The 56,672-nt window shown below is 75.9% G+C and carries 47 protein-coding genes; 23 read left to right on the forward strand and 24 right to left on the reverse strand.

The annotated features are described in order from the left end of the window. From ACFC0B_RS26435 to ACFC0B_RS26445, 3 genes are all read left to right on the forward strand, one after another. A partial coding sequence (locus tag ACFC0B_RS26435; RefSeq protein ID WP_376090607.1) for a carbohydrate ABC transporter permease occupies positions 1–981 on the forward strand: 981 nt, incomplete at its 5' end. Then, the gene (locus tag ACFC0B_RS26440) at positions 978–1,826 is read left to right on the forward strand and encodes a carbohydrate ABC transporter permease (RefSeq protein WP_376090610.1); all 849 of its coding nucleotides are present in this window, start codon (positions 978–980) and stop codon (positions 1,824–1,826) included. The genes ACFC0B_RS26435 and ACFC0B_RS26440, both read left to right, overlap by 4 nt. Before the next feature lie 78 nt (positions 1,827–1,904). Further along, a complete protein-coding gene (locus ACFC0B_RS26445) occupies positions 1,905–2,465 on the forward strand; it encodes a nucleotidyltransferase domain-containing protein (RefSeq protein WP_376090613.1) in 561 nt (186 codons plus the stop codon). On the opposite strand, the gene ACFC0B_RS26450 is transcribed toward ACFC0B_RS26445, so the two are convergent. The 5 genes from ACFC0B_RS26450 to ACFC0B_RS26470 all read right to left on the reverse strand — a co-directional run bounded on the left by ACFC0B_RS26450 (position 2,419) and on the right by ACFC0B_RS26470 (position 8,166). Beyond that, entirely contained in the window at positions 2,419–3,165 is a 747-nt protein-coding gene (locus ACFC0B_RS26450) for a VOC family protein (RefSeq protein WP_376090616.1), read from the reverse strand. The genes ACFC0B_RS26445 and ACFC0B_RS26450 overlap by 47 nt on opposite strands. A gap of 58 nt (positions 3,166–3,223) precedes the next feature. After that, entirely contained in the window at positions 3,224–3,871 is a 648-nt protein-coding gene (locus ACFC0B_RS26455) for an alpha-ketoglutarate-dependent dioxygenase AlkB (protein ID WP_376090619.1), read from the reverse strand. A 46-nt stretch (positions 3,872–3,917) separates the two neighbouring features. Further along, complete coding sequence (locus ACFC0B_RS26460; RefSeq protein WP_376090622.1) at positions 3,918–4,739, reverse strand: hypothetical protein; 822 nt, start codon at positions 4,737–4,739, stop codon at positions 3,918–3,920. Between the two features lie 199 nt (positions 4,740–4,938). Beyond that, on the reverse strand, positions 4,939–6,435 hold the full coding sequence (locus tag ACFC0B_RS26465; protein WP_376090625.1) for an APC family permease: 1,497 nt from the start codon (positions 6,433–6,435) through the stop codon (positions 4,939–4,941). Between the two features lie 120 nt (positions 6,436–6,555). Beyond that, positions 6,556–8,166, reverse strand: a complete 1,611-nt coding sequence (locus ACFC0B_RS26470) for an amidohydrolase (RefSeq protein ID WP_376090628.1) — start codon at positions 8,164–8,166, stop codon at positions 6,556–6,558. Between the two features lie 136 nt (positions 8,167–8,302). On the opposite strand from ACFC0B_RS26470, the gene ACFC0B_RS26475 reads away from it, so the two are divergent. From ACFC0B_RS26475 to ACFC0B_RS26495, 5 genes are all read left to right on the forward strand, one after another. After that, entirely contained in the window at positions 8,303–9,028 is a 726-nt protein-coding gene (locus tag ACFC0B_RS26475; protein ID WP_376090631.1) for a TetR/AcrR family transcriptional regulator C-terminal domain-containing protein, read from the forward strand. Between the two features lie 553 nt (positions 9,029–9,581). Then, positions 9,582–9,965, forward strand: coding sequence for a hypothetical protein (locus ACFC0B_RS26480; RefSeq protein WP_376090634.1), 384 nt, complete (start codon positions 9,582–9,584; stop codon positions 9,963–9,965). Next, complete coding sequence (locus ACFC0B_RS26485; RefSeq protein WP_376090637.1) at positions 9,962–11,062, forward strand: transcriptional regulator; 1,101 nt, start codon at positions 9,962–9,964, stop codon at positions 11,060–11,062. Before ACFC0B_RS26480 ends, ACFC0B_RS26485 begins: the two co-directional genes overlap by 4 nt. 82 nt (positions 11,063–11,144) lie before the next feature. Next, entirely contained in the window at positions 11,145–11,537 is a 393-nt protein-coding gene (locus ACFC0B_RS26490; RefSeq protein ID WP_376090640.1) for a roadblock/LC7 domain-containing protein, read from the forward strand. Positions 11,538–11,633: 96 nt separating this feature from the next. Beyond that, entirely contained in the window at positions 11,634–12,008 is a 375-nt protein-coding gene (locus ACFC0B_RS26495) for a hypothetical protein (RefSeq protein WP_376090643.1), read from the forward strand. On the opposite strand, the gene ACFC0B_RS26500 is transcribed toward ACFC0B_RS26495, so the two are convergent. The 6 genes from ACFC0B_RS26500 to ACFC0B_RS26525 all read right to left on the reverse strand — a co-directional run bounded on the left by ACFC0B_RS26500 (position 11,977) and on the right by ACFC0B_RS26525 (position 17,573). Then, on the reverse strand, positions 11,977–12,444 hold the full coding sequence (locus ACFC0B_RS26500) for a DUF6188 family protein (protein ID WP_376090646.1): 468 nt from the start codon (positions 12,442–12,444) through the stop codon (positions 11,977–11,979). The two genes, ACFC0B_RS26495 and ACFC0B_RS26500, sit on opposite strands and share 32 nt — an antisense overlap. A gap of 58 nt (positions 12,445–12,502) precedes the next feature. Further along, positions 12,503–13,663 (reverse strand): NUDIX domain-containing protein, encoded by a 1,161-nt coding sequence (locus ACFC0B_RS26505; protein WP_376090649.1) that lies wholly within the window; start codon positions 13,661–13,663, stop codon positions 12,503–12,505. A 128-nt stretch (positions 13,664–13,791) separates the two neighbouring features. Beyond that, complete coding sequence (locus ACFC0B_RS26510; RefSeq protein WP_376090652.1) at positions 13,792–14,742, reverse strand: SGNH/GDSL hydrolase family protein; 951 nt, start codon at positions 14,740–14,742, stop codon at positions 13,792–13,794. 91 nt (positions 14,743–14,833) lie between these two features. Continuing rightward, entirely contained in the window at positions 14,834–15,982 is a 1,149-nt protein-coding gene (locus tag ACFC0B_RS26515) for a glycosyltransferase (RefSeq protein ID WP_376090655.1), read from the reverse strand. Next, complete coding sequence (locus ACFC0B_RS26520) at positions 15,979–17,238, reverse strand: glycosyltransferase family 4 protein (protein ID WP_376090658.1); 1,260 nt, start codon at positions 17,236–17,238, stop codon at positions 15,979–15,981. The genes ACFC0B_RS26515 and ACFC0B_RS26520 overlap by 4 nt, the downstream gene beginning before the upstream one ends. Positions 17,239–17,381: 143 nt before the next feature. Beyond that, positions 17,382–17,573, reverse strand: coding sequence for a YegP family protein (locus ACFC0B_RS26525; RefSeq protein ID WP_376090661.1), 192 nt, complete (start codon positions 17,571–17,573; stop codon positions 17,382–17,384). Positions 17,574–17,797: 224 nt separating this feature from the next. Here ACFC0B_RS26525 and ACFC0B_RS26530 point away from each other — a divergent pair, with 224 nt between their 5' ends. Together ACFC0B_RS26530 and ACFC0B_RS26535 are read left to right on the forward strand one after the other, a co-directional pair. Continuing rightward, complete coding sequence (locus ACFC0B_RS26530) at positions 17,798–20,881, forward strand: SNF2-related protein (RefSeq protein WP_376090664.1); 3,084 nt, start codon at positions 17,798–17,800, stop codon at positions 20,879–20,881. A 4-nt stretch (positions 20,882–20,885) separates the two neighbouring features. Next, positions 20,886–21,086 (forward strand): hypothetical protein, encoded by a 201-nt coding sequence (locus ACFC0B_RS26535; RefSeq protein ID WP_376090667.1) that lies wholly within the window; start codon positions 20,886–20,888, stop codon positions 21,084–21,086. A gap of 25 nt (positions 21,087–21,111) precedes the next feature. Here ACFC0B_RS26535 and sph read toward each other — a convergent pair whose 3' ends face one another. The 3 genes from sph to ACFC0B_RS26550 form a co-directional block, all read right to left on the reverse strand. Beyond that, complete coding sequence (sph, locus tag ACFC0B_RS26540; protein ID WP_376090670.1) at positions 21,112–22,125, reverse strand: sphingomyelin phosphodiesterase; 1,014 nt, start codon at positions 22,123–22,125, stop codon at positions 21,112–21,114. 168 nt (positions 22,126–22,293) lie between these two features. Then, on the reverse strand, positions 22,294–24,396 hold the full coding sequence (locus ACFC0B_RS26545) for an MMPL family transporter (RefSeq protein ID WP_376090673.1): 2,103 nt from the start codon (positions 24,394–24,396) through the stop codon (positions 22,294–22,296). 78 nt (positions 24,397–24,474) lie between these two features. Then, a complete protein-coding gene (locus tag ACFC0B_RS26550) occupies positions 24,475–25,485 on the reverse strand; it encodes a deoxyribonuclease IV (protein WP_376090676.1) in 1,011 nt (336 codons plus the stop codon). A 151-nt stretch (positions 25,486–25,636) separates the two neighbouring features. Between ACFC0B_RS26550 and ACFC0B_RS26555 the strand changes: the two genes are divergently transcribed. The 3 genes from ACFC0B_RS26555 to ACFC0B_RS26565 all read left to right on the forward strand — a co-directional run bounded on the left by ACFC0B_RS26555 (position 25,637) and on the right by ACFC0B_RS26565 (position 29,470). Further along, positions 25,637–26,935: a cytochrome P450 gene (locus tag ACFC0B_RS26555; protein ID WP_376090679.1), complete on the forward strand. Its 1,299-nt coding sequence runs from the start codon at positions 25,637–25,639 to the stop codon at positions 26,933–26,935. Between the two features lie 282 nt (positions 26,936–27,217). Next, positions 27,218–28,369 (forward strand): right-handed parallel beta-helix repeat-containing protein, encoded by a 1,152-nt coding sequence (locus ACFC0B_RS26560; RefSeq protein WP_376090682.1) that lies wholly within the window; start codon positions 27,218–27,220, stop codon positions 28,367–28,369. Between the two features lie 69 nt (positions 28,370–28,438). Then, a complete protein-coding gene (locus ACFC0B_RS26565) occupies positions 28,439–29,470 on the forward strand; it encodes a methyltransferase (protein WP_376090685.1) in 1,032 nt (343 codons plus the stop codon). Between the two features lie 103 nt (positions 29,471–29,573). Here the strand turns inward: ACFC0B_RS26565 and ACFC0B_RS26570 are convergent, their stop codons facing one another. Together ACFC0B_RS26570 and ACFC0B_RS26575 are read right to left on the reverse strand one after the other, a co-directional pair. After that, the gene (locus ACFC0B_RS26570) at positions 29,574–30,248 is read right to left on the reverse strand and encodes a class F sortase (RefSeq protein ID WP_376090688.1); all 675 of its coding nucleotides are present in this window, start codon (positions 30,246–30,248) and stop codon (positions 29,574–29,576) included. Positions 30,249–30,387: 139 nt separating this feature from the next. Beyond that, on the reverse strand, positions 30,388–30,813 hold the full coding sequence (locus ACFC0B_RS26575; RefSeq protein WP_376090691.1) for a hypothetical protein: 426 nt from the start codon (positions 30,811–30,813) through the stop codon (positions 30,388–30,390). Positions 30,814–31,085: 272 nt separating this feature from the next. On the opposite strand from ACFC0B_RS26575, the gene ACFC0B_RS26580 reads away from it, so the two are divergent. The 9 genes from ACFC0B_RS26580 (at position 31,086) to ACFC0B_RS26620 (ending at position 47,133) form a co-directional block, all read left to right on the forward strand. Then, complete coding sequence (locus ACFC0B_RS26580) at positions 31,086–31,538, forward strand: PPOX class F420-dependent oxidoreductase (RefSeq protein ID WP_376090694.1); 453 nt, start codon at positions 31,086–31,088, stop codon at positions 31,536–31,538. A 74-nt stretch (positions 31,539–31,612) separates the two neighbouring features. After that, entirely contained in the window at positions 31,613–32,497 is an 885-nt protein-coding gene (locus ACFC0B_RS26585) for a hypothetical protein (RefSeq protein ID WP_376090697.1), read from the forward strand. Positions 32,498–32,868: 371 nt separating this feature from the next. Then, positions 32,869–34,260: an MFS transporter gene (locus tag ACFC0B_RS26590; protein ID WP_376090700.1), complete on the forward strand. Its 1,392-nt coding sequence runs from the start codon at positions 32,869–32,871 to the stop codon at positions 34,258–34,260. 25 nt (positions 34,261–34,285) lie between these two features. Then, positions 34,286–35,662, forward strand: a complete 1,377-nt coding sequence (locus ACFC0B_RS26595; protein ID WP_376090703.1) for a non-ribosomal peptide synthetase — start codon at positions 34,286–34,288, stop codon at positions 35,660–35,662. Between the two features lie 255 nt (positions 35,663–35,917). Next, a complete protein-coding gene (locus tag ACFC0B_RS26600; RefSeq protein WP_376090706.1) occupies positions 35,918–39,106 on the forward strand; it encodes an amino acid adenylation domain-containing protein in 3,189 nt (1,062 codons plus the stop codon). Next, positions 39,103–40,374 (forward strand): acyl-CoA dehydrogenase family protein, encoded by a 1,272-nt coding sequence (locus ACFC0B_RS26605; RefSeq protein WP_376090709.1) that lies wholly within the window; start codon positions 39,103–39,105, stop codon positions 40,372–40,374. Before ACFC0B_RS26600 ends, ACFC0B_RS26605 begins: the two co-directional genes overlap by 4 nt. 41 nt (positions 40,375–40,415) lie before the next feature. Continuing rightward, positions 40,416–42,275, forward strand: coding sequence for a non-ribosomal peptide synthetase (locus ACFC0B_RS26610; protein WP_376090712.1), 1,860 nt, complete (start codon positions 40,416–40,418; stop codon positions 42,273–42,275). A 95-nt stretch (positions 42,276–42,370) separates the two neighbouring features. Continuing rightward, entirely contained in the window at positions 42,371–44,203 is a 1,833-nt protein-coding gene (locus tag ACFC0B_RS26615; RefSeq protein WP_376090715.1) for an amino acid adenylation domain-containing protein, read from the forward strand. After that, on the forward strand, positions 44,200–47,133 hold the full coding sequence (locus tag ACFC0B_RS26620) for a condensation domain-containing protein (protein WP_376090718.1): 2,934 nt from the start codon (positions 44,200–44,202) through the stop codon (positions 47,131–47,133). The genes ACFC0B_RS26615 and ACFC0B_RS26620 overlap by 4 nt, the downstream gene beginning before the upstream one ends. Before the next feature lie 93 nt (positions 47,134–47,226). Here ACFC0B_RS26620 and ACFC0B_RS26625 read toward each other — a convergent pair whose 3' ends face one another. The 7 genes from ACFC0B_RS26625 to ACFC0B_RS26655 all read right to left on the reverse strand — a co-directional run bounded on the left by ACFC0B_RS26625 (position 47,227) and on the right by ACFC0B_RS26655 (position 52,606). Continuing rightward, the gene (locus ACFC0B_RS26625) at positions 47,227–47,604 is read right to left on the reverse strand and encodes a TcmI family type II polyketide cyclase (protein WP_376090721.1); all 378 of its coding nucleotides are present in this window, start codon (positions 47,602–47,604) and stop codon (positions 47,227–47,229) included. 3 nt (positions 47,605–47,607) lie between these two features. After that, positions 47,608–48,063 (reverse strand): SRPBCC family protein, encoded by a 456-nt coding sequence (locus ACFC0B_RS26630; protein ID WP_376090724.1) that lies wholly within the window; start codon positions 48,061–48,063, stop codon positions 47,608–47,610. 1 nt (position 48,064) lies between these two features. Continuing rightward, a complete protein-coding gene (locus ACFC0B_RS26635; RefSeq protein ID WP_376090727.1) occupies positions 48,065–48,325 on the reverse strand; it encodes an acyl carrier protein in 261 nt (86 codons plus the stop codon). Between the two features lie 96 nt (positions 48,326–48,421). Beyond that, on the reverse strand, positions 48,422–49,663 hold the full coding sequence (locus ACFC0B_RS26640; RefSeq protein WP_376090730.1) for a beta-ketoacyl synthase N-terminal-like domain-containing protein: 1,242 nt from the start codon (positions 49,661–49,663) through the stop codon (positions 48,422–48,424). Between the two features lie 5 nt (positions 49,664–49,668). After that, positions 49,669–50,928: a beta-ketoacyl-[acyl-carrier-protein] synthase family protein gene (locus ACFC0B_RS26645; protein WP_376090733.1), complete on the reverse strand. Its 1,260-nt coding sequence runs from the start codon at positions 50,926–50,928 to the stop codon at positions 49,669–49,671. Beyond that, positions 50,925–51,359, reverse strand: coding sequence for a cupin domain-containing protein (locus tag ACFC0B_RS26650; RefSeq protein WP_376090736.1), 435 nt, complete (start codon positions 51,357–51,359; stop codon positions 50,925–50,927). The genes ACFC0B_RS26645 and ACFC0B_RS26650 overlap by 4 nt, the downstream gene beginning before the upstream one ends. Before the next feature lie 80 nt (positions 51,360–51,439). After that, positions 51,440–52,606 carry a SchA/CurD-like domain-containing protein gene (locus ACFC0B_RS26655; RefSeq protein WP_376090739.1) on the reverse strand — a complete coding sequence of 389 codons (1,167 nt, stop codon included), beginning with the start codon at positions 52,604–52,606 and terminating at the stop codon, positions 51,440–51,442. A gap of 304 nt (positions 52,607–52,910) precedes the next feature. Between ACFC0B_RS26655 and ACFC0B_RS26660 the strand changes: the two genes are divergently transcribed. After that, positions 52,911–54,536: an FAD-dependent oxidoreductase gene (locus ACFC0B_RS26660; protein WP_376090742.1), complete on the forward strand. Its 1,626-nt coding sequence runs from the start codon at positions 52,911–52,913 to the stop codon at positions 54,534–54,536. Between the two features lie 65 nt (positions 54,537–54,601). Here the strand turns inward: ACFC0B_RS26660 and ACFC0B_RS26665 are convergent, their stop codons facing one another. Next, positions 54,602–56,266: an APC family permease gene (locus ACFC0B_RS26665; protein ID WP_376090745.1), complete on the reverse strand. Its 1,665-nt coding sequence runs from the start codon at positions 56,264–56,266 to the stop codon at positions 54,602–54,604. Between the last annotated feature and the right edge of the window lie 406 nt (positions 56,267–56,672).

Consider the following 56,672-nt stretch of genomic DNA (forward strand, 5'->3'; position numbering starts at 1 on the left):
TGTTTTCACGCGCCCCCCCCCGCCCGGGGGGGGCGCCCGGGGGGGGGGGGGGGGGGGGGGGGGGGGGGGGGGGGGCCCCCCCCCCCCGGCCCCCCACGCCGACCCCCACTGCTGCTCCTGCTGCCGGCGGCGGTCATCATGATCCCGCTGGTCGCCTACCCGATCTACCAGCTCGGCCTGCTGTCCGTGCTGGACTTCGGACAGGCGCAGGCCTCCGGCGGGGTGCCGACCAGCTTCGTCGGCTTCGGCAACTACCAGAAGATCCTGAGCGACGGGCAGTTCTGGTCGGTGCTGCTGCAGACGATCGGCTTCGCCGCGTTCTGCGTGGTCGCCACCCTGGCCGTCGGCGCCACCCTCGCGGTGCTGCTGACCAGGGTGGGCCGGGTGCCCCGGCTGGTGCTCACCACCGCCGCGATGGCGGCCTGGGCGGCGCCGGCGATGACCGGCTCGACGGTGTGGAGCTTCCTGTTCGACACCAACCTCGGCCTGGTCAACAAGACCCTGGTGAGCATCGGCCTGGACGGCTTCCACGAGTACAACTGGTTCTACGACAAGTGGACGGCGTTCCTCATCGTCGGCGCCGTGGTGGTCTGGCACTCCTTCCCGTTCGTCATGGTGACGCTGTACGCGGGCATCAAGGCGATCCCGACCGAGGTCCTGGAGGCGGCGGCGCTGGACGGCGCCGGCACCTGGGCCACCTTCCGCCGGATCACCGCCCCGATGCTCCGGCCGATCCTGACCATCGTGGTGATCCAGTCGGTCATCTGGGACTTCAAGGTCTTCACCCAGATCTACGTGATGACCGAGGGCGGCGGCATCGCCGGCCAGAACCTGGTGCTCAACGTCTACGCCTACCAGAAGGCCTTCGCCTCCTCCCAGTACGGGCTCGGCGCGGCCATCGGCGTGATCATGCTGCTGATCCTGGTGATCCCCACCGTCCTCTACATCCGCTCGCTGCGCAGGACGGGGAACGAACTGTGAACGCCCGAAGCCGCTGGCGCCTGGGCGCCAACACCACCGCCCTCCTGGTGGCCGCCGTCACCGCCTTCCCGATCTTCTGGATGGTGCTCTCGGCCTTCAAGCCGAAGGGCGAGGTGCAGTCGCTGAACCCGCGCCCGTGGACGGCGCACCCGACGCTGGAGAGCTTCCGCCAGGTCCTCAGCGTGGACGGCTTCGGCCGGTACTTCCTCAACAGCCTGGTGATCGCGCTGTCGGTGGTGGTGCTCTCCGCGCTGGTGGTCTTCCTCGCGGCGGTCGCGGTGACCAGGTTCAACTTCCGCTTCCGCACCACCATCATGGTGATGTTCCTGATCGCCCAGATGATCCCGGTCGAGGCGCTGACCATCCCGCTGTTCTTCATGTTCCGCGACGCGGGCCGGTTCGCCCCGGGCATCGGGCTCAACACCCTGGCCTCGCTGGTCCTGGTGCAGCTGGCCTTCTCGCTGCCGTTCGGGATCTGGATGATGCGGGGCTTCGTCGCCGCCGTGCCGGTGTCCATCGAGGAGGCCGCGCAGATCGACGGCGCGAGCCGGACCCGCATCCTGTGGACGATCCTGCTGCCGCTGGTCGCCCCCGGGCTGGCCGCGACCAGCGTGTTCTCCTTCATCGCGGCGTGGAACGACTTCGTCTTCGCCAAGACCTTCATCATCAGCGCGACCGACAACCAGACCCTCCCCTCGGCGCTGCTGGTGTTCTTCAAGCCGGACGAGAACGACTGGGGCGGCATCATGGCGGCCTCCACGCTGATGACCGTGCCGGTGCTGATCTTCTTCATCGCGGTGCAGCGCAAGCTGGTCTCCGGGCTGGCCGGCGCCGTCAAGGACTGAGACCCGGGCCTTGGCGGAAACCCCCGCGACGGAGGGGCTGCGGCGGGTATAGCGTCCGGTGCCGTGGAGGTGGGGTGCGTGGACCGGGAGCGTGCCGACGGGCAACTCGCGCAGATCGCCGAGACGGTGGGCCTCGCCCGCCGTCTCGGCTCCCGCGTCTGGCTGCGCGGCGGCTGGGCGATGGACTTCTTCCTCGGCGAGCAGACCCGCGACCACGAGGACGTCGACTGGTTCGTCCCGGTCGCCGACGCCCCCGCCCTCGCCGCCGGACTGCAGGCGCTCGGCTACCGTCCGGTCGCGGGCAGCCCGCCGGAGCAGCAGTTCGACGTCGTCAAGGACGGCCTGGAGTCCGGCTTCGCGCTGGTCGACCCGGCGCCGGACGGCCGGGTGCTGGTGGCCGGCGGTCCCTGGGCGGGGACGGCCTGGCCGGCCGGGCTGCTGGACGGGCCGCCGGGGCGGCTCGGCGGCCTGGTCTGCCCGATCGTCGCACCGGCGGCGCAGATCGAGATCAAGCGGATGATGCCGGTCTGGGACCCGCGCCGCCCGCGCCGGGCGAAGGACGCCGAGGACGTCGACCGCCTGCGGCGGGCGCTCAGGCGGCCGGCGTCCGCTCCGCCGACAGAACACCGACCAGGGTGAACGCCGCGCCGCCGTCGTCGCGGACCACCGCCCGCCGACCGAACGGGGTGGGCTCCGGCCCGGCCAGCACGGTTCCGCCGAGTTCCCGCACCCGCTCGACCGCGAGGTCGGTGTCGGCGGTCCCGAAGTGGACGGCCCAGCCGGGGTCGGGGTGCCGGGCGATCCCGCCGGCCGGCAGCCCGGCGACCCGGAACAGCGTGGCGCCGTCGCTCTCGCGGCCGTACGCGTAGCCGAACACCCGCCGGTAGAAGGCCCGGGCGGCCTCCGGGTCGGGGGAGTGCTGCTCGCTCCAGCTGAACGCGGCCGGCTCGTCGACCAGGCCCGCGCCCTGCCAGAGCAGCCCCTGCCGCAGGCCGAACACCGCTCCGGCCGGGTCGGCCGCCAGGGCCGCCCAGCCCTGCTCGGGCGGCACCTCGTACGGTTCGCGCAGCACCCGGCCGCCCGCCTCCCGCACCGCCGCGGCCGTCCGCCCGGCGTCGGCCACCGCCAGGTACGTCGTCCAGGACTGCTCGGCGCCGCGCGGCCGGGCGGTGAGGCCCGCGACCTGGGCGCCGCGCAGGGTGGCGACCGTCCAGCCGGGCAGCTCGACGAACTCCCAGCCGAACAGCCCGCCGTAGAAGCGCCGGGCCCGCCCGAGGTTCACCGCGCCCAGCTCGACCCAGCAGGGGACGCCCTCGTGGTACCTGCCCGCCTTCGGCATGCCGCGGCCTCCTGGGTCGGTGCGCCCGGTCGGTGCGCCGGGTCGGTGCGTCGGCGGCTCAGGAGACGCCGCGCGGCCGGAACTGGACGCTGATCCTGGGGCCCGCGGGCCGGGCCGTCTTCGGCACCGCGTGCTCCCAGGTGCGCTGGCAGGAGCCGCCCATCACCAGCAGGTCCCCGTGCCCGAGCCGGTGCCGCAGCACCGGTGCGCCGCCGCCCCGGGGGCGCAGCAGCAGCGGTCGGGGTTCGCCGACGGACAGGATCGCCACCATGGTGTCCTGGCGTGCGCCGCGTCCGATCCGGTCGCCGTGCCAGGCCACGCTGTCCCGGCCGTCCCGGTAGTAGCAGAGGCCCAGGGTGCGGAACGGCTCGCGCAGCTCCCGCGCGTAGTGCGCGCTCAGCGCCGCGCGGGCCTCGCCGAGCACCGGGTGCGGCGGGGCGTCCTCCTCCCGGTAGGAGGCGAGCAGCCGGGGGACGTCCACCGTGCGCTCGTACATCTCGCGCTGCTCGGCCCGCCAGGGCACGTCGGCGGCGAGCTGTTCGAACAGCCGGTCCGCCCCGTGCAGCCAGCCGGGCAGCAGGTCCACCCAGGCGCCGGCGCCCAGCACCTCCCGGTGCACGCCGGTCAGCGGCCCGAGGGCGGGCCCGGCCGGGCCCGGGTCGTCGAACAGGGACGGCTGGAGGTGGACGGCGGCGGTGGTGCGCATGGCCTCAGCCTACGTCGAGAATCGAACATGCATCCGAATGGGGTGGTCAGAGCGGGACGACCGTCAGCGTCCGCGCGAAGAAGTTGGTGACGTAGAGGCGGGCGCCGTCGGGGCTGACGGCGATGCCCCGCGGGCCGCCCGGCACGGCGATGGTGCGGACGGCGGCCCGGCCGGCGAGGTCGATCACGGAGACCGCGTCGAACGGGAAGTGGGCCACGTACAGCCGCTCGTTGTGCGGGTCGACGGCCACCCCGTACGGTCCCCGGTCGACCGTGATCACCTGGAGCGGTTCGGCCGGGGTCGGCCCCTCCACGGCGATGACCTCCGTCGCGTCGTGGACGGACACGGTGTTCGCGAAGTAGCTGCTGGCGTAGAAGCGGTTGCCGTCCGCGGAGGCCGCGAGGCCGACCGGGAAGTCGATGCCGGTCAGGGTGCCGTGGCTCTTGGTGAGCAGGTCGGAGACCATCACCTGGTTCTCGATGGCGTTGGCGATCAGTAACTGCTCGGGGTGGACGCTGATCGCCAGGCCGTACGGCCGGGCGCCCGTGCCGGTGCTGATGGCCTCCCGGCCGGTGGCGGTGTCGAACACCTTGACGAAGGTGGAGGAGTGCTCGGCGACGTACAAGCGCTCGCCGGCCGGGTCCACGGCCACCCCGTACGGGCCGACGGCGGCGGGGAAGGTCAGGGCGACGGTGTTCGCCGGGGTGTCGACGGCGGTGACCGTCCCGTCGAGGAAGTTGGTGACGTAGACCCGCCGGCCGTCGCTGCTCGCGGCCACGCTGTGCGGGCCCTCGCCCACGGGAATCGTCTCGAAGGTCTGGGAGCCGGCCCGATCCGGGCCGGCCGTCGGAGTGGTGGAGAGTGACATGGTCCGCTCTTCCCTGTGTCGGGTCCTCCGCCGGCCTTCGGCCGGGTGCGGCGCCGGGTGCCGCCGCAGGCGGCCGGGGAGCGTCCGGGGGCGCCGGCCGCCCGGTCCCGGTCGAGGGTCCGCGGGTGGTCGCCGCCCTTCGATCGTACGCCGACCGTGTGCCCGGTCCACCGGGCACACGGTCGGCCACGGCGGGGCCTCAGCGGAGGGGCGGTTCCGCGTCGGCGTCGCCGCCGCCGAGCCGGGCGTACACCTCCGGGCGGCGCGAGCGCAGCCGCAGGGCGAGGCCGACCCCGATCAGGAACACCACCGGAACCACCGACACCAGCGGCCAGTTGACCTCCGGTCCGGCCGCCGTGAACAGGTCGAGCCGCCAGACCACCAGCCCGGTCGCGCCGCACAGCAGCACGGTGGAGAGCAGCGGGGCGACCACCGTGCGGAACCGGCCCGCGCTCGCCGCGGCCGCCCGCTCGCGGCGGAAGAACGCGTACACGGCGAGCCCGGCCAGCGCCTGGAGCAGCAGGATGCCGACCACCCCGGGGGAGTTCACCCAGAGGAAGAACTGGTTGTACGGGTCGGCGCCGATCAGCGCGGCCACCACCACGGCGCCCGCCGCGAGCAGGCTCTGCGCGATCCCGCCGATCCACGGCGAGCGGTGCCGGGGGTGGATCCGTCCGAGCGCGGCCGGCGCGGCGCCCTCGGAGGCCAGCGCGTGGCCGTAGCGGGTGATGGTGTTGTGGAAGGCGAGCAGCGCGGCCAGCAGGCTGGTGACGATCAGGACGCGCTGCAGGTCCGTCGCCCAGCCGCCGACGTAGTCCGTCATCGCGGTGAAGAACATCCCGGCCGGGTCGGCGGTCGCGGCGGCCACCGCCCCGGAGTCGCCGAAGGCCTGCACGATCGTCCAGGTGATGAAGGTGTAGAACAGCCCGAGGAAGGCGATCGCCGCGTACGTGGCCCGGGGCACCGTGCGGTGCGGGGCGCGGGCCTCCTCGCGGTAGATCGCGGTGGCCTCGAAGCCCACGAACGCGGCGAAGGACAGGCCGAGCACGCCGCCCATGCCGCCGCCGGTCATGTGCGAGGGCGCGAACGAGGAGAGCGAGAGGCCGTGCGCCCCGCCCCGGGCCAGGATCGCGACGGCGAGCACCAGCAGGATCCCGGTCTCGGCGATCAGCAGCGCGCCGAGCACCTTGGCGCCGAGGTCTATCGAGCGGTAGCCGAGGAACCAGACCGCCGCGACCCCGAGCAGTGCCCAGAGCGGCCAGGGCAGGTCAAGGCCGAGCAGGTCCGCGGCGGTCTCCTGGGCGAAGTAGCCGAAGGCGCCGAACATGCCGATCTGGATCGCGCTGTAGGACAGCACCGCGAGCAGCGCGGCACCGAGCCCGGCGGGCCGGCCGAGGCCCCGGGTGACGTAGGCGTAGAACGCGCCGGCGTTGCGGACGTGCGCGGCCATGGTGGTGAAGCCGACCGCGAACAGGGCCAGCACCAGGCCGGTGGCCAGGTAGGCGGCCGGGGCGCCGATGCCGCCGAAGGCGATGGCGAAGGGCGCGACCCCGGCCATCACGGTGAGCGGTGCGGCGGCGGCCACGACGAAGAAGACGATGTCGCCGGTGCCGAGGACACCGCGTTCCAGCCCGGGTGCCGGTGCCGGTGCCGGCGGTGCGGCCGCGGGAGCGGTCGTGTCGGAGGGCAGGTGCATGGGGGAGCTCTCCTGGGGTCGTGCGGTCGAGGGTAGGGGAGGCCGTCCGGGTGGGGGGCGCGGACGGCGTGAACGGGTCCGGCGCGCGCCCGGGGCGCAGCGCCTTCGTCGCGGCGGCGGTCAGTGCGTGCGCCGGCCGCCCAGCCAGGTGCCCAGCACGGCGACCCCGGCCAGCTCGCCGGCCGGGACGGCGTACGGGTCGGCGGCCAGGTGCACCAGGTCGGCCCGCAGGCCGACCCGCAGCACGCCCCAGGCGTCCTCCTCGAAGGCCTGGTGCGCCACGCCCGCCGAGTAGGCGGCGAGCGCCTCGGCGAGCCCGATCCGCTCCTCCGGCAGCCAACCCCCCTCCGGCAGGCCCTCGGACGTCTGCCGGGTGACGGCGGTGGCCAGCCCGGCCAGCGGCTCGTACCGGGTGACCGGCCAGTCGCTGCCGAACGAGACCCGTGCCCCGCTGCGCAGCAGGGCGGCGATCTGGTACTGCCGGGCGCCGCGCTCGGGGCCGATCCGGGGCAGGGTCAGCTCGGTCATCAGCGGGTCCGACTGCGCCCAGAGCGGTTCGAAGTTGGCGATCACGCCGAGTTCGGCGAACCGCGGCAGGTCGGCCGGGTCGACCAGCTGGACGTGGGCGATCACCGGGCGGCGGGCGCGCGGTCCGTTGCGGCGCGCGGCGGCCTCGACCGCGTCCAGGGCGATCCGCACACCGTGGTCGCCGATGGCGTGGATGTGCGGCTGGAAGCCGAGCGCGTCGACGGCGGTGACGGCGTCGGCCAGCTCCGCGCCGGTCCAGTTGGCCGCCCCGTGCGAGTGCGGGCAGTCGCTGTAGGGCTCCAGCAGCGCGGCGGTGCCGGACTCCACGACCCCGTCGGCGAAGAACTTGACGGCGCGCGCGGTGAGCCGGCCGCCCCCGGCCGCCTCCACCCGCTCGCGGTCGGCGGCGAGCCGGGGGAGCCGCCCGCGCCAGCCGTCCGGTTCGAGCAGCAGTGCGAGGTTGGCCCGGACGGCGAGGCCGTCGTCGGCGACGGCGGCGATCCAGGTGTCCACCTGGGCGGGTTCGACCCAGGCGTCCTGGATCCAGGTCACCCCGGCGGAGGCGAGCACCCGGGCCGTCCCGCGCAGCGCGTCGACCTGCTCGGCGAGGGCGGGCAGCGGCACGAGGGCGAGCACGGGGTTGAGCGCGCCGAACTCGCGCAGGGTGCCGAGCGGGCTGCCGTCGGCGCGGCGGACGATCTCGCCGTGGGTCGGTTCGGGCGTGTCGGCGGTGTACCCGGCCCGCCGCAGCGCCTCGCTGTTGGCCCAGCCGGTGTGGTGGTCCATGGTGCGCAGCAGCACCGGCCGGTCGGGGACGACGGCGTCGAGCAGCGCGGCGTCGAACAGCCCGCCCTCGGCGAGCCAGGGGTCGAAGGCGTCGCCGGTGATCCACTCGGCCTCGGGGTGCTCCCCGGCCCAGACCCGGACGGCCTCGACCACCTCGGCCAGGCTGGTGCAGTCCCGGACCGGGACGCCGCGCAGGCCGAGTCCGCCGATCAGCGGGTGGACGTGGCCGTCGCCCCAGGACGGCAGCAGGGCGCCGCCGGCCAGGTCGACGGTCTCGGTCCGCTCGTCGCGCAGGGCGTGTGCCGCCACGCCGAGGGCGGTGATCCGCCCGGCGGTCACGGCGAGGGCGTCGGTGACGGGGCGGGCCGGGTCGCCGGTGTGGATCCGGCCTCCGGTGAAGAGCGTGTCGGCGCGCATGCGGGTGCGTCCTCTCCCGGTGCGGTCTGGTGAGACCTGGTTAACTGAATGGGATTCGGTAACCGTAGGCGCGGCCGGCCGGGGCGCGGAAGAGTTTTATTGAAAGTCATTCGATTACGTTTTCATTACGATGATCTTGCGCGATGATCGTAGGGCCGCGCCGCGCGGCGACACCGCCATCGCCGAGAAGGACGGAAACCCCATGGCCAGGCCGCGCACACCCCTGCTGGACCGGCAGCGCATCGTGCACACCGCGCTGCGGCTGGTCGACGAGGCCGGCGACCTCACCATCCCGGCCCTCGCCGGCGCGCTCAAGGTCAGCCCCTCGGCGCTCTACCACCACGTCACCGGGCGGGCCGAGATCGTCGCCCTGATGCGGGCCGAACTCGTCCGGGTCATCGGCGAGCGCTCGCTCTGGGACCGGCCGTGGGACGAGGCGCTGCGCGGCTGGGCCCGCGCCTACCGGGAGGCCTTCGCTGAGCACCCCGGCATCATCCGGCTGCTGGCCACCGCGCCGCTCGCCGAACCGTTCATGCACGAGCTGTACGAGCGGGCCGTCGGCACCCTGGAGGCGGCGGGCTTCGCGCGGAAGGACGTGATGGGGGTGATCACCGCCCTGGAGAGCTTCATCCTCGGCTCGGCGCTGGACCTCGTCGCGCCCGCCGTCATGGTCGACGCCGTCGACCGCGGGGCGACCCCGCGACTGGCCGAGGCGCTGGCCGCCGTCCCGACCGGGCGGCACCGTGCCGACCAGGCCTTCGAGGTCGGGCTCGCGGCACTGATCGCCGGCTACCGCACGCTGCTGCCGGCCGGTCGCGCGGCGGGGGCGGCGGCGCCGGATCCGATTTCTGACCAGGCGTGATGGCCTGCTAGTGTTCTTCTCGTCGAGAGGGAACGATCTTCGCGGAGCGGGGATCGGGACCGGTTCGACCAGGCGTCAGCGGTGCTACCAGAGCACGCCCTACTTTCAGTAGGGAGAGTCCGTGCAACCCGGGCCTGGCGCTCCATCGGAAGCGGCCGTCCCCCTACGGGGGGCGGCCGCTTCGTCGTTCCCCGGGTGACTCCGGGTGAACCTGGGGCGGCGCCGGGCGGCGTCGCTCCTATCGCAGCCGACGGCCGAAACCCATCGAGGCGGCCGACAATCGGCCAACGTCCCGCGCCAGGTGGATCGTTCGTTCGTGCGGCGCACGAGTGTGCGGTCAGCGGTGATGCCGTACCGGTGGATCGGATGCGGCGTCAAAGGATGGCTGAAAGCTGACCGTTGTGGTGTGAATATGCCATTGGAACGTTCGTTGAATGGATTCCACCAGTAGCCTTCCGTGTCGAACCCGCCACGGGTCGTGGCAGTCCGGCCGGCGTCCGGCGGCCATGCCCCGCTGCGCCGTTTCCTCCCCGAACCCTCCGAAGGAGCCCGAGTGCCGGGTATCGACGAGTGCCTGTCCCGGGCGATGGCGATCGCCGGGGCCCGCGCCGCCAGTCTGGTCGACTGGAGCAGCGGGCTCGCCCTGGGCAGTGCCGGAGTCAGTCCGACCGGCGACCACGACACCACGGCCGCCGAGGCAACCGACCTGGTACGGGCGGCCGTTGAGAGCGCGACCTTCACCGCCGCCGAGGACCGCGCGGCACCGCTGCAGGACATCATCCTGACAGCCGGCCGCAGTTACCACCTGTTGTGCTTCATCGACACCGTCTTCGACAGCCGGCTCGTCCTGCACCTCTGGCTCGACCGCGCCGAGGGCAACCTCGCCGTCGCCCGCTTCCGCCTCCAGTCGCTCGCCGAGGAACTGGTGCTCGGATGACGAACCGAGGTGCGAACCCCGTGCCGGACTCCGCCGGGCGCTCCGCCGCCGTCGGGTTCCGGCCACCGGACGGGTCCGCCGCGCACCCGGTCGCCGCCGAACCCGGCTGGACCCCCGGCGCGGCCGTCGAACGGCTCGCCCGGGAACGCGCCACCGGCGCCCTGCGCGGGCCGGCCGGCACCGTCTACCTCGTCGACGGCCTGGTCGCCCACGCCGAGTCCGACCGGGCGCCCGACCTCGCCACCCTGCTCACCGCCTGCGGCCGGCTCACCCCCGAGACCTGGCGGGAGGCCGTCCACCGGTTCGGTCCGCACGCCCGGGTGGGCGAGGCGCTGGTCGAGCAGGGCCGGCTGACGCGCGGCGAGCTGGAACTCTGCCACCTCGGCGCGCTCTACGACGCCGCCTGCTTCCTGCTCGACGGCCCCGACGGCCCCGACGGCCTTGACGGTCCCGACGGTCCCGACGGCTCTGGCCCCGCCGACGGCCCGCCCGCCCCCGCCGCCCCGGGTCGCTGGACCTTCGCGCCCGGCGTCCGGCACTGGCTCGGTCCGGTGGCCGCCGTCGGCGCCCACCGGCTGCGCCGGGAGGCCGAACGGCGGCAGCACCTGCTGGACCGGATCTGGCCCTCGGCGCAGTTCGACACCGCGCCGCTGCGCCGGACCGCCGCCCAGCCGACCGCCGCCGCCCCCGGACGCCACGCCCGCCGGCTCCGCCCGCCGACCCGGCGCCAGTGCGAGCTGCTCGACCACGCGGACGGCCGGAGAACCCCGGCGGAGCTGGCCCGGCTGCTCGGCCGCTCCGCGTTCGCGACCACGGCGGACGTCCGCCGGCTCGCCGCCGCCGGCCTGCTGGCCGGCCCCGACACCGGGTGCGCGGTCGGCGCACCGGGCGCGGCGGGCACGACGCCGGGGACGACCGGCGGGGTACCGGCGCCGCGGGACCCCGGCGGGCTGCACCGGCGGGTACCCGGTGCGGCGCTCGCCGCCCTGGCCGGCGAACGGGGCGGGCCGGACCCCGCCGCCGCTCCGCCCACCGACACCCACCCGGACATCGCGCTGCTGATCCGGGTCCGAACCCTTCTGGAGGCCCGACTTTGAACCACTCTCCGCCCGCGACCCCGCCCTCACGGACATGAGGCGGGCGCTCAAGCAGCGTGTCGGAAGGAGACAACTGATCGCCTTGGAGACCGAGCTGCTGGCCGAACTCCGCGCCATCAGGCACCGCTTGCCGCACCTCGCGGGCGGTCTGGTGGCCAGTGTGGACGGATTGCTGGTCGCCCACGACACCCACGGGGCCGAGCCTTCGAGCCTGGCGGCGATGACGGCCGCCTCGCTCAGCCTGGCGCAACGGCTCGCCGACAGCACCGGGCAGGGCGAGTTCCGGGAGTCGCTGGTCCGCGGTGAGAACGGCTACGTCGCCACCTACGCGGCCGGCGGCAGCTGCGTGCTCACCCTGCTCGCCCACCCGGAGGCGAACATCGGCCGCCTGCACCTGGAGGCCCGCCGTTCCGCCCAGCGGATCGCCGCGCTCCTCAACGACGCGCTGCTGCCCAAGGACGCCCGGGAGCTCTGACGGGCCCGGCCGTCCGGCCCCCTGCTTCCCCGACCCACCGCATCGATCCACCGATCCATCGACTCATCGACTCATCGACGAACGGGAGACACCGAGATGACCGACGCCGCAGGCGCGCTCAAGCAGGCCATGACCGTGATCGAGGGCGCCATCGGCGCGGCCCTGGTCGACTACAACAGCGGCATGGCGCTGGCCACCCTCGACGGCCCCGGCGGCCTCGACCTCAACGTGGCCGCCGCCGGGAACACCGACGTGGTGCGGGCCAAGATGCGCACCATGGACATGCTGGGCCTCAGCGACGGGATCGAGGACATCCTCATCACCCTCAGCAGCCAGTACCACCTGATCCGCCCGCTCGCCAGCCGCACCGGCAAGGGCCTGTTCCTCTACCTGGCGCTGGACAAGGGCCGGGCCAACCTGGCGATGGCCCGTCACCAGCTCACCAGGATCGAGGCGGAGCTGGAGGTCTGAGCGCGGTGGGCTCCCCGGAGCAGGCGACCTCGCCGCCGGGGAGCCCCGCGCAGACCGTGCCGTCGGGCGTGACCACGCGCCACGGTGCGATCAGCGCGTGCGGCGGGACGGACAGCGCCGCGCCGCCCCGGCCGCCCTGGCCGTCCCCACCGGTGAAGGCCAGCTCCAGTCCTCCGGCCGGGGTGATCAGGGCGGAGCCGACCGTCCGGCCGACCAGAGCGAGCAGTGGTCCGGTGGGCCGGAAGGTCAGCGCGGGGTAGAAGAGGCTGACGCCCGTCGGCCCGGTGACGCGGAACTCGTGCGTCACCCGGACGGTCACCGGCCCGTCGAGCACGAGGTCGAGCCGGTCGCCGCCGCCGACCGCCGTCACCCGGCGGCCGGTCAGGGCGGCGCCGAGGCCGCCCCCGGCGCGCGTCGTGTGCTGCGTGTTCTGCATGCGGCCAGTGTGGACCGGCGGGACGCCGCCTGTCCCGTCCTCCGACCGGCGGGCGCGCTCAGCCGGCCGGGTGCCCGCCGACCAGCTCGGCCGGGCCGCCCGGCCGGTCCCGCGCCGCCAGCGCGGCCGCCGTCCGGGCCCAGGACGCCGGCGTCAGCAGCGCCCGCGCCTCCACCGGGTCGCAGAGCCGCCACTCGACCAGCTCCTCCTCGGCCAGCACGATCGACGCGAACCGCTCGTCCGCCACCGTGCCGCCGTCGAACAGGTACACCAGCACGGCGGTCTCCCGGACCGCCGCCGGGTCCGCGGCCCGGCCGGGCAGCCAGTCCAGTGCCAGCAGCCTCCCCGGCTCGCAGGACCAGCCCAGCTCCTCGCGGACCTCGCGGCGGGCCGCCGCCCGGGGCAGCTCCCGGTCCGCCTCGATGCCGCCGCCCGGCAGGGTCCAGTACGGCACCTCGCCGCCCGGCAGGTCCCACGGCCGCTGCCGCACCAGCAGGACGCGGCCCGCCCGGTCGGTGAACACCGTGCGGGCCTTGGCCCGGATCCGCGGCAGGCTCGCGATGTACGCCGCCCGGTCCAGCAGCGGCGGCGCTTCGGCCGGCGGCGCGGGGTCCGCCTCCCGGGGCCAGTGCTCGGACAGCTCCGACAGCCCCGCCTCGCCCGTGTACGCGGGGGCCGGGACCGGCGTCAGGTGGTCGAGCGCGTGCCCGACCGGCTGGCCGTTCTCCAGCTCCAGCGGCGCGGCGGCGCGGGGCGCCCGCAGACAGGCCGCCACCCGCCGGGAGAGCCGCGGCGGCAGCGCACGGCCCGCCCGGTCGGGCGTCAGCCACGCCCAGCCGCCCACCTCGGCGCGGTCCGGGGTGAACGCCGCCGCCTGCTCGGGCGTCAGCGGCTCGGCCCAGTACAGGTGGGCGGCGATCGGCGGGCGGTCGTGGTCCAGCGTCCAGTCCAGGCAGGCCAGCGCCCCGAGCCGGGGCGTGAACCCCAGCTCCTCCTCGATCTCCCGCACCGCCGTCCGGCGCGGCGAGCCGTCCTGGGGATCGCAGCCCCCGCCCGGCACGGCCACCGGATGCTTCCGGTTGTACGGCAGCCGCACCAGCAGCACCCGTCCCCGCTCGTCCGGGAACAGCACTCCGGCCGCCGCCAACAACTCTTGCCCCGAACCCGCCTCGACCACGATCCGCACTCCCTCCGCCGCGCCGTCCGGAGCTGAGGACATCGCGCCCCGCCCCTCCGGTTCCCCGCCTCTCCGATTCCCCGCCCGCCGCAGGCGTCCGGCGACGTACGGGGTGGAGTGGGAAGTCGGTGCGGCCGACTTCCCACTCCCGCCTGCGCCGCCTGCTTCGCCTACTCCGTCTGCTCGGCCTGTCCCGTCGGCTCGGGAGGGAGGGCGGCGAGGGCGGTGGTGGTGGCGTGGGCCATCCGGCGGTCCTGGCGGTCGGTCGCGCCGCGGAGGCGGGCGAAGCCCTCGACGGCGGCGAGGGCGACCAGGCCCGGGAGGAGGTCGGTGCTGCGGTCGGCGACCCAGCGGGTGCCCTTGGTGGCCATCCACCGGACGTCGGCCAGGGTGCCGGGCGGCGGGTCGGCCGGTTCGGGGGCGGGGGCCGGGCCGAGCGGGCGGCCGGCGGCGGTGAGCAGCTCGTGGAACCCGCGGGCGATCAGGTGGTGGCCCTCGGCGCTCGGGTGCAGGCGGTCGACGCTGAGCAGCCGGCGCTCCGCCGTCCAGGGCAGTTCGGCGATGTGCAGGTGGACGGCCCGGTGACGGGCGGAGAGCGCGTGCACCACGGTGTTCACCGCGCGCATCCGCCGTGCCAGCGGGCGGGCGAGCGGGCGGGGCAGGCGCAGCAGGGCGCCCGGGTCGGGCAGGCAGGCGGTCAGGACCACCGCGCCGCTGTCGGTGAGCCGGCCGAGGACGGTGTCCAGCGCCAGGGTGGTGCGGCCGACGTCGAAGCCGGACCGCAGGGTGTCGTTGCCGCCGGCCACCACGGCGGCGAACCGCGGCCGCAGGCCGAGCGCGGCGGGCAGCTGCTCGGTCGTGAGGTCGGTGGTGAGCGCGCCGCTGCGCGCGAGGTTGGTGAAGTCGACCCCGGTCTGCGGCGGGGCCAGGGACCGGGCGAGCAGGGCCGCCCAGCCGCGCCACCCGTCGGCGATCGGGTCGCCGATGCCTTCGGTGAGCGAGTCGCCGAGGGCCACGAAGCGGACCGGCTCGCCGGTCCGGCGCGCGCCCCCGAGGGTTGCGCCGTGCGCGGCATCCGGTACGGTGCCGCCTCCTCCGTCCACTGTCGTGATGGTGTTCATCGGATCTCCCACCCGTCCGTGCTGTTCTGTTCTGTTCCGTGCCGTTCTGTGCCGCCCCGCTCCGCCGCCCCGCCGTGGGCCCGGACCCGCCTCAGCGGGCGGTGACGGGCGCCGCGCCGTGGGCGGCGAGGAAGGCCGCCACGGCCATGGGCCAGCCGTACCGCTCGGCCTGGGCGCGGGCGGCGGCGCGCCGGGCCGGTTCGGGGCGCGCGAGGAGTTCGCGCACCGCCACCGCGAACCCCGCGCCGGTCGGTTCGGCGGCCACGCCGGCCGTGCCGATCAGCTCGGGCAGGGCGGAGCCGCGGTGGACGGCGACCGGTGTGCCGCAGGCGAGCGCCTCCAGCGCGGCCAGTCCGAAGGTCTCCACCGGCCCCGGCGCCAGCACCGCGTCCGCGCAGCCGAGCAGCCGGGCGACGGCCGCGCGCCCGGCCAGGTGGCCGAGGAGGTGCACCGGCAGCCGCTCCCGGGCGGCCCGGGCGGCGAGCCGCGACCGCAGCGGCCCGGTGCCGGCCACCGCCAGCACCGCGTCGACCCCGGCGGACCGGAGCGCGGACAGGGCGTCGAGGGCGAGTGCGGGCCGCTTCTCGGGGGCGAGCCGGGAGCAGAGCACCAGCAGCACCTGCCCGGGGGCCGCGTACCGGGCCCGCTCCGCCGCCCGGTCGGCGGCGGACCGCGGGCACAGGGCGGCGAGGTCCACGCCGAGCGGGGCGCGCGCGAGGTTCCGCACGCCCAGGCGGCGGAACTCGGCGGCGGCCCAGTCGGTCGTGCAGATCACCGTGTCGTACGACCGGGAGGTCCGGGAGTTGAGCCGGTTCGCGGCCGCGTCGGCGACCGGGCCGGGCACGCCCCAGGTCCGCAGCACGCCGACGGCGCTCTCGTGCGACACCATCGCCGCGCGCACCCCGTGCCGCCGCGCCCAGGCGCCGGTCCAGCGCAAGGTGGTGCGGTCGGAGACCTCCAGCCGGTCCGGGGCGAGCCGTTCGAGCTCGGCGGCCACCGCCCGGCGGTCGGTGAGCAGCCGGTAGCCGCCGCTGCCGGGAACCACGGGGCCGGGCAGCGTGACGACCAGTCCCTGTTCCTCCTCCTCGGCGGCGCGCCGCTCCCCGGGCACGACCAGCACCGGGGTGTGCCCGGCGGCCCGGTAGCCCGCGCCGAGGTGGCGCAGCGCGGTGCGCAGTCCGCCGGAGACGGGGCTGACGAAGTTCGCCACCCGGACGATCCGCAGCGGTCCGGTGGTCATGCGGGCAGTTCCTCCGTCAGCGGGGCGGTGGGACCGGGGGAGCCGGCCGGTTCGGGGGAGGCGGCCGACCCGTCCGTCGCGGGCGCTTCGACCGGCGGTGCCTCCGCCGCCCCGCGGTGCTCCGCGAGCACCTCGGCGTAGTGCCGCAGCAGCAGGTCCCCGACCGCCTCCCAGGTGCGGGCGGTCACCTCCGCCCGCCCGGCGCGCCCGTACGCGGCCCGCAGCTCCGCGTCCCCGGCCAGGGCGGTCACCGCCCGGGCCACCGCCGCGCCGTCGCGGGGCGGGACGAGCAGGCCGGTGCGGTGGTGCGCGACCAGGTCGAGCGGGCCGCCGGCGGCCGGGCCGATCACCGCGACCCCGCTGGCCATCGCCTCCTGGATGGTCTGGCAGAACGTCTCCAGCGGCCCGGTGTGCACGAAGACGTCCAGGGTGGCGAAACATCGGGCCAGTTCCTCGCCGGTGCGCCGGCCGAGGAAGACGGCGCCGGGCATCGCGGACTTCAGCCCGGGCGCGGACGGCCCGTCGCCGACGATCACCACCCGCACGCCGGGCAGCGTCGCGGTCTCGGCGAGCAGGTCGACCCGCTTCTCCGGCGCGAGCCGTCCGACGTAGCCGACCAGCACCTCGCCGCCGGGGGCGAGCGCCCGGTGCAGCGCCTCGTCGCGGTGGCGCGGGTGGAAGCGGACCGAGTCCACGCCGCGCGGCCACAGCTGGACCCGGGCGACCCCGTGCGCGGTGAGGTCCTGGGCGGCGGGGGTGGACGGCGCGAGCGTCCGGGCGGCGAGGCCGTGGACGGCGCGGATCCGGTGCCAGGCGGCCGCCTCGCCGAGCCCGCGCCCGGCCCGGTAGGCGTGCGCGTACCCGGCGAGGTCGGTCTGGTAGACGGCGACGACGGGGACGCCGAGCCGGGCCGCGACCTGCGCGCCGCGCGCGCCGAGCACGAACGGGCTGGCCAGGTGGACGAGGTCGGGGCGGTGCCCCTGGATCGCGGCGGAAAGCCGTCGGCTGGGCAGCGCGATCCGGACCTGCGGGTAGCCGGGCAGCGGGACGGAGGGGACGTGCACCACCGGCAGCCCGTCCGGCACGCCGCCGGCGCCGAAGGTGTGCGAGGGGCTCTGCGCGCCGCGCGCGGGCGCCGGGGTGACGACGAGCGGCTGGTGCCCCCGGCGGAGCAGGTGCTCGGCGGTCCGCAGCACGCTGTGGGCGACGCCGTTGACCTCGGGGGGAAAGGATTCGGTGACGATGACGACACGCATGCCTGTGTTCTGTCCGCGCCCGGCGTGCACGCGGCCAAAGGGATCTGTCGTACAAACGAACGCGGGTCGGCGAATTGTCCCGCCGACCCGCGTCGTGCCCGGTCGTGCCCGGTCCTGCGCGGTCCCGGGCGCGGCCGAAGTCCTCAGGCCGGTCCGGCGGCCGTCTCCTTCAGCTCCGCGTACGGCGCGAGCCTGCGGATCGACTCGATGCTCTTCAGGCAGTCGTCCCGGTTCTCCTCCGGGTCGCCCGTCACGACGATCGATCCGTTGCTCGCCTTGAGCCGGAACCGGTGCATGCCGCTCTCATCGGTGTACAGCTCGAACTTTCCCGCCATGGCAGTCGACACCTCTCGTTCAGGAAGCCCCCTCGCACCGCACCGTAGGGGCAAATCCCTTGCCCCGCGCGCCAGATGACCCATCCGAGTGCCGCCTCCGGGACCTTCCGGCACCGGAGGGCGGACCGACAGGGGAGAAGTCCGACCGGCGGCCCTGTCGGTGGTGCGGACTAGGGTGGGAAGCCCGTTCTGTCCGTCCCCGTCCGGAGAGGTGCCGCCCACCGATGTACGCCCTGCACGCGCTCTGGCGGGCCGACGGCCGGCTCGCCCTCTGGGCGGAGGACGCGGCGGTGTACCGGGGGGACGCGCCCGCCCGTGGGGAGCGGGGCGGGACGGCGCACCCGTTCGCCTGCCCGGCCGCGGAGGTGGCGCGGCTGCTGGGGGCGGTCGGGCCGGGCCTGGGCTGGCTGGCCGAGCAGGCCGCCGAGCGGTGGACGGGGCTGCTGCTGCCGACCCTCGGCGGCCGGCCGACACCGTCCCCCGACCTGCCGGCCGGCGCCGTGCCGCGCCCGGTGGGGCTGAGCCCCTGGCGGGTGCCCGCGCTGCTCTTCGACCGCGCGCAGGCCGCCCAGCTGCTCGGCGCGCTGCACGATCCGCACTGGCCGGGGGCGGCCGTCCAGCTGCCCGACGGCACCCCGGCCGAGCTGGCGTACGGCGCCTCGGTGCGCTGGCTGGCCGCCGTGCACGACCTCGCCTGGCGGCTGGTCGGGCGCGGGCGGCTGCTGCCGGTGCCGGCCGAGGAGGCGGGGGAGTGGTACGCGCGCTGGCGGCCCGCCCCGGACGGCCCGGCCCGCCGGGAGGCGGCCGCGCTGGTCGCCGGCTGCCCGCCGGTCTGCCGCGCGGAGCACCCCGCGGGCGGGCCCTCCGCCGGGGCCCTGTTCGCCGGTCTGCTCGACACCCTCGTCGACCAGGAGGCCCGGGTCGCCCTCGCGGACCTCGACCCGCCCGCCGACGCCTTCCTCACCGCCCTGTACGGCCCGGACGGCCGGCTCGCCCAGGCCCCGCCCGCCGCTCTCGCCGAGGGGCTGGCCGCCTGGCAGGCCGCCCGCCCGGCCGACGCTCCGCTGCGGCTGGACTTCCGCCTCACCGAACCGCTCGGCCCCGACCCGGACGACCCCGGCGGCGGGGTGTCCGCCGAGGGCTGGCGGCTCGACCTGCTGGTCCGCGCCGCCGACCGCCCCTCCCTGGTGGTCCCCGCCGCCGCCGTCCGGCCGGGCGCCGGTGCCGACCCCGCCTACCAGGCGCTGGCCCGCGCCGTGCCCGCCGAGGCGGGCGACCCGGCCGAGGCCTACCAGGCCGAGCTGGCCCGCGCCCTGCGGGTGGACCCGGGGCTGCGCCCCTCGCTCGCGGGGGCCTTCCCCACCGAGGCGCGGCTCGACCGGGCGGGCGCCCTGCGCTTCCTGCGCGAGGGCGCGCCCGCGCTGACCCGCGCCGGGTTCGGCGTCCTGCTGCCCGCGTGGTGGCAGCGCCGCCCCCGGCTCGGCCTGGTCCTGACGGCGGGCACCCCGGCCGGCGACCCGTCGGCGGTGGCGCGCGGCGCGCAGGTCGACCGGGACGCCGTGCTGGACTTCGAGTGGCGCCTCGCCCTCGGCGAGGACACCCTCACCGAGGAGGAGCTCGCTGACCTCGCCGCCGCCCAGCAGGGGCTGGTCCGGCTGCGCGGCCGCTGGGTCGAGGTCGACCAGGCCCAACTCGCTGCCGCCGTACGCTTCCTGGCCGATCACGGCACCGGAGTCATGGAGCCGGTCGAGCTGCTGCGGCTGGCCGTCGAGGACGGCGCCGCGGTGGACGGGCTGCCGGTCGCCGCCGTGCACGCCACCGGCCCGATCGGCGACCTGCTGGCCGGGCGCCCGGTCTCCGCCGACCGCGTCCCGCGACTGCCCGACGGCTTCACCGGCACCCTCCGCCCGTACCAGCGGCGGGGGCTGGCCTGGCTGGACGCGCTCGGGCGGCTGGGCCTCGGCGCCGTGCTGGCCGACGACATGGGCCTCGGCAAGACGGTGCAGACCCTCGCCCTGCTCGCCCTGGAGCAGGAGCGCGGCGCGCGCGGGCCGGTGCTGCTGGTCTGCCCGACGTCGATGGTCGGCACCTGGCAGCGCGAGGCCGCCCGGTTCGCGCCCGGCCTGCGGGTGCACGTCCACCACGGCGCCGACCGCGCCGCCCCCGACCCCGCGGCCGACCTCGTCATCACCACCTACGGACTGGTCCAGCGGGACGCCGCCGAGCTGCGCGGCGTGCACTGGCGGCGGATCGTCGCCGACGAGGCCCAGCACGTCAAGAACCGGTCGGCCCGGCAGTCCCGGGCGCTGCGCTCGCTGCGCTCCGGCCCGCGGATCGCGCTCACCGGCACCCCGGTGGAGAACCGGCTGGCCGATCTGCACGCCGTCCTGGACTTCGCCAACCCGGGCCTGTTCGGCAGCCCGGAGGCGTTCCGGGAGCGGTTCGCGATCCCGCTGGAGCAGACCGGCAGCGCGGACGCGGCGGCCCGGCTGCGCCGGGTCACCGGACCGTTCCTGCTGCGCCGCCGCAAGGACGACCCGCTGATCGTCCAGGACCTGCCCGCCAAGCAGGAGTTCACCGTCCGCTGCGCCCTGACGGCGGAGCAGGCCGGGCTCTACCGGGCGGTGGTGGCCGACCTGCTGGAGCGGTTGGGCGGGTTGCGCGGGGTGGAGCGCAAGGGCGCGGTGCTGGCGGCGATCGGCCGGCTCAAGCAGGTGTGCAACCACCCGGCCCAACTCCTGCACGACGGCACGGCGGTGGCCGGGCGCTCGGGAAAGGTGGCGCGGCTGGTCGAGCTGCTGGCGGAGGCGCTGGCCGAGGGAGACCGGGCGCTGGTCTTCACCCAGTACGCGGAGTTCGGCGCCATGCTCCGGCCGTACCTGCGGCGGACCCTGGGCGAGGAGGTGCTCTACCTGCACGGCGGGGTGCCGCGCGGGCGGCGCGAGGAGATGGTCGAGCGGTTCCAGTCGCCGGACGGGCCGAGGGTGTTCCTGCTGTCGCTGAAGGCGGGCGGCACCGGTCTCAACCTGACCGCCGCCAACCAGGTCGTCCACCTGGACCGCTGGTGGAACCCGGCGGCCGAGGACCAGGCCACCGACCGCGCGCACCGGATCGGCCAGCGCCGCGCCGTCCAGGTGCGCCGGCTGGTCTGCGCCGGCACCGTCGAGGAGCGGATCGGTGAACTCCTCGCCGCCAAGCGCACCCTGGCCGAGGCGGCGGTCGGCGACGGTGAGCAGTGGCTGGCCGAACTGCCCGCCGACCGGCTGCGCGAACTGCTGACCCTGTCCGCCGACGCGATCGGGGAGTGAAACCGTGGCCGCCCCTGACGAACGACCGCTGACCGAGCTGCTCGACGTCTTCTGGCAGGGCGCCGTCCCCGATCCGGCCGACCGGACGGAGGACGAAGTCGCCACCGCCTTCGACGAGTTGGGCCCCTCCGGCCTCACCTCCCGCGGCCGCCCGCTGGACGCCGCGCTCGCCGCCGCCTACCGGCGGTTCACCGGGACCGGCTGACCCCGGCGAACCGCCCGCCGTTTCGCTAACCCGCCGTCACCGGGTAGTGGTCGGAGAGGTCGTCGTAGGTGTAGCTGGTGCCCCAGCTGCTCACCGTCCACGGCGCGCTGTGGAAGCGGACCACCGTGTTGGTGTAGGTCGCCGGGCGCGCGTGGTCGGCGCGGTAGAGGACGTAGTCGAGGTCCTCCTTCGGCTCGCCGGGGTAGCGGTAGGCGGCGATCGAGTTGTCCGCGGTGTCGAAGGAGTTGGCCCAGCCGTCGCGGGTGGTGGCCGGTGCCACGCCGGCGTTGGCCAGCAGCGCGGGGTACTCGCTGCCGTGCGCGTCGATGTTGAGGTCGCCGGCGAGCACGATCGGCTCGGCGGCCGGGATGTTCTTGGCGTCGACGAACGCCTTCATCGCCTTGAGCTGGGCGGCCCGGACCGCCGCCGGCCGGCCCGCCGAGCAGCCGGTGTCGGTGGACTGCAGGTGGGTGCCGATCACGTGCGTGCGCAGGCCGTTGACGTTCAGCACGGCGTAGACGAAGCCCTTGTTCGACCACCAGTCCGATCCGCACGCGTCCTTGAAGACGTACTGCTCCTTGCGCAGGATGGGCCACTTGCTGAGCAGGGTGACACCGCCGTCCTCGGGGGTGGCGGAGCTGTAGCTGCCGGAGGTGGCGTCCCAGCCGCCGGTCGACCGGCCGACCACCGGGGTGTGGTACGGGTACGCGGCCGAGGCCTGGGCGACCAGCGCGTCGGAGGCGGCGTTGTCGAAGGCCTCCTGGAGCACCACGACGTCCTGGCCCTGGAAGACGTCGGCGGCGGGGATCGCCTTGGCGCGGTGGTCCTGGCCCCAGTTGGGGTAGAGGTTCTTGCTCATCAGGAAGACGTTGTACGTCAGCACCTTGAGCGGCGGCACGGCGGCCGGCGCGGTGGAGGCGCGCCCGGCGGAGGCGCTGTCGGCGTGGGCGGCGTGGGCGCCCGGCGCGGCGGCGAGCGGGGCGAGCAGGGCGGCGGCGGCCGTGCAGACGGCGGCGAGGCGTGCGGAGGGAGTTGGCATGCCCGCAGTGAATCGACAGCGGGCCACGTTCGTCCAGACAGTGAACGATGACAGTATGAACGCGTCGGTAACTTAAAGCTGTCTGGCCAACTCCTCCTTGAACGCACGAACTTGCCTGGACAACTCGCCCGGCTCCGGTGGGTCCCGGCTCGGCCCGGCGGGTCGCGCTCAGCGCTGTCCGGCGAGCTCCCGCTCGTGCTCGGACGGCGGGCTGTGCCGGGACAGCGCGCTCGGCCACCACATCCGGCGGTCCAGGTCCAGGGTGAGCGCCGTGACCAGCACGGAGCGCACCACGAGGGTGTCCAGCAGCACGCCGAGGGCCACCGCGAAGCCGATCTCGGCGAAGCCGACGATCGGGAGGGTGCCCAGGACGGCGAAGGTGCTCGCCAGGATCAGGCCGGCCGAGGTGATCACGCCGCCGGTGGCGGCCAGCCCGGTCACCGCGCCGCGCCGGGTGCCGTGCTGGGCGGACTCCTCGCGGACCCGGGTCATCAGGAAGATGTTGTAGTCGATGCCCAGGGCCACCAGGAAGACGAAGACGAACAGCGGGAAGGCGTTGTCCTGGCCCTCGAAGTGGAAGACGTGCTCGAAGAAGAAGGCGCTGATCCCGAGCGCGGCCGCGTAGGAGAGCACGACCGTGGCGATCAGCACCAGCGGCGCCGTGACCGCGCGCAGCAGCAGCGCCAGGACCACCAGGACGACGCCCAGCACCAGCGGGATGATCGTCCGGTTGTCGGAGGTCGCGGCCCGGCCCGCGTCCAGGATCACCGCCGTCGAGCCGCCCACCTGGGCGTCGGCGTTCGGCACGGCGTGCACGGCGGCCCGCAGCCGGTCCACGGTGTCCTTGGCCGGTTGGCTGTCCGGCGGGTCGGCGAGCGTCGCCTGGAACATCGCCCGGCCCTCGTGGGTCACCGGTTCCGTGGTGCCCGCCACCCCGGCCGTCCGCTGCGTCACCGCGCGCACCTCCCCGGCCTCGCCGGCCGCGGAGATCACCGTCAGCGGCGCGCCGGTGCCGCCCGGGAAGTGCTGCTCCAGCACCTCCTGGCCGACCACCGAGTCCGGCTTGCCGGTGAAGGTGCCGGCCGTGCTGAGACCGGTCGCGTTCAGCGAGACCAGGCCGACGCAGCAGGCCGCCAGCGCCAGCGTGGTGCCGATCCAGACCTTGCGCGGACGGCGCCCGATCCACGCCCCGACGTGCGCCCAGCGGCCGGTCCGCGTCGGCTCGGGCGTCCCGAAGGCCGGCCGCACCGGCCAGAACACCCAGCGTCCGACGATCACCAGCAGCGCCGGCAGCAGGGTCAGCATCGCCAGCAGCGCCACCAGCACGCCGATCGCGCAGACCGGACCCAGCCCGCTGGTCGAGTTCATCTCGGCGACGAGAAGGCAGAGCATCGACACGACCACGGTCGCCGAGGAGGCCAGGATCGCGGGCCCGGCCCGGTGCAGGGCGAAGGCCATCGCCTCGTGCCGGTCCTCGTGCCGCCGCAGCTCCTCCCGGTAGCGGGCGGTGAGCAGCAGCGCGTAGTCCGTCCCCGCGCCGAGCACCAGCACGATGAGGATGCCGGCGCTCTGCGCGTTGACGGTCAGCCCGGCGTGGTCGGCCAGCAGGTAGATCACCGCCTGCGCGACCACCAGCGCCCCGGCCGCCGAGAACAGCGGCAGCATCCACAGCACGGGGCTGCGGTAGGTCAGCAGCAGCAGGACGATCACCACGCTGACGGTGGCCGCGAGCAGGGTGGAGTCGATCCCGGCGAAGGCCTCCGCCTGGTCGGCGCCGACCCCGGCCGGGCCGGTGACGTGGGTGGTCATCCCGAGGCTGTCCGCGGCGGCGGTGGCGCGCAGGCTGTCCACCGCCGGGCGCAGGTCCTGCCAGCCGCCGGTGCCGATGTCGATCGGCACGATGGTCTGCAGCGCCTGGCCGTCCGCCGACTCCACCGGCCCGTTCACCCGGCCGAGCACGTGCGGGGCGGAGGCGAAGGCCTGGGTGTCCCGGGCCGCCTCGACCTTGTCGGCGGGCGTGATCCCGGTGTCCCGGACGTAGACCACCACTGCCTGGGCGGTGTCCACCGGCTGGAACGCCCGCTGCTCGTCCAGCACCCGGGTGGACTCGGCGTTGCTCGGCAGCCAGCTGGAGGCCTGGTTGTCCTGGGCGCCGGTGAGCTTGCCCGCCAGCGGGCCGGCCACCACCAGCAGCACCAGCCACAGGGCCAGCACCACCCACTTGCTGCGGCGTCCGCACGGCAGCTCGGCCAACTTCCGGGTCGGGCTCATCGGGAGACCCCCCGTCCTCGGGGCGCGTGACTCGTTCCAGCGTGCCACCGGGGCCGCGCACCGGCAGCCCGGGGACGGCTACGCGGGTACGGCGGCGCGCGTCCGCAGCGCCTTGAGCGCGGTGATGTCCCGGGCGTGGCCGGTGCCGTCGCCGCCGTGCTTGCGGTCCGGGGTCTCCACGATCAGGGGGACCCCGGCGGTCGCCGGGTGCTCGAACAGCTCGCGGAACGGCTCGGCGCCGATCAGGCCGTCGCCGATGTTGGCGTGCCGGTCCTTGCGGGCGCCGACGGCGTCCTCGGAGTCGTTGGCGTGGATCAGCCGCAGCCGGTCCGGGCCGGCGGCCGCGACCAGCGCGTCCAGCGTCGCGCGGACGCCGCCCGGGGCCGCGAGGTCGTGGCCGGCCGCGAAGGCGTGGCAGGTGTCCAGGCAGACGCCGACCCTCGGGTGGCCGTCCAGCGCGTCCAGGTACTCGGCGAGGTCCTCCATCCGCGAGCAGAGCGAACGGCCCTGTCCGGCGGTCGGTTCCAGCAGCAGCCACGGCGCGTCGTCGCCGAGCGCGTCCAGCTCGTCCAGCAGCGGGCGGACGTCCGCCCGGACCTGCGCCATCGCCTCGGCCCGGCGCGGGCCGCCGTCCGGTGCCGTGCCGACCGCGGAACCGGTGTGCAGCACCACGCCCAGCGCGCCGATGGCGTGTCCGCGCAGCAGCGAGTGGCGCAGCGAGGCGGCGGAGTGCTCGCGGGTGGCCGGGGTGTCGGAGCCGAAGTTGATCAGGTAGGGAGCGTGCACGTAGGCGGGGATCGCCTGTTCGGCGCAGGCCGCGCGGAACTCCTCGTCCTGGGCCGGGTTGCCGGGCGGGGTCGCCCAGCCGCGCGGGTTCGCCACGAACACCTGCACCGACTCGGCGCCCACCCGGCGGGCGTACGCCAGGCCGGTCCCGGCCAGGCCCCGGGCCGCCACCGGGACATGGGCGCCGATCGGGTTGCGGCCGGCCCGGTCGGCGGGGGACGGCGGGTGCGGGGCGGTGGGTGCGGCGGTGGCGGGCGCGGCGGTGGGTGCGGCGGTGGCGGGCGCGGCGGTGGCGGTGCTCATGGATCCGAGCATGGCATGCGGGCGGTGGGATTCCCGCGCCCGGTCGTTCCCACCCGATCGGGTGAATCGGGAGGGCCCGGTCGTCCCCGGGTGGTGCGGGGCCCGTCTTGGTTCGTGAGAGCACCGAGCCCGGGTGCCGAGGGAGGTACGCATGACCACCACACAGCCCGTCGAGTCGTTCGAGCCCTTCGAGTCGGTTGAGTCCGTCGAGACGGTCGACCTGCGTGACGCGGAGGTGGTGCGGAACCCGTTCGAGGCCTTCGCCCGGATCCGTGAACGGGCTCCGCTCGCCCGGGGCACCGTCCCGGGGGTCGAGCCGTTCTGGATCGTCACCCGCTACGAGGACGTCCGCACCGTCCTCGCCGACCCGCGGTTCGTCAACGACGCGGCCAACGTGCCCGGCGCCTGCCCCGCCCACCGCACCGAGCAGGTCTGGCGGGCGCGCGGCCTGCCGCCCGAGTGCGAGACGTACCTGCGCGCCGGGGTGTTCGACGCGGACGGCGCCGAGCACCGGAGGCTGCGCGGCCTGGTCCACCCCTCCTTCACCGCCGGTGCCGTCGGCCGGCTGCGGCCCAGGATCGAACGGCTCGCCGAGGAGCACGCCCGCGCCCTGCGCGACCACGCCGACGCCGACGGCACGGTCGACCTCGTCGCCCACTTCGCCTACCCGCTGCCGGTGACCGTCATCTGCGAACTGCTGGGCATCCCCGAGCCGGACCGGCCGCAGTGGCGCGAGTGGAGCTCCTACCTCGGCCGGGGCGCCGGCCCCGGGCTGGACGACGCTCTGCGCGCGATGGTCGCCGCCGCCCGTGAGCTGATCGACCGCCGGCGCGCCGAACCCGACGACGGCCTGGTCTCCCACCTCGCCGCCGCCGAGGGCGCCACCCTCGACCCGGTCGAGGCGGTCTCGCTCATCCTCAATCTGATCGTGGCCGGCCACGAGACCACGGCCACCCTGATCGGCAACGGGACGGCAGCCCTGCTCGCCCACCCCGAACAGCTCGCCCTGCTGCGCGCCGACCCGGGCCTGCTCCCGGCCGCCGTCGACGAGCTGATGCGCTGGTGCGGCCCGACGCTCGGCGCACTGCCGCGCTACGCCACCGAGGACGTGCGGCTCGCCGGGACGCTCATCCGCAGGGGTGAGGCCGTGATGCCGATCCTGGCCGGGGCCAACCACGACCCCCGGGTCTTCGCCGAGCCCGAGCGGCTCGACCTGGGGCGCGCCACCGCCCCGCACCACGACGCCCACCTCGGCTTCGGCCACGGGGCCCACCGCTGCCTCGGCGCGGTGCTCGCCCACGAGGAGGCCGTGGCCGCCCTCGGCGCCCTGCTGCTGCGCCACCCCGATCTCGCGCTCGCCGTCGCCCCGGCGGAGGTGCGGCGCGGGCCCAACCCGGTGGCCTGGCACCTGGCGGAGCTGCCGGTCCGGCTGGGGGCGCGGATGAGCTGACGCGCCACCACCCGCCCCGTCCGGATCCGTCCCGCCCGGACCGAGTGCCCGCCCGGACCGAGCGCCCGTCCGGACCGAGCGCCCGTCCGGAGCCGCCCGGCCCGACGGCCCGTCAGTCCGGCAGCCCAACCCTGGTGGCGGGGGCACCCGCGCACCCCTAGCGTCGGTTCGGCCGACACCCACCGGCCGTCATCACCCGCTCACCTTGCGTCACCGTGCCGATGGCCCCCACGAGCGCGTCGGGGCTCCCACGCGGCGGCGTGCCAGAAAGCAGGTCACCTCATGCCCACGCGACGGGTTCACCACCTCGCCGCGGCCACCGCCGCCGCCACGACCGCCCTGACCACCGTCCTCACCGCCGTCGGCGCCGCGCCCGCGCACGCCTCCGGCGAGCTGCACGTGGTCGCTCCCGGCGAGTCGATCCAGAAGGTCCTCGACGCCGCCCGCCCCGGCGACACCGTGCAGCTGCTCCCCGGCGAGTACCGGGGCAGCGTCCGGATCAGCACGCCCAACCTCACCCTGCGCGGCGCCGGCCCGGAGAGCGTGATCCTCCCGGCGGCCCCGACGGCCGATCAGCCGGCAGCCGCTCCCGCTCCCGCCCCTGCTCCCGCCCCCGCTCCCGCTCCTGCCTCCGCCGACGGCGCCGCGGCCTGCGCCACCGCCGGCCACGGCCTCTGCGTGGTCGGCACCGACGACCGCCCGCTCGACGGCGTCACCGTCGAGGCGCTCGCCGTCACCGGCTTCCGCAAGAACGGCATCAACGCCACCGGCACCACCGGCCTGACCGTCCGCGCCACCTACGTCCACGACAACGGGCAGCAGGGCATCAGCCAGGAGAGGTCCACCCGGGGCGTGATCACCGCCAACGAGTCCACCCGCAACGGCCAGTCCGGCGTCTTCCTCGCCAACTCCGTCGACAGCGAGGGCGGCGCCCTCTCCACCGACGGCACCCTGGTCAGCGGCAATGTGCTCACCGACAACCGGGTCGGCGTGACCGTGCGCCGGCTGCGCGACCTGAGCATCGAGCGGAACCGGATCCACGGCAACTGCGGCGGGGTCTTCATCGTCGGCGACGAGGGTGTGCCCCGGGCCGGCGCGCTCACCGTCCACCGCAACCAGGTCGTCGCCAACAACCGCTACTGCCCGCCCAACCCCCGGCTGGACCACATCCAGGGCGCCGGCATCGTGCTCACCGGTGCCGAGGAGACGGCGGTGACGGAGAACGAGGTCCGCGACAACGTCGGCGCCTCGCCGTTCTCCGGCGGCATCGTGCTGGTCCACAGCGTGGTCGGCGTGGCCAACGCCCGCAACACCGTCGCCGACAACCTCGTGCTCGGCAACGGCCCGGCCGACCTCGCCGACCGCGACACCGGCACCGACAACGCCTTCGAGCGCAACCAGTGCGCGGTCTCCGAGCCGGCCGGCCACTGCTGACCGGTCCGCCCACCCCACCTCGAAGCCCCGCTCCCGCTCCCGCTCCCGCAGAAAGCAGAGAAACGGTCCATGACCACCGCACCCGCCACCACCCCGCAGGCCGCCATGCGCCTGCGGGAGCTCGTCTTCGGCGCCGCCTGCGCCGCCGCCGTCCGCGCGGCCGCCCGGCTCGGTGCCGCCGACGCGCTCGGCGACACCCCCGCCACCGTCACCGACCTCGCCGCCGACCTCGGCACCGAGCCCCGGCAGCTGCGCCGCCTGCTGCGCGCCCTCACCTGCTACGGCATCTTCGAGGAGCTCGACGGCGACCGCTTCGGCCACACCGAGATGTCCCGGCTGCTGCGCGAGGACGCCCCGAACAGCCTGCGCTACATCTCCCTCTGGTGCACCGAGCCGTGGACGTGGGAGGCCTGGCCGAAGCTGGACGAGGCGGTGCGCTCGGGCCGCAACGTCTTCCCCGAGCTGTTCGGCAAGGAGTTCTTCGACTACCTGCACAGCGAGGGGGGCGAGTCCGCCAAGGTCTTCGACAAGGCGATGACCACCTCCAGCCGGCAGTCCGCCGCCGACTTCGCCGCCTACCTCGACCTCACCGGCATCGACTCGGTGGTCGACATCGGCGGAGGCCAGGGCCATGTGCTCGCCAGCCTGCTGGAGAAGCACCCGGCGCTGCACGGCACCCTGCTGGACCTGCCCAAGGTGGTCGCCGGCGCCGACCCCCGGCTGCGCGACGGCGGCGCCTTCGCCGACCGGGCCCGGCTGGTCCCCGGGGACTGCCGGGTGGACATCCCGGTGGTCGCCGACCTCTACATCATCAAGAACATCCTGGAGTGGGACGACGCGAGCACCCGCCGCACCCTGGCGAACGTGGTCGCGGCGGCCCCCCGGGGCGCCCGGGTCGTGGTGGTCGAGAACCTCGTCGACGACAGCCCCTCGATGCGGTTCACCACCGCCATGGACCTCATGCTGATGCTCAACGTCGGCGGCGCCAAGCACTCCGAGTCGAGCATGGTCCGGCTGATGACCGAGGCCGGCCTGGAGGTCCGCGACGTCCGCCCGGTCAACCCGTACCTGCACGCCTTCGAGGCCGTCGTGCGCGGCTGACCCGTCCGCCGGCGGGCCCGCCGGAACGCCGCGACGGCCGATACGCCGCGACCGCCGGTCCCCCCTTCGGGAGGGGGCCGGCGGCCGCTGCGCCCGGAGGCGCTCACGCCTTGCGCGAGGACTCCAGGTGCGCGAAGACCACCACGTTGTCGAGGTAGTCCCGGCGCTTCTTGTCGTAGGTGCCGCCGCAGGTGATCAGCCGCAGCTGCGCGTCGGGCGTCCTCCCGTAGACCCGCTGGTCGGGGAAGGCGTCCTTGGCGAAGGTCTCGACGGCGTCGACCGCGAACACGGCGACGCTGCCGTCGGCCCGCTGGACCTCCACCTTGTTGCCCGGCAGCATCAGGCTGAGCAGCAGGAACACCGCCGGTCCCTTGCTGGTGTCGACGTGCCCGGCGACCACCGCGGCGCCGCGCTCGCCGGGCGAGACGCCGTCGCGGTACCAGCCGACCAGGTTCTTGTCGTCCGGCGGCGGGGGGTTGAGCTGCCCGGAGGGGTTCAGGGTGAGCTCGGTGAAGGGGGCGTCCACGTTGATCTGCGGAATGCGCAGCCGGGCCGGCGCGGACCGGTTCAGCGGCGGCGCCGCCTCGACCGGCGCGGCGGGCGCCCCCGCGGAATCGGCCTCGGCGGGGGCGGTGGCGGCCGGGGGCGCGGCCTGCCCCGGGGCGGACCCGTCCGCGGGGACGGTGTCCACCGAGTTGTAGATCAGCAGCAGACCGAGCGCCGCGGCGCCCATGCCCGTGCGCAGCAGCCGGGAGGTCCCGGGGACCGGAGCGGCCATCGTCGCTCGTTCTCCTCTCCGTGGCCCGCGCTCCGGAAGCCGCGGGCCCGACACGGCGAAGCGCCGCCCCGCGCGCCTCCGCCGCGCCCGGCGTACCGGGCGCGGGCCACGAGAAGGAGGCGGCGGGAACGGCGCGGGATCAGATGGCGGCGCCGGCGGTGCGGCGGCCGCGGCGCAGCGCGACCGCGCCCGCCCCGAGGCCGCCGAGCAGCAGGACCGCGCCGGAGGCGAGGCCGCCGCCGGAGAGCGCGAGCCCGCCGCCGCCGGTGTGCACGCCGCCGTGCGGGGCCTTCTCCTCGCCCTTGGCCTCGTAGCCCTTGCCCTCCGAGCCCTTGCCCTCGGAACCCTTGCCCTCGGGGGCCTTCTGCTCCTCGGTGCCGGAGGAGCCCTTCTGCTTCTCCTCCCAGGTCTTCTGGCCCTCGGGGCTGGCCGCCTTCTCCTGCTTCTCCTGCCAGGTCAGGTTCTTGCCCTGGTCGGAGGCGCCGTCGGCGAAGGCCAGCGGGGTACCGACGGTGAGGGCCGCGGCCACGACGGCCCCGGCGAGCAGCGTGCGTGCAGAACGCATGATGATGATCCTTCCGGCGCGGGACCCGCGATCGCCGACACGTCGTCGGCCAGGGGACTCACGGGCGGGCGCCTGATCCAACGTCAACCACGGTGGTCGCCGCTGCCACCGGAAGGCGGCAGCGGCGGCCCGGCCGGTGCGCCCTTCGGGTGGAAGTCCCGGGCGTGTTCACCCGAGTGCCCTGGGCGGTCCGGGTGACGAGCGCGGCCGGGGGAGCGGAGCGCGGCCGGGGGTGCGGAATGCGGCCGGGCCGGGGCGGGCAGACTCGGCGCATGGTCGAGATCTCGAAGGACGTCCGGGAGCGGATCGCGGCGGGGCACATCTGGTACGTCGGTACGGTCAACGCCGACGGGTCGCCGCACGTGAGCCCGATGTGGGTGGGGATGGAGGGGGACCTGCTGCTGTTCAACACCTCCGTCGGACGGGTCAAGGAGCGGAACCTGCGGCGGGACCCGCGGGTCTGCCTGTCGCTCGCCGACCCCGCCGACCCGTACGACCGGGTGCAGATCAGGGGGCGGGTGGTGCGCTTCGTCGAGGGCGAGGAGGCGGAGCGGAACATGGACCGGCTGGCCCGCACCTACCTCGGCGTCGAGCGCTTCGGCTGGGGGATCCCGGGGGAGCGGCGGGTGGTCGTGCTGATCGAGCCGACCAGGGTCAGCCGGGTGACCGGTGTCGAGCCGCTCCCGCCGGGCGCCCCCGGAGCCACCCCGCCGGACGGCGCCTGAGCGCCCGCCCCGGGGAACCGGCCGTCCGGCGGCGCGTCTATCTTGAGGGGCCACGGACACGAGAGGGGCGGGACATGGGCACGGCCGGTCGGAAGGTGGTCGCCGCGGCGGCGACGGGTGTGCTGCTGGCGGCGGTGGCGGCCTGCAGCTCGGGAGGCTCGAAGCACTCCGGGGACACGGCGAAGGGCGCCCCGACGGCATCGGCGAGCCCGGGCGCGACGGACGGCGCCGCCCCCGGGGGCGGCGCCACCCCGGCGGCCCCGGGCGACACCCCGGCGGCGGGCGGTTCCCCGTCGGCCGGCACCCCGGTTCCGGGCGCCCCGGTGGGCGGCACCGGCGGTGCCCCGGCCAGCGGCGCCCCGGCCGGTGGCACGCCGGCCGCCTCCGCGCCGGCCGGCGCCGGACAGCCGGGCAGCGGGCCCGGCGCGACCACCGGACCCGACTCGGACACCACGCTGCTCGACTCCGCGCTGGTCGCGCAGCTCCTGCCCGACCAGAAGGCGATGACCGGCTGGGAGGAGGAGAAGCGCCGGGTCGACACCGCCGACCACGCCACCACCTGCACCGCCGTCGCGCCGTGCACCGGCAAGCCGCTGACCGGGCAGGCCCGGTACAGCGCCGGCGAGGTGACCGTGCGCTTCGGCGTCGACACCCTGCCCGGCCGCGCCCAGGCCCAGGAGCGCCTCAAGGAGACGTACGCCTCCTACGGCGACACCACCAAGTACGGACCGGCGGACATGGGCCCGCTGGGAACGGAGAGCCGCGCCTTCCAGGGCCAGCTGGCGGGCCGGGACGGCGTGGCGGTGGTGCTCCGCTCCGGCACGGTGGTCGCCACCGTCACCACCGAGGGCGGGCCGGTGGACCCGGCGGGCACCCGGCGGCTGGCCGCGATGCTGGTCAAGCGCATCGAGCAGGCCCAGGCGGGTCGTACCCCGGATGCCGGGCTCGACCTGGCCTGACGCGACCTCCGCGGCCCCCGGACCGATCCCCGGTCCGGGGGCCGCGCGCGTGCGGATACCACGCCCGAGCCACCATCAAGTGACGGAGCGTCAACACCTCAAGTGTTCCGGCCAAGTTGAGGATGACCGTCCGCTGGCGCGAAAGTGGCTGTCCGGATAGCGGACGTAGCCGTGGACAGCGCGTGTCCGAGGGGTGGTCGGGGCGTCACCGCTGGTCACGCCCGCCCGCCCGGGCGTCGGGCCGGAATCGGGCGCGCGGCCCGCCGGTGAGCGGAGGCCGAGGGGGCGGCGGTATCCGGACGATTCGGGCGGGGGCCGGAATCCGGCCAGCCGGTTGCCCGGTAGCGAAGCGGTAACCGAGAGTCGAACCGATGAACGGAACGCCTCGCCCCTCCCGTACCGATCCGCCGGCGCGCCGCGACTTCCGGCTCCTGCTCTCGGGGGCCGTCGCGGCGCAGGCGGGCAGTCAGGTCACCCTGGTCGCACTGCCGTTGGTGGCAGTGGTGGAACTCGACGCCACGCCGTTCCAGGTCGGCCTGCTGACCGCCGCCGAGACCGCCGCCTTCCTGCTGGTCGGTCTGCCCGCCGGCGCCTGGCTGGACCGGATGCGCAAACTGCCCGTCCTGGTCCGCTCCGACGTCCTGCGCTGCCTCGCCGTCGGGTCGATCCCGCCGGCCGCCGCGCTGGACGCGCTCAGCCTGCTCCAGCTCTACCTGGTGGCCCTGGTCACCGGGGTGGCGACGGTCTTCTTCGACGTCGCCCACCAGTCCTTCCTCCCGGTGCTGCTGCCGCGCGAGCGCCTGGTGGCCGGCAACGGCGCGATCGAGACGGTCCGCTCCTCCGCCCAGATCGCCGGTCCCGGCCTGGGCGGCGGGCTGGTCCAACTGCTCGGCGCACCACTGGCGATCGTCGCCGACGCGGCCGGCTACCTGCTCTCGGCGGTGCTGCTCACCCGGATCCGCGCCGAGGAGGCGCTGCCCGCGCCCGAGCCCGGGCGCTCGCTGCGCGCGGACATCGCCGAGGGCCTGCGGTTCGTGACGCGGCACCCGCTGCTGCGGGTGATCGCGGCGACCACCGCGCTGTCCAACCTGTTCGGCGCCGTGCTGATGGCGGTGCAGACCGTCTTCTGGGTGCGGGTCCTGGACCTCGCTCCGGCCGCGATCGGGATCCTGCTCTCGGTCACGGCGACCGGCGGGCTCGCCGGTGCGCTGTGCGCGGGCCGCCTGGCCGCGCGGATCGGGCAGGCCCGGCTGATCCTGCTCGCCCCGCTGGTCACCGCGCCGTTCGCGCTGCTGTGGCCGCTCGCCGACGGCGGCGCCGGGCCGGTGCTGTTCGCGGTCGGCGGGGTGGTGGTGCTGTTCGGCGCGGTGGTCTACAACGTCGCCCAGGTGAGCTTCCGGCAGAGCCTCTGCCCGCCCCGGCTGCTCGGCCGGATGAACGCCACCGTGCGGTTCCTGGTCTGGGGCACCCTGCCGCTCGGCGCCCTGCTCGGCGGCGCCGTCGCCGAGGCGGCCGGACCGCGCGCCGCGCTCTGGCTCTGCGCGGCGGGCTTCCTGGTGGTGCCGCTGCCGCTGCTGCTCTCGCCGCTGCGCGGCCTGCGGGACCTGCCGCCCGCACCGGCGGACGCGGATCCGGACGGCAGCCCGGAGGCGGATCCGGACGGCGACCCGGACACGGATCCGGACGCGGATCCGGGCGAGGCCCCCGCCGACCGTCCGGCGGACGCCGCCGACGCGGACCCCCTGGACATCCGAACGCCCTGAACCGAACCGAAGCGGAGAACCTCCCGTGCACTCCAGCATCACGGCCGCCTACCTCGCCCGCTACCGGTCCCTCGCCTCCGCCTCCGAGGCCGCCCCGGCGGTGCTGCTCCCGCTCACCGGCGCCCAGCGCCGCTTCCTGATCACCCGCCACCGCGACCCGCGCGCCCGCACGGACGTCGTCCCGCTGTTCTTCGCCTTCCCGCGCGGCACCGTCGACCTGCCTCGGCTGCGCCGCGCCGCCGTCCGGCTGGCGGAGCGGCACCCGGCACTGTGCGGCGAGTTCACCGTGCTGCGCGGAACCCCGGTGCTCCGGCTGGGCGAACCGTCCGTCGAGGTGGCGCGCGTCGCGGTCGAACCGGCGGCGGAGCGCCCGGAGGCCCCGGAACACCCGGACGCCCCGGGGCACCCGGACGGACCGGCCCGGGCCGCGCTGCGCCGGGCCCTGCTGGACTGGCCGGCCGACGGGCCGGTGCTGCGCCTGCTGCTGGCGGCCGGGCCGGACGACGAGGAGGAACTGCTCGCCGTCGCCCTGGACCACGCCGCCTGCGACGAGCAGTCGCTCGGCCTGGTCACCGACGGGCTCGGCGCCGCCTACGCCGCCGCGGACGACGGAACCCCGGCCGCCGTCCGGACCGAGGCCGTCGAGGCCTACCGGGCGGCGGTGGAAGGCCAGTTGGCCGCCGAGGCGAACGCCGTGAGCTCGGCCGCGCAGGCCCACTGGGCCGCCCGGCTCGGCGCGCTCGCCGAGCCCGCGCACGGGGCCCGCCCGGCCGGGGCCGCCCGGTCGACCGGGATGGCCGCCGAGCGGCTGCCCGCGGTGACCGGAGCCGCCCGCGGCGGGGTCTTCCCCGCGCTGCTGGACGCCGTCGCCGCCGCTGCCCACCATCTCGGCGGCGGCGGTGGCGACGACGGCGGCGACGACGGCGGCGAGCGGGTCCTCGCGATCGGCTACCCGTGGGGCGGCCGCCCGGCCGGCGCCGCCCCGGTCCTCGGCTGCTTCCTCAATACCCTCGTCCACCCGGCGCCGCCCGGCCCGCCCCGCGACCTCGACGCGCTCGGCGCGGCCTGGTGGGACGACCTCGACCACGCGGACACCCCGTACGACGAGGTGGTGCGGGCCGCCCGGGCGGCCGGGGCGAGCTGGTCCGGCACGCTCGACGGACTGCTCACCTTCGAGGACCTCCGACGCCGCCCGCCGCTGCCGCTCGGCGGGGCCGCCGGGCGGGAGGTCCACCTGGCGGGCCGTCCGCTCGCCGCGCCGCTCGCGGTCTCCGCCTCGCACGGCGAGGACCTGCTGGTCCGACTGGCCTGGGACCGCGAGCGCTACCCGCACTCCGCGGCGGAGGCGGCCTTCGCGGTCCTGCTCACCACCCTGCGCCGCCACCTCGGCACACCGGCCTGACCCCCGACCCGCACCGCCCCGACCTCCGAAGAACCGACCTCCGAAGAACCGACCTCCGAAGAACCCACCTCCGAAGAACCCACCTCCGAAGAACCGGGCTCCGAGGAACCGACCCCGCGCGCCGCCCCGGTGCGCCCCGACCACCCCGCCGCGCCCGCCACCACCCCCGGCGCGCCCGGCCCGGGCGGGCCCCACGGCGCCCGCCCCTGGCACCGTCGAACCGAACAACCACCCGACACCACAAGGGAGTTGCCCATGTTCGCACTGTCCTCCTCGCAGGAGATCGTCTGGCTGCACGAGCAGTTGCTGCCCGGCAGCCGCGCCTACAACTTCACCGCCGCCCTGGACCTCTGGGGCCCGCTCGACACCGAAGCGCTGCGCGCCGGCCTCACCGCCGTGCTCGCCCACCATCCCGGCCTGCGGCTCGAACTGGTCGAGCGGGCCGAGGGGTTGCCGCTCCAGCGGGTCGGCGCTCGGAGCGAACCGCGGCTGCGCACCAGCGACCTGGGCGCCGAGCCCGACCCCGAGGCCGCGTTCCGGACGCTGCTCGCCGCCGAGGCCGCCGAGCCGCTGGACACCACCGAGGCCCCGCTGCTGCGCTGGCACCTCGCCCGGCTCGGCGCCGACCACCACCGGCTGATCCACGTCGAGCACCACCTGGTGCACGACGGCCACTCCTTCGCGATCCTGCTGCGCGACCTCTTCACCGTCTACCGCGCGCACGTGCTCGGCACCGCCGACACCGTCACGCTGCCCGCCGCGCCCTCCTACGAGGACCACGTGCGCACCGCCGGCGCCGCCCGGGAGGCCGAACGCGAGCGCGGACTCGCCTACTGGAGCCGTGAGTTGGCCGACGCCCCGCTCGACCTCGCGCTGCCCGGCCTGGCCCGCCCCGGCGCGCACCGCCGCCACCGCGGCGGACAGCTGCGCCAGTCGATCGGCGCCGACCTCGCCGAGCGGCTGCGCGAGCGCGCCAAGGCCGATGGGCACACCCCGTTCTCCACCCTGCTGACGCTCTTCGCCGAACTGCTGCGCCGCCACAGCGGCCACCGCGAACTGGTGGTCGGCACCGCGGTGGGCAACCGCCCGCCCGGCTTCGAGGGCACCGTCGGCATGTTCGTCAACACCGTCCCGCTGCGCCTGCGGCTCGACCCGGCCGCACCCGGCACGGAGGCGGTGGACGAGGTGACCGACGTGCTGTTCCGCGCCCTGCCGCACCAGGACGTCCCCGTCCAGGAGCTGACCCGCGCGCTCGGCCGGCACACCAGCGGCGCCGACAACCCGCTGTTCGGCGTGATGTTCAGCGCGCACGACGCGCCGCTGCCCGACGTCCAGGCGCCCGGCCTGGAGGTCTCGCTGTACGAGGGCTTCAACACCGGCACCACCCGCTTCGACCTCGACGTCGTCCTGCTGCCCGACGACCGCCGGGTGGTCGGCGAGAAGCACGGCGCGGCCGGGATGACCCTGGTCTGGGACTACGACGCCGACCTGTTCGGCGAACCGGTCGCGACCCTGCTCGCCGAGCGGCTGCTCGACCTGCTGCGCGGCTACCTCGACGGCCCGGACGCCCCGCTCGCCGACCTCGCGGCCGCCCCGGCCCCGGACCCGGCCGCCGCGACGGCCGCCCCCGAGCCGGCCGACCTCGACCCCGCCGCCGCCCACGACCCCACCGCGCTCGCCCTGCTCGCCGGCACCGAGCGGCTGAGCTACGGCGACCTCGACCGCCGCGTCGGCGAACTCGTCGAACGCCTGCGCGCCGCCGGGGTGACCCCCGGCCAGCCGGTCGCCACCGTCCTGCCGCGCGGCGTGGACAGCGTGGTCGCCCTGCTCGCCTGCCTGCGGTACGGCGCGGTGTACGCCCCGCTGTCCGCCGAGGACCCGCGGGCCCGGCTCACCCTGCTGCTGGACCGGCTCGCCCCCGCACTGGTCCTGGCCACCCGGCAGAGCGCGCTCGCCCTGCCCTCCGGGTCGACCCCGGCGCTGCTGGACGGCCCGCCGTTCCCGAAGGCCGAGCCCGCCGCCGTGCTCGACGGCGCCGCCTACCTCATCCACACCTCCGGCTCCACCGGCGTGCCCAAGCCGGTCCTGGTCGGCCGCCGCGCGCTCGCCCGCTGGACCACCGCGATCGCCGCCCGCTACGGGCTGGGCCCCGCCGACCGGGTGCTGCTGTTCGCCCGCCCCTCCTTCGACGTGGCGCTGGAGGAGGTGCTGCCCCCGCTGGTGGCCGGTGCCGCCCTGGTGGTGCCGCAGCGCGAGGTGCCGACCGGCCCCGAGCTGGTGGCCGTGCTGGCCGCCCGCGGCGTCACCGTCGCCAACCTGCCCACCAGCTACGCCCTCGCCGTCCGCGCCGACCTGCGCGAGGCGCTGGCGGACGGCCGCTGGTCCCCGCGGCTGCTGGTCCTCGGCGGCGAGCGGCTGCCCGCGAGCGCCCTGCGCGGGCTGACCGACGGCACCGCCGTCACCGTCCTCAACGCCTACGGCGTCACCGAGGCCACCGTGACCTCCACCGTGCACGAGATCACCGCCGCGGACCTCAGGAAGGCGACGGACCTCACCGACGCCGACGCCGACGCCGACACCGACGCCGCCGAGGAAGCCGCCGCGGACGCCGCCGAGATCCCGCTCGGCACCGAACTGCCCGGTGTCCACGTGCACGTCCTGGACGCCGGCGGACAGCCGCTGCCGCCCGGCGCGGTCGGCGAACTCGCCGTCGGGGGAGCGATGCTGGCCGACGGCTACCTCGGCCTGCCGGACGCCACCGAGGCCCGGTTCACCCCCCTCCCCGCGCTCGGCGGTGAGCGCGTCTACCGCACCGGTGACCGCGGCTACCGCGACCTCGACGGGCGGCTGCGCTTCCTCGGTCGCCAGGACAACCAGGTCAAGCTGCGCGGCTTCCGGATCGAACTGGAGGAGATCGAGGCCGCCGCCTCCGCCGAACTCGGCGGCCGCTCCTGCGCCGTCGTCCTGCACCGGGACGCCACCGCGGGCCCGCGCCTGCTCGGCTTCCTCGACGGCGGCCCGCAGCCCGACCAGGCCGCCCTGCACGCCGCGCTGGCCCGCCGGCTGCCCGCCGGCCTCGTCCCCGCGAGCTGGACGGCCCTCGACGCCATGCCGCTGCTGCCCGGCGGCAAGCCCGACCGGACGGCCCTCGCCCGGCTGGCCGCCGAGGCGCCCGAGCCCACCGGACCGGCCGACGCGGCCGCGCCGCGGGCCTTCACCGACCCCGCCCAGTCGCTGATCGCCGAGGCCTGGCGCGAGGTGCTCGGCCACGACCGGTTCACCGCCGACTCGCACTTCTTCGAGGTCGGCGGCCACTCGCTGCTCGCGGCCCGGCTCGCCGCCTGGCTGGAGCCGCGCCTCGGCGGCCGACCGCCGCTGCGCACCCTCTTCCAGCACCCCGTCCTGGCCGACCAGGCCCGCGCCCTGACCGGAGCCCCGCAGTGAACCCGACCCAGTCCCTCGCCTCCGCGCCCGGAGTTTCCCTGAACGGCCTCTCCGCGCCCGGACCCTCCGTGAACGGCCTCTCCGTGAACGGCCTCTCCGGCCCCTCCGCCGTCCTGGAGTCCGAGCACCGCGAACTCACCGACGCCTTCGAGAGCTTCGTACGCCGCGAGCTCGCCCCGCTCGCCGCCGAGCTGGCCGAGTCCGCCGACCAGCCGCCCGCCGACCTGCGCGCCTACGTGCGCAAGCGCTCCGCCGCCCTCGGCTTCTACGCCGGCGACTACCCCGAGGAACTCGGCGGCTCCGGCATGCCGTTCGCCGCCGTCGTACAGCTCCACCACGCCGCCGGCCGCAGCGGCTGCCCGCTCGCCCCCTACGCGCTGGCCGGCTCCGACGGCCCCAGCCCGCTGCTGCGCCACGGCACCCCCGAGCAGATCGAGCGCCACCTCGTCCCGCTGGTCCGCGGCGAGCGCACCCGCTGCCTGGCGCTCACCGAACCGCAGGCCGGCTCCGACGCCTTCCGGCTCACCACCACCGCCGTCCGCGACGGCGACGGCTGGCTGCTGAACGGCCGCAAGACCTTCGTCAGCAACGCCGACCGGGCCGACCTCGCGCTCGTCGTCGCCGCCACCGACCTCGGCGACGGCTCCGGACCGACCGCCGGCGCCACCGCCTTCGTCCTGCCGATGGACCACCCCGGGCTGCGCATCGGCCAGCGCTACGAGGGCATGTCCGGCGAGCCGCTGTTCGAGCTGACCCTCGACCGGCTGTACGCCCCGGCGGCCGCCGTCATCGGCGGCGAGGAGGGCGTCGGCGCCGCCACCGGGCTCGCCATGGACAGCCTCTCCCGGGGCCGCCTGGTGGTCGCCGCGATGTGCAACGGCATCGCCGAGTACGCGCTGCGGCTCGGCGTCGAGTACGCCCGCGAGCGGCGGGCCTTCGGGCAGCCGATCGGCGACTACCAGCACGTCCAGGAGCACCTGGTGCGCACCCGCGCCGAGGTGGAGGCCGCCAAGCTGCTCACCCTCGCCTGCGCCCGGCTGGTCGACGACGGCACCGAGGCCCCCGAGAACGCCGCGCTCGCCAAGCTGACCTCCTCCGAAACCGCCGTCCGCGCCGTCGACCGCTCGCTCCAGGTGCACGGCGCCACCGGCTGGGTGCGCGGCCACCCGCTGGAGTACCTCTACCGCTACGTCCGGATGACCACCATCATCGAGGGGACCTCCGAGGTCCAGAAGGTGATCGTGGCCCGGGCCATGGGCCTGGGCTGACCCCGTACCGACGACCATCGACCGACGTCCGGAGGATGACCATGACCACGACCCCGGCCCGCCCCGTGCCCGCCCACCTGCCCGGCCTCTCCGTCTCCCACGGCCGCCCGCACCGCGACGGCGCCGTCCTCGACCTGTTCACCAGCTGGGCCCGCCGCACCCCGCACGCCCCCGCGCTGATCGACGGCGACCTGACCCTGGGCTACGCCGAACTCGACCGCCTCGCCGACGAGGTGGCCGGGCAACTGGCCGAGCAGGTGCGGCCCGGCGACCTGGTCGGCCTCTGCCTGGACCACTCCGCCGCCCTGGTCGCCGTCACCCTGGCCGTCGCCAGACTCGGCGCCGTCCACCTGCCGCTCGGCCCGCGCCCCGGCGAGCACCGGCTGCGGGCCGTCGCCGAACAGCTGCGCCCCGCCTGCCTGATCGGCGACCCGGCACTGCTGCCGCCCGCCCACCGGGACGGCCGGCACCGCCCGCTCGCCGCCCCCGGCGCGCCCGGGGCGGTGGCCGCCTTCGCCGACCCCGCGGCCGCCGGAGCGCCGGCCGCCGCGGCCCCCAAGGGCGCCCAGTACACCGTGCTCACCTCCGGCTCCACCGGCCTGCCCAAGGCGGTCGCCGTCGGCCAGACCGCGCTCGGCGCGCTGCTCACCTGGTACCGCGAGCTGACCGGCCTCGGCCCCGGCGACCGGCACAGCCTGCTCATCGGCGTCGCCTTCGACCCGCACCTGATGGAGCTGTGGGCCGCCCTCAGCTCCGGCGCGGCGCTGGTCGTCGCCCCCGACGCCGTCCGCTGGGACCCGGCCGCGCTCACCGACTGGTGGCGCACCGCCGGCATCACCGTCGGCGTGCTGCCCACCCCGCTCGCCGAACCCGTCCTGGACCGCCCCTGGCCCGGCGACCTGCCGCTGCGCCACCTCATGATCGGCGGCGACCGGCTGCGCCGGGCCCCCGGCCCGGACGTCGCCGCGACCGTCCACAACGCCTACGGCCCGGCCGAGGCCACCGTCGTCACCACCGTGCACACCATGCCCCCGGGCGCCGACCACGGCGCCGGCGCGCCGCCGATCGGCCGCCCGATCCCCGGCGCGATCGTCCTGGTGACCGACGGGCACGGCCGCCCGCTGCCGCGCGGCGAGGCCGGCGAACTGCGGATCGGCGGCCAGGGCCTGGCCATCGGCTACCTCGACCCCGGGCTGACCGCCGAGCGCTTCGTCTCCGCGCCCGACGAGGTCGACGGCACCGACCGGGTCTACCGCACCGGCGACCGGGTGCTGATGCGCCCGGACGGGGAGCTGGAGTTCCTCGGCCGGCTGGACGACCAGGTCAAGGTCAGCGGAGTGCGGATCGAACCGGCCGAGGTCGAGTCCGCCCTCGAACGCGACCCCCGGGTGCGGCGCGCCGCCGTCGTCGCCCGCCCGGCCCCGGCCGGCGGCGGCGCCCAGCTGCTCGCCTTCGCGCAGCCCGCCGGCGAGGCCGGGCCGGTGGACGGCGCCCGCCTGCTGGACGCCGTGCGGCCCTGGCTGCCGGAGCAGGCCCTGCCGAGCGTGCTGCGACTGGTCGACACCTTCCCGCTGGACGCCAACGGCAAGATCGACCGGGCCGCGCTGGTCAAGGCCGAGGAGGCGGCCGCCCAGCAGGGAGGCCGGCCCGGCACCGAGGAGGCCACGCCCACCGAGCGGACCGTCCTGCGGCTCTGCCGCGAGCTGCTCGGCCGCACCGGCCTCACCCTCGACGACAACTTCCTGGACGCGGGCGGCACGTCCGTCACCGCGGCCCGGCTGCTCGCCGCCCTGGAGGAGGAGTGCGGCGTGCGGCTGCGCGCCCCGGAGCTGCTGCGCCGGCCCGACCTGCGGGCCGTGGCGCGCCTGCTCGACGAGCGCGCTCCGGGCGCCGCCGGCTGACCGGCCGCCGCCGCTCCCCTCCCTCCCACCGTCTCCCTCCCACCGTCGCACGGCGCCCCGGCTCCCCGCCGGGGCGCCCGGAAGGCTGACCACCCATGACCTCTCCCGTCACCACCGTCCCGGCGCTCGTCGCCCGGCAGGCCGCCGAGCGCCCCGACGCACTCGCCGCGACCGACGGCAGCACCACCCTCACCTATCGCGAACTGGCCACCGCTGCCGTCCGGCTGGCCGGCGAACTGACCGCCCTCGGGATCCGCCCGGGCAGTGCCGTCGGCCTGCTGTGCGCCCGCGCCGCCCGCCTCGCCGTCGCCCAGCTCGCCGTCTGGTGGGCCGGCGCACACGTCGTCCCGCTCGACCCCGCGTACCCGCGCCCCAGGCTGCACGCCATGCTCGACGACGCCGACGTCCGACTCACCCTCGGGGACAAGGCGCTGCTGGCCGAGGCGGGTCTGCCCGAGGACCGCGTGCTGGTCCTCACGGAACTCGGCCCCACCGTGATCGCCGCCGCACCCGCGACGCCGCCCGCGCCCCCGGCCCCGGACGCCGCCGCTTTCGTCTACTACACCTCCGGATCCACCGGCCGCCCCAAGGGCGTCCTGGTCCCGCACAGCGCCGTTGCCGACCTGGTCACGGCCGCTGACGGCATCGCCCTCGGCCCCGGCGACCGGGTGCTGCACCACTCGCCGGTCGCCTTCGACGCCGCCACCTTCGAACTGTGGGGTCCGCTGGCGCGCGGCGCCGCCGTCGCGCTGTCCCCGGCCGAACGGCCCAGCGCCGAGGAACTCACCCGCGACGTCGAGCGGTTCGGCGTCACCACCGCCTTCCTCACCACCGCGCTGTTCCACCAGTTGGCCGCCCGCCGCTCGCGGATCTTCGGCGTGCTGCGCACCGTGCTGGCCGGCGGCGAGGCGCTCTCCGCCGAACACGCCGCCGCGGTGCTGCGCGCCTTCCCCTGGCTCGACCTGTTCAACGTCTACGGGCCCACCGAGGCCACCACGTTCACCACCCTGCACCGCGTCCGGCCCGCCGACGACGGCGGGCCGGTGCCGATCGGCCGCCCCTTCGGCGGTGCCCGCACCCTCGTCCTCGACGAGGAGTGCCGGCCCGTTCCGGACGGCACCCGCGGCGAACTGTGGATCGCCGGCGTCCGGGTGGCGCTCGGCTACCTCGGCCGGCCCGAGCTGACCACCGAGCGCTTCGCCGACCTCCCCGGCACCGGCCGCGCCTATCGCACCGGCGACCGGGTGCTGCGGCGCCCCGACGGGGTGCTGGAGTACCACGGGCGGCTGGACGACCAGGTCAAGGTGCGCGGCTTCCGGATCGAGCCCGGCGAGGTCGAGCACGCGCTGCGGAGCCTGCCCGAGGTCGCCGAGGCGGCGGTGGTGGTCCGTCGGGCCGGCCGCGAGGACGCCGTGCTCACCGCCTGCGTGGTCCCCGCCGAGGGCTGCCGGCCGGCTCCCGAGGCGCTCCGCCGCCGGCTCGCCGAACGGCTCCCGGCCCACCTGGTGCCCACCGCCTGGACGGTGCTCGACGCCCTGCCGCTCACCACCAGCGGCAAGGTCGACCGCCGCGCGCTGGCCGCCGACGGGACCGACCGCGGGGACGGAGGTCCGGGCGAGGGCCGCTCGGGGCTCCGCCCCGCCCCCGCCGCGCTGACGCCGATCCAGCAGGTGGTCGCCGCCGCCTGGTCGCGCGCCCTGGGGCACGAGGTGACCGCCCCGGACGCCGACTTCTTCGCCGAGGGCGGGCACTCGCTGCTCGCCATGTGGGTGGTCGACGACCTTCGGGAGGACCTCGGCGTCGATCTTCCGCTCGGTGACTTCCTCGACCACCCGACCGTCGCCGGCCAGGCCGAACTGGTCGAACGCGCCCTGCTGGCCGCCGATGCCGCCGAAGCCGTGGAGACCCCCGAGGAGCCCACCCGATGACCGCCCCGCTCGACCAGGCCGACCTCCTCCGCCGCGCCCGCCGCCGCACCTCGGCCGCCGCCGACGCCACGACCGCGAGCGCCGCCGGGCCCGCATCCGCCACCCGCGCCCCGGGCCCCGTCCCGCGCGGCACCGGCCCCGGCCCGGCCCCGCTCTCCCACGCCCAGCAGCGGATGTGGCTGATGGAGCGCCTCGGCGAGGGCGGCCCCCGCTACCACGTCCCGCTCGCCACCCGGCTGCGCGGCCCGCTGGACCTCGACGCCCTCGCCGCCGCCCTGACCGGCCTCACCACCCGCCACCACGTCCTGCGCACCCGCTACGCCCACCACGACGACCGCCCGCAGCAGCGGACCGGCCCCGCCGCCCCCGTCCCGCTGCCCGTCCGCGAGGCCGCGCCCGGGGCCGCCGCCGCCCTGCTGCGGGCCGAGGCGGCGCGGCCCTTCGACCTCGCCACCGGCCCGGCCCTGCGCGCCCTGGTCCTCCGGCACGCCCCCGACGACCACACCCTGCTGCTCACCCTCCACCACATCGCCGTGGACGGCGGCTCGCTGCCCGTGCTCGCCGCCGAACTCGCCGCGCTCTACGCGGCCGCCGCCGAGGGGCGACCGTCCGGCCTGCCCGAACCGGAACTCCAGTACGCCGACTACGCCCGCTGGGAGCGCGCCCGGGACGACCGGCTCGCCGCTGCGGCCGCCGAACGGTCCGCCCGCCTCGCCGGCGCCCGCCCGCTGCCGCTGCTGCGCGCCGTCCCGCCCGGCACCCCCGAGCGGCGCGCCGTCCTGCACGCCGCCCCGCTCACCGCCCGGACCCTCGACGGCCTGCGCCGGCTCGGCGCCCGGCACGGCGCGACCCCGTTCACCGTCGTGCTGGCCGCCGCCTTCGCCGCCCTGCGCACCGCCACCGGGGCGTCCGACCTCGTCCTCGGCTGCGCCGGCGGCCACCGTGCCCGGCCCGAACTGCGCCGGCTGATCGGCCTGCAGGTCAACACCCTGCCCGTGCGCGCCCGGCTGCCCGAGCCCGACGGCGATCCGGCCTTCACCACGGTGCTGGCCGCCGTCCGCACCGCCCTGCTCGACGCCCAGGAGCACCACGACGTGCCCTTCGACCTGGTCGTCGAACGCCTCGGCCCCGCGGCCCGGGGCGAGGACGGCACCCCGCTGCTCTCCGTGAGCTGCGACCTGGTCCGCCCGGCGGAGCCGCTGGCGCTGCCCGGCCTCACGGCGGAGGCCGTCGAGGTCGACCTCGCGTTCGCCAAGTTCGGCCTCACCCTGCTGGTCGAGGAGGGCCCGCGGCCGCGCTGCCTGCTGCAGCACGATCCGGCGGCGCTGGACGAGCCGACCGCCCGCCGCCTGCACGCGGCCTTCACCGGGCTGCTCACCGCCCTCGCCGCCGACGCCGACCGCCCGCTCTCCGCGCTCCCCGGCGAACGGCTCGCCACCCCGGCCCCCGCGTCCGCCCGCGCCGGCCACCCCGCCGTCGCCGCCCTGCTCGACGACCCCCGGGTCACCGACGCCGCGCTCCACCTCGCCGAGCACGGCCCGGCCCTCGCCTACGCGAGCGTCCGCGGCCCGGTCGCCCCCAGCGGCGCCGACCTGCGCGCCGCCCTGCGCCGCCGGCTCGGCGAGGGCGCCCGACTGCCGCTCGCCGTCACCCTGCTGGACCGCATCCCGCGCCGCCCCGACGGCACCCTCGACCCCGCCCGTCTCCCCGGCCGCCCCGACGCCCCGGCCCGCCTCCCCGAGGTGCTGGACGCGTTCGCGGAGCTGCTGGGCGCGCGGCCGCCGGCCGACGCGGACTTCCTCCACCTCGGCGGCCACTCGCTGGTGGCGGTGCAGCTGGCCGAACGGCTGCGCGGCCGCCTCGGCCTGCCGCTGACCGGCCTGGACGTCCTGGAGCAGCGCACCCCGCGCGCCCTGGCCGCCCTGCTCGCCACCCGCGCCGCCGAACGCCGCACCGCCGCCGACCGCACCGCCGCCGACCGCCGCAGCACCGACCGGCGCAGCACCGGCCGCCCCGCCCCCGGGGCGCCGGCCGCGCGGGCCGGGACGGTGCTGCTCACCGGCGCCAGCGGCGGCGTCGGCGCGGCCGTCCTGCAGGAACTCCTCGCCCAGGGCCGCCCCGTGCGGGCGCTGGTCCGCCCCGAGTCGGCCCACCTGGTGGCCGGCGCCGGCGTCGAGGTGGCCGAGGGCGACCTCGCCGACCCGGACAGCCTGCGCCGGGCCGCCGCGGGCGCGGACACCGTCATCCACGCCGCCTGCACCTTCACCGAGCACGCCGTCGACCTCGCCGCGATGCGCGCGCTGGTCGACGGCTGGCACGGCACCGGCGGGTTCGTCTTCGTCAGCAGCGTCGACGCCTACGGCTGCCCCGCCCCGGGCGAGGTTCCCGAGGGCGCGCCCCCGGCCGGGCCGCTCACCCCCTACGGCCGGGCCAAGCTCGACTGCGAGCGGATCCTGCTGGACGCCGCCCCACGGGCCCGCGGCCCGGTCTCCGTGGTCCGCCCGCCGATCGTCTGGGGCCCGCACCGGCGGCTGCGCGACCAGCTCCGCTGGGGCTCCACCGGCGCGCTCTACCAGGCCGCGCTGGCCGGCCGCCCGCTCCTCCTGCCGCCCGTCGACAGCGGCTGGTCGGGCGCGAGCTGGGTGCACTCCGCGGCGCTCGCGCGGGCCGTCGCGGAGAGCGCCGAACGCGCCCCCGGCCGGATCGTCAACGCGGTGACCGGCCACGTCTCCTGGGCCGACCTCACCGCCGAACTGGTCCGGCTGCTCGGCTCGTTGAGCCCGGTCGCGCACGGCCCGGACGCCGACCCCGAGCTGCTGCGCCCCTGGCACTACCGGGCCGACGCGCTGGCCGCGCCGCTGCGCCCGGAGCCCGGGGAGGACTGGCGCGCCGTCCTCGCCGCGATGACGGCCGGGACCGCCGCGGAGTGAGCACGAGCGGACACCCCGGGACCGCAAGGCCCGCGGGGTGTCCGCTCGTCCGCCGCCGGCGACCGCTGCCGACGGTCACCGCTGCCGGCGCGCTCAGCCGCGGCGCTCCCAGCGGTAGAACTCACGCGCCATCGCGTCCTTCGGCCCCCGCCAGGTGGCCGGGTCGTACGCCTGGACGTAGGCGGTGAGCGCGTCGCTGATCGCCCGGAACTCGGGGTGGCCGGCCACCTGGGCGACAGCCGGGCCCGGCGGGCGGTCCGCCTCGATCAGGTGCAGGTAGACGTCGCCGAACTGGAACAGGCTGCGCCCGGTCACCCCGATCAGGTGCGGGAGCTCGCCCCGGTTGTCGGAGTCGGCGAACACCTCGGCGATGCCGGCGGCCGCGTCGGGCTTCATCCGGGCGACGATCAGGGCGCGGTGGGTGTGCGCCGTCCCGGGCACGCTCCCGGGGGTGGTCACGGGGGACGCCATGGCTCAGACCTCCGCTGCCTTCTTCTCGACCTTCTCGCGGATCAGCTGCAGCTGGATCCGGGAGTTGCGGTTGATGTGGTTGACCATGCCCTCGTCGTCGACCGGTGCGGTGGGCTTCATCGCGAAGTCCTGCACCCAGCGCATCCGGGTGCCGGCCGGCACCTCGGCGTACTCCCAGCGGATGTCCATGAACTCGAACGGGCCGGGCTCGACGCGCCGGGCGTTGACCGCCAGCTCGGAGCGGTCGGTGGTGCGCTCCGAGACCCAGCTCCAGATCTTGCCGTCCTCGTCGGGGTGCATGGTCAGCCGGAAGCGCACCCGGTCGCCCTCGCGCTCCAGCACCTCCACCGAGGCGTACTCGCTGAACAGCTGCGGCCAGTTCTCCAGGTCGTTGGTGATCTCCCAGACCAGGTCGAGCGGGGCCGCGATGACGATCTCGTTGTCGGTGTGTCCGGGCATCTCAGGCACCCGCCTTCGCGGTGACCACGGCGTTGACCAGGTCCAGGAACTCGGCCGGGGTCTTGGCCGACTCCGCGCCGTTGGTGACCTTCACGCCGTGCCGGTTCTCCAGCTCGCCGACCACGCCGAGCAGGCCGAGGGAATCCACGCCGAACTCGTCGAAGGCGGCGCCGGGGCGCTCCAGGGCGGCCGGGTCGATCACGACGCCGGCCCGGGCCTGGATGAGCGCCGCGAGTTCGGGATAACTGAGGGTGTTGCTCACGGGGGTGTCCCTTCGTTGCGAGCGTGTGGTGAGCGAGTGGTGAGCGGATGGAGAGCAGCGGAGCGGGTGGAGCGGGGAAGGAGCGGGGGAGGAGCCTCAGGACGGCTCGCCGCGCCGGAGCACCAGGGCCGCGTTGGAGCCCATCAGCCCGCGGCTGAGCACCAGGGCGGTGCGCAGTTCGGCCGGGCGGGCGCGGCCGGTCACCAGGGCGAGGTCGTGGGCGACCTCGGTGACGTTGGGGGTGGGCGGCAGCACGCCGTCCTCCATGGCGAGCACGGCGGCGGCGGTGTCCAGTGCGGGGGCGCCGCAGTAGGCCCGCCCGGTACCGGACTTGGGGGCGGTGACCGGGACCCGCTCGGCGTAGGGGCCGAGCGCGTCGGCCAGCGCCAGCGCCTCGGCGCGGTCGGCGGCCGGGACGCCGAGGGCGTCGGCGAAGACCACGTCGATCTCCTCCGCCGCGATCCTGGCCCGCTCCAGGGCGATCCGGATCGCCGCGGCCAGGCCCTCCCGGGACTCCGCCCAGCGGGAGGCGCCGGTGAAGGTCGCGGCGTGGCCGGCGATGTGCGCCCGGACGGCGGCCCCGCGCCGGCGGGCGGTCGCCTCGTCCTCCAGCAGCAGCATCGCGCCGCCCTCGGCGGGGGCGAAGCCGGCCGCGTCGGGGGAGAACGGCAGGTAGGCCCGGTCGGCCCGGTCCGCGAGGCTCAGCTCGGGGTAGCCGAGCTGGCAGACCATCGAGTAGGGCGCGAGCGGGGCCTCGGCGGCGCCGACCACCACCGCGGCGGTGCCGTGCTCGACGGCCCGGGCGGCGTGGGCGATCGCGTCCAGCCCGCCGGCCTCGTCGCTGGCCACCACCGCGCACGGGCCCTTGTAGCCGCCGCGGATGGAGATCTGGCCGGTGCTGGCCGCGTAGAACCAGGCGATGGACTGGTAGGGGCCGACGAACTGCGGTCCCTTGCCCCAGAGCTGCTGGAGCTCGCCCTGGCCGAACTCGCCGCCCCCGGAGCCGGCCGCGGTCACCACGCCCACCGCGTACGGCTGTTCCGGGTCGGGGACGAAGCCGGCGTCCGCCACCGCCTGGTCGGCGGCGGCCATCGCGTAGTGCGTGAACCGGTCGGTCTGCACCAGGTAGCGGTCGTCGACGGCGGCCCGCGGGTCGAAGTCCCGTACCTGGCCCGCGATGCGCAGGGGGAGGCCGGTGCAGCCCTCGCGGGATATCCGGTCGAGGACGCTCACGCCCTGCCGGGTGGCCTTCCAGAAGGCGTCGGCCCCCACGCCGTTCGGCGCCACCACACCCAGGCCGGTGATCACCGCCCGGCGTTCCTGCTGACGTGACGTCATGGATCTCACCCCGTTCTTGTGAGCACGACGGCGGACTGGAATCCGCCGAATCCGCTGCCGACCGACAGGATGTTCCGCAGTGGCAGCTCCCGCGCGGCGCGCGGCACGTAGTCGAGGTCGCACTCCGGGTCGGGCGTCTCGTAGTTGGCGGTCGGCGGCACCACACCGCGGTCCAGCGCGAGGGTGCAGGCGACCACCTCGATCGCGCCGATCGCGCCGAGCGAGTGCCCGACCATCGACTTGATCGAGCTCATCGGCGTCCGGTACGCGTGCTCGCCGAGCGAGCGCTTGACGGCCGCCGTCTCGTGCCGGTCGTTCTGCTTGGTGCCCGAGCCGTGCGCGTTGACGTAGTCGACGTCGGTGCGGTCGATCCGGGCGTGGGCGAGCGCGTGGTCGATCGCCCGGGACATCTCCAGCCCCTCCTGGGTGAGGCCGGTCATGTGGTAGGCGTTGCCGTAGGTCGAGAACCCGCCGATCTCGCCGTAGATCCGCGCGCCGCGCCGGCGGGCGTGCTCCAGCTCCTCCAGCACCAGGACGGCGCCGCCCTCGCCGAGCACGAAGCCGTCGCGGTGGGCGTCGAACGGGCGGGAGGCGTGCGCCGGGTCGTCGTTGCGTTCGCTGGTGGCCTTGATGGCGTCGAAACAGGCGACGGTGATCGGCGAGATCGGCGAGTCGGAGGCGCCGGCGACGCAGATGTCGGCGCGCCCGTCCTCGACCGCCTGGAAGCCGTAGCCGATGGCGTCCAGGCCCGAGGTGCAGCCGGTGGAGACGGTCTGCACCGGGCCGTGCGCGCCGGTTCGTTCGGCGACCGCCGAGGCGAGCGTGCTGGGCGCGAACGCCCGGTGCAGCTGCGGCTCGGCGAGCCGGTGGTCGACGTCCCAGCGGGCGCCGCCGGCGCTGACCAGGGCGTAGTCGTGTTCCAGGCGGGTGGTGCCGCCGACGGCGGTGCCGAGCGAGACGGCGATCCGCCAGGGATCCTCGGCGGCCAGGTCGAGCCCGGCGTCGGCGATCGCCTCGTCGGCCGCCACCATCGCGAACTGCACGTAGCGGTCGGCCCGTTGGACGTCGTCCGGGCCGAGCCCGTGGGCCGCCGGGTCGAAGTCGCACTCGGCGGCGATCCGGGAGCGGAACCCGGCGGGGTCGAAGAGCGTGATGCCGCGGGTCGCCGTCCGCCCGGCGGTGAGGAGGTCCCAGAACGCCGGGACCCCGACCCCTCCGGGCGCGACCACGCCGATTCCGGTGACGGCGACCCGACGGCGGCTCACGAGCCCACCTTGGCGTGTTCCGGCGGGCCTGAGTTGACCACCGGCCCGGTCTCCTCGGTGTCGACGTGGCCGAGTTCGGGACGCGGCGCCAGCGGGCCGAGGTGGAAGACCATCTTGGCCACGGAGTCGCCGACGTTGCGGAACCGGTGGCGCATGTTGATCGGGATCATCAGGCCCTGCTCGGGCTTGAGCGCCCGGGTCTCGCCGTCCAGGTCCACCTCCAGGTCGCCGGTGACGACGAACACGAACTCCTCGGAGTACGGGTGGTAGTGCTCGCCGATCCTCTCACCGGGCTGCACGATGGCCAGGCCCATGAACCCGCTGGTGGCGCCGCAGGTGGTCGGGGTGAGCATGGCGCGCAGGTCGCCGCCGCGCCGGCGGTTCTCCGGCGCCTCGGAGACGTTCACGATCCGTGGGTACTGCGTGGACATGGTTTCTTCCTTCTCTTGCCGGGGCTTCTCCGGCCGGGGCTTCCGGCGCCGGAGCTCCTGCGGTCGGAGCGCGGTGGTGGTCAGGAGTCCTGGGACGTCCGGTCGGTGACCGGGTTCATGCTGCGGGCGGCGAGGAAGGCGCGCAGCCCGGCGTCGGTCCGCAGGTCGCCCTCCGGGCCGAGGTCGAGCAGCCGGCCCAGGACCGCGGCCTCGCGCGCGCCGGCCACGCCGAGCGCCGCCCCCGGGTCCGCCTCCGGCGGCAGCCGCAGGTCGGTCAGCCGCACCACGACGTCCCCGCGGTGGAAGACGGTGCTCCCGGCGACCGGGCCGGTCGGATCGGCGGTGGCGAGCTCGTCGTGCTCGGCGAGCAGTTCGGCGACCGCCCTCCCCTGGCCCGGCTTCACCGGGTACAGCACGGCGTGCCGGTGCAGCCGCCCGGAGGCGGGCGAACCGGCCACGGCCTGGTGCGCGGCCGGCAGCGCGGCCCGGGCGAAGAAGGCGCGCGCCGCCTGCGGGTCGCCCAGCTGGCGGGCCTCCTCCAGGTACGGGTTGATCGCCTCCTCGACGGCCCGCACCTCGGGCTGCAGGGCGACGTGCCGCAGCGCGTCGCCGAGGCTGCCGATCACCTCGACCGCGCGGACCACCCGGTTGCCGTGCATGAACAGCGAGGTGCGGCGCAGCCGGGTGGCGTCGTCCACCTCGGCCCGCGGCGAGGCGTAGCCGGACAGGATCCGGGCCACCTCGGGCTCGCTGCCGGGCTTGACGGTGAAGGTGAGCGCGTGCCGGACCACGCCGTCGGGGCCCGGGTCGGCCTTCGGCGGCCCGGCCTGCCCGGGGGTGGCGGCGCGCGGCAGGTCGGACGGCACCTCCAGCGGCGGCCGGCTGCCGGTCGCGCCGGCGGCGGAGGTCTCCCGGAGGATGGTGTAGCGCAGGGACCGGAAGGTGTCGCTGACGCAGCCGTGCATCGGCTTGACCATCTCCCGGTGGGCCGGGCTGTCCACCCACTGCAGGAAGGTCTCCTGGTCCTCCCACTCGCTGGTGATGAGCCACTGGCGGGGGTCGTTGATGGACTGGCAGAGCTGGTCGCTGACGTGGCCGGGCACGGTCGCGACCTGGTGGCGCAGCTGCTCGTACACGTCCATGAAGCGCTGCTGGGCGCCGTCCTGGATCTCCAGCATCAGCACCACCCGCAGGCGGGTCTCGGAGGGGGAGTGCTGCCGGGCGGGCGGTTCGGACAGGGTCGTCATGATCCACTTTCTGCTTCTGGGCCGCGCGCGTCGGGGGCCGCGTGCGGCGGCGCCGGTGCCGGAGGGGGCCGGGCGGCCCCCGGCGGGAGGGGTGCTGCGGTGGCCGTCGGCCACCAGGCCTGAAGTCGATCGTGCGCGGCGCTCCCGAGTGGCGCGAGATATGCGGGCCATCCGGGCGAAGAGGCGGCACAACGCGTCCGGCGCGGGGGACGGTAGGACCGGGCCGCCGTGCCCGCGGGCCGCTGCGGGGGCCGCGACGAGCCTGGCAATCTGCCCCGAACTCCCGTACAGGCTGGAGCAATTGATGAATCCGAAGGTGGACGACCGGGTACCGGTCCTGATCGTCGGCGGCTCGCTGGTCGGGCTGTCGGCCTCGCTCTTCCTGGGCCGACTGGGTGTCAGGCACCTGCTCGTCGAGAAGCACGCCGACACCTCGCACCACCCGCGCGGCCGAGGCAACAACGTCCGGACGATGGAGCTGTACCGGGTGGCCGGGATCGAGCCGGCGATCCGCGAGGCGGCGTCCGTCCTGGCCCCGAACCACGGCATCCTGCAGGCCCCCTCGCTGACCGGCGAGGAGCAGGAGTGGCTGTTCCGGGAGATCGACCCGGGCGGGCGGCTGGCCCGGTTCAGCCCCAGCTCCTGGTGCCTGTGCAGCCAGAACGACCTGGAGCCGGTGCTCCGCCGCACGGCCCGCGAGCTGGGCGCCGACATCCGCTTCAGCACCGAGCTGCTCTCCTTCGAGCAGGACGCCGACGGCGTGACGGCGCTGCTGCGCAGCCGGGAGACCGGCGAGGAGCGGGTCGTCCGGGCCGACTACCTGATCGCGGCGGACGGCCCGCGCAGCCCGGCCCGCACCCGGCTGGGCATCGGCCAGAGCGGCAAGGGCGAACTGTTCCACAACGTCAGCATCACCTTCCGGGCGAAGCGGCTGGCCGAGGTCGTCGGCGACCGCCACTTCATCGCCTGCTACCTCACCGACCCGGAGGCGGACGGCGCCCTGCTGCCGGTCGACAACCGGGAGGAGTGGGTGTTCCACGCGCCGTGGCACCCGGAGCACGGCGAGCCGCTGGAGGCGTTCACCGACGAGCGCTGCGCCCGGCACATCCGGGCCGCGGTCGGGATGCCCGAGCTCGACGTCGAGGTGACCGGCAAGGCCCCGTGGCACGCCGCCGAGCGGGTCGCCGACCGCTACTCGGGCGGGCGGGTGTTCCTGGCGGGGGACTCGGCGCACGAGATGTCCCCGACCGGCGCGTTCGGCTCGAACACCGGCATCCAGGACGCGCACAACCTGGCCTGGAAGCTCGCCGCGGTGCTCTGCGGCTGGGCCGGCCCGGACCTGCTGGAGACCTACGGGCAGGAGCGCCGGCCGGTGGCGCGGGTGACCGGCGAGCGCGCCTCGGCCCGCTCCGCCGAGCACAGCCACCCCGGGTACGCCGTCGTCCCGGGCGTCGGCCGGCAGGCCGGGGTGCTGGCGGTGGCGCTCGGCTACCGCTACCCGCGGGGCGCGGTGCTCGGCACCGACCCGGCCGGCGCGGTGGTCCCGGAGGCCTTCGAGTCCGCGGGCGAGCCGGGCAGCCGGGCCCCGCACCAGTGGCTGCTGCGGGCGGGCGTGCGGCTGTCCACCCTCGACCTGTACGAGCAGGCGATGGTGCTGCTGACCGGCTCGGCGGGCACCGCCTGGCGGGACGCCGCCCGGCGGGCGGCCGACCGGCTGGCGGTCCCGCTGGACGCCTACCGGGTCGGCGACGGCGCGGACGACGACCTGGCCCCCGAGCCGGGCGCCGACTTCGCCGCCCGGCACGGCATCCGCCCCGACGGCGCCCTGCTGGTGCGCCCCGACGGCTTCGTCGCCTGGCGCTCCGAGCACCCGGCCGACGACCCCGAGGCCGCCGTCGAGTACGCCCTGCGGACGGTGCTGTCGCTCTGACGCACGAACCCGAAGGGCCCGCCGGTCGTACGGCCGGCGGGCCCTTCGTCACTGCTGTCTCGGGATCAGTGGCCGCCCTCGTCGACCACCTCGACGTCCTCGATGTTCCGCTCGATGATCTCGGCGGGCAGTGCCACCCGGATCGCCCAATAGTAGATCACCAGGGAGAAGGCGGCGACCGCCGCGATGTCCCACCACATCGGGATCCGGCCGGTGCCGTCGCCGAAGCCGCCCTGCCAGGAGATCAGGCCGAGGCCCAGCAGGTAGACCGGCAGCCACTGGGCGGCCCGCCAGTCCATGTGCGGGGCGTTCGGCAGGCCCTTGCGGATCGCGTACGTGGCGTAGCCGCCGAGCAGCAGGTAGCCGATGACGATGGCGATGCCCAGGCGGGACAGGGTGTGCCAGCCGGCCCAGTAGATGATGAGGCTGGAGACCACGAAGGACGCCGGGGCGACGGCCCCGCCGGCGGGCAGGCGGTACGAGCGCTCGCGGGCCGGCAGCCGGCGGCGCAGGGCGCCGAAGGCGAGCGGGGCGCCCGCGTACATCAGCACGCTGGCCGAGGTGATGAAGCCGACCAGCTCCTGCCAGCTCGGGAAGGGCAGGAAGCAGATGACGCCGGTGACGAACGACATGATGAGGCCGAACCACGGCGCGCCGCGCTTGTCGACCCGCTCGAAGAGCTGCGGCGCGTAGCCGTTCTTGCTCAGGCCGTACGCGATGCGCGAGGTGGAGGTGGTGTAGATGAGGCCGGTGCCGCCGGGGGAGACGATGGCGTCGAAGTACAGCACCCAGGCCAGCCAGCCGAGGCCGACCAGGGTGGCGAGGCCGGCGAACGGGCCGTCGATGCCGGGGAAGTCGAGGTTCTCCCAGCCGTTGGCGAAGGTGGTGGCGGGCAGCGCGGCGATGAAGACGACCTGCAGCAGCACGTAGATCGCGGTGCCGATGGCGACCGAGCCGAGCACGGCGCGCGGGATGTCGCGCTTGGGGTTCTTGCTCTCGCCGGCCAGCTGGATCGCCTGCTCGAAGCCGAGCAGGGCGAAGATGATGCCGCTGGCGCTCACCGCGGTCAGCACGCCCTTGACGCCGAACGGGGCGAAGCCGTGCGAGGTGAAGTTGGAGCCGTGGAAGTTGGTCACGGCGAGCACGAAGATCGCGAACAGCGGGACGAAGATCTTCAGCCAGGTGGTGGCGCTGTTGGTGCGGGCGAGCGCCCGGACCCCGAGGAAGTTGACCGCGACGAACAGGCCCATCAGCAGCACCGCGACCACGAAGCCGCTGGGCGTGAGGGTGCCGTTGTCGTTGAGGAAGCCCTGCGCGAACTCCCAGTGCCCGGCGTAGCCGATCATCGCCTGGACCTCGATGGGCGCGACGGTGGCGGCCTGGAGCCAGGAGAACCAGCCGAACGACATGCCCGCCAGGCCGCCGAAGGCGTAGTGCGGGTAGCGGGCGGTGCCGCCGGCGACCGGGAACATGCCGCCGAGCTCGGCGTGCACGAAGGCGAGCAGGACGATGGCGACCGCGCCGATGCCCCAGGCGACGAGGGCCGCCGGTCCGGCGACGACGACGGCGTTCTTGGCGCCGTAGAGCCAGCCCGAGCCGATGATCGAGCCGACCGAGGCCCACATGAGGCCGATGAGGCCGACTTCGCGGCGGAGCGACCGGTGGGTGGTGGTCCCGGTGCCGGAACCGGTGCCCGTACCGGGCGGGGAGAGCTGGTTGAGGGAGGCCATGCGCAATCTCTCTGTGGTGAGGGTTCTCCGGAAGTACGGAGCGCGGAGAGTTGCCACACGATAGGCGGACGCAGAGACATCTGCACAGGTTTCCTTACCGAATGGTTACCTACTTTTCTGGAGATCTTCGCAGGTAGGAGGCCATCTGTTCGTGCGGCCGTTACGCTACCTGCGGGTAATTCCGCGATTTGAGCGTCCATTGAGCTTCGGTTCGTGTCCGTGCCAAGGGCGGTGATCCGCGGGTTGTGGAAATGACGCCGGCCGCATGGAAATGCGGTCGCGCCGCACCCCCGGTAGGGTCGGCCCATGCGTTCCCGGATCCTGCCGCCGCCCGTCCGCTAGCGGGCGGCCCACTCCACGCACCCAGCCCGGCGGCCTCGCCGCTCCCGGGCCGATGAGTGCCGCC

It is taken from the genome of Kitasatospora sp. NPDC056184 (assembly GCF_042268405.1).
Classification (GTDB): domain Bacteria; phylum Actinomycetota; class Actinomycetes; order Streptomycetales; family Streptomycetaceae; genus Kitasatospora.

Excerpts from the sequence above, each read along its gene's own strand:
- ACFC0B_RS26450 (WP_376090616.1), bottom strand. The coding sequence starts at position 3,165 with ATGCCGAAGGCGGGCAGGTACCACGAGGGCGTCCCCTGCTGGGTCGAG.
- ACFC0B_RS26455 (WP_376090619.1), bottom strand. The coding sequence starts at position 3,871 with ATGCGCACCACCGCCGCCGTCCACCTCCAGCCGTCCCTGTTCGACGAC.
- ACFC0B_RS26460 (WP_376090622.1), bottom strand. The coding sequence starts at position 4,739 with ATGTCACTCTCCACCACTCCGACGGCCGGCCCGGATCGGGCCGGCTCC.
- ACFC0B_RS26465 (WP_376090625.1), bottom strand. The coding sequence starts at position 6,435 with ATGCACCTGCCCTCCGACACGACCGCTCCCGCGGCCGCACCGCCGGCA.
- ACFC0B_RS26470 (WP_376090628.1), bottom strand. The coding sequence starts at position 8,166 with ATGCGCGCCGACACGCTCTTCACCGGAGGCCGGATCCACACCGGCGAC.
- ACFC0B_RS26485 (WP_376090637.1), top strand. The coding sequence starts at position 9,962 with ATGACGAACCGAGGTGCGAACCCCGTGCCGGACTCCGCCGGGCGCTCC.
- ACFC0B_RS26495 (WP_376090643.1), top strand. The coding sequence starts at position 11,634 with ATGACCGACGCCGCAGGCGCGCTCAAGCAGGCCATGACCGTGATCGAG.
- ACFC0B_RS26500 (WP_376090646.1), bottom strand. The coding sequence starts at position 12,444 with ATGCAGAACACGCAGCACACGACGCGCGCCGGGGGCGGCCTCGGCGCC.
- ACFC0B_RS26505 (WP_376090649.1), bottom strand. The coding sequence starts at position 13,663 with ATGTCCTCAGCTCCGGACGGCGCGGCGGAGGGAGTGCGGATCGTGGTC.
- ACFC0B_RS26510 (WP_376090652.1), bottom strand. The coding sequence starts at position 14,742 with ATGAACACCATCACGACAGTGGACGGAGGAGGCGGCACCGTACCGGAT.
- ACFC0B_RS26515 (WP_376090655.1), bottom strand. The coding sequence starts at position 15,982 with ATGACCACCGGACCGCTGCGGATCGTCCGGGTGGCGAACTTCGTCAGC.
- ACFC0B_RS26520 (WP_376090658.1), bottom strand. The coding sequence starts at position 17,238 with ATGCGTGTCGTCATCGTCACCGAATCCTTTCCCCCCGAGGTCAACGGC.
- ACFC0B_RS26525 (WP_376090661.1), bottom strand. The coding sequence starts at position 17,573 with ATGGCGGGAAAGTTCGAGCTGTACACCGATGAGAGCGGCATGCACCGG.
- ACFC0B_RS26530 (WP_376090664.1), top strand. The coding sequence starts at position 17,798 with ATGTACGCCCTGCACGCGCTCTGGCGGGCCGACGGCCGGCTCGCCCTC.
- sph (WP_376090670.1), bottom strand. The coding sequence starts at position 22,125 with ATGCCAACTCCCTCCGCACGCCTCGCCGCCGTCTGCACGGCCGCCGCC.
- ACFC0B_RS26545 (WP_376090673.1), bottom strand. The coding sequence starts at position 24,396 with ATGAGCCCGACCCGGAAGTTGGCCGAGCTGCCGTGCGGACGCCGCAGC.
- ACFC0B_RS26550 (WP_376090676.1), bottom strand. The coding sequence starts at position 25,485 with ATGAGCACCGCCACCGCCGCGCCCGCCACCGCCGCACCCACCGCCGCG.
- ACFC0B_RS26555 (WP_376090679.1), top strand. The coding sequence starts at position 25,637 with ATGACCACCACACAGCCCGTCGAGTCGTTCGAGCCCTTCGAGTCGGTT.
- ACFC0B_RS26560 (WP_376090682.1), top strand. The coding sequence starts at position 27,218 with ATGCCCACGCGACGGGTTCACCACCTCGCCGCGGCCACCGCCGCCGCC.
- ACFC0B_RS26565 (WP_376090685.1), top strand. The coding sequence starts at position 28,439 with ATGACCACCGCACCCGCCACCACCCCGCAGGCCGCCATGCGCCTGCGG.
- ACFC0B_RS26570 (WP_376090688.1), bottom strand. The coding sequence starts at position 30,248 with ATGGCCGCTCCGGTCCCCGGGACCTCCCGGCTGCTGCGCACGGGCATG.
- ACFC0B_RS26575 (WP_376090691.1), bottom strand. The coding sequence starts at position 30,813 with ATGCGTTCTGCACGCACGCTGCTCGCCGGGGCCGTCGTGGCCGCGGCC.
- ACFC0B_RS26580 (WP_376090694.1), top strand. The coding sequence starts at position 31,086 with ATGGTCGAGATCTCGAAGGACGTCCGGGAGCGGATCGCGGCGGGGCAC.
- ACFC0B_RS26585 (WP_376090697.1), top strand. The coding sequence starts at position 31,613 with ATGGGCACGGCCGGTCGGAAGGTGGTCGCCGCGGCGGCGACGGGTGTG.
- ACFC0B_RS26590 (WP_376090700.1), top strand. The coding sequence starts at position 32,869 with ATGAACGGAACGCCTCGCCCCTCCCGTACCGATCCGCCGGCGCGCCGC.
- ACFC0B_RS26600 (WP_376090706.1), top strand. The coding sequence starts at position 35,918 with ATGTTCGCACTGTCCTCCTCGCAGGAGATCGTCTGGCTGCACGAGCAG.
- ACFC0B_RS26610 (WP_376090712.1), top strand. The coding sequence starts at position 40,416 with ATGACCACGACCCCGGCCCGCCCCGTGCCCGCCCACCTGCCCGGCCTC.
- ACFC0B_RS26615 (WP_376090715.1), top strand. The coding sequence starts at position 42,371 with ATGACCTCTCCCGTCACCACCGTCCCGGCGCTCGTCGCCCGGCAGGCC.
- ACFC0B_RS26620 (WP_376090718.1), top strand. The coding sequence starts at position 44,200 with ATGACCGCCCCGCTCGACCAGGCCGACCTCCTCCGCCGCGCCCGCCGC.
- ACFC0B_RS26625 (WP_376090721.1), bottom strand. The coding sequence starts at position 47,604 with ATGGCGTCCCCCGTGACCACCCCCGGGAGCGTGCCCGGGACGGCGCAC.
- ACFC0B_RS26630 (WP_376090724.1), bottom strand. The coding sequence starts at position 48,063 with ATGCCCGGACACACCGACAACGAGATCGTCATCGCGGCCCCGCTCGAC.
- ACFC0B_RS26640 (WP_376090730.1), bottom strand. The coding sequence starts at position 49,663 with ATGACGTCACGTCAGCAGGAACGCCGGGCGGTGATCACCGGCCTGGGT.
- ACFC0B_RS26650 (WP_376090736.1), bottom strand. The coding sequence starts at position 51,359 with ATGTCCACGCAGTACCCACGGATCGTGAACGTCTCCGAGGCGCCGGAG.
- ACFC0B_RS26655 (WP_376090739.1), bottom strand. The coding sequence starts at position 52,606 with ATGACGACCCTGTCCGAACCGCCCGCCCGGCAGCACTCCCCCTCCGAG.
- ACFC0B_RS26660 (WP_376090742.1), top strand. The coding sequence starts at position 52,911 with ATGAATCCGAAGGTGGACGACCGGGTACCGGTCCTGATCGTCGGCGGC.
- ACFC0B_RS26665 (WP_376090745.1), bottom strand. The coding sequence starts at position 56,266 with ATGGCCTCCCTCAACCAGCTCTCCCCGCCCGGTACGGGCACCGGTTCC.